This is a genomic window from Yinghuangia aomiensis (genome assembly GCF_039542225.1).
In the GTDB taxonomy this organism is placed as follows: Bacteria; Actinomycetota; Actinomycetes; order Streptomycetales; family Streptomycetaceae; genus Yinghuangia; species Yinghuangia aomiensis.
The window spans coordinates 57672-114171 of record NZ_BAABHS010000003.1; the positions used below are offsets into that span (position 1 = coordinate 57672).

48 protein-coding genes, 1 tRNA gene and 1 pseudogene (1 of these 50 running past the window's edge) are annotated in these 56500 nt (G+C 73.1%); 32 read left to right on the plus strand and 18 right to left on the minus strand.

What is annotated here, in order from left to right:
- On the plus strand, positions 1–557 hold the 3' portion of the coding sequence (locus ABEA93_RS04640; protein WP_345673970.1) for a class E sortase. Its footprint begins 202 nt before the window's first position; 557 of the gene's 759 nt are visible here — the last part of the coding sequence; its start codon lies beyond the left edge, outside the window; the stop codon is at positions 555–557.
- 134 nt (positions 558–691) lie between these two features.
- Here ABEA93_RS04640 and pknB read toward each other — a convergent pair whose 3' ends face one another.
- From pknB to ABEA93_RS04670, 6 genes and pseudogenes are all read right to left on the minus strand, one after another.
- Entirely contained in the window at positions 692–2557 is a 1866-nt protein-coding gene (gene pknB, locus ABEA93_RS04645; protein ID WP_345673971.1) for a Stk1 family PASTA domain-containing Ser/Thr kinase, read from the minus strand.
- Between the two features lie 294 nt (positions 2558–2851).
- The gene (locus ABEA93_RS04650; protein WP_345673972.1) at positions 2852–4363 is read right to left on the minus strand and encodes a peptidoglycan D,D-transpeptidase FtsI family protein; all 1512 of its coding nucleotides are present in this window, start codon (positions 4361–4363) and stop codon (positions 2852–2854) included.
- Positions 4364–4838: 475 nt separating this feature from the next.
- Positions 4839–6206: pseudogene (locus tag ABEA93_RS04655) on the minus strand (FtsW/RodA/SpoVE family cell cycle protein); the annotation flags it as partial.
- Entirely contained in the window at positions 6203–7807 is a 1605-nt protein-coding gene (locus ABEA93_RS04660) for a PP2C family protein-serine/threonine phosphatase (protein WP_345673973.1), read from the minus strand. The gene ABEA93_RS04660 and the pseudogene ABEA93_RS04655, both read right to left, overlap by 4 nt.
- A gap of 5 nt (positions 7808–7812) precedes the next feature.
- Positions 7813–8358: an FHA domain-containing protein FhaB/FipA gene (locus ABEA93_RS04665; protein WP_345673974.1), complete on the minus strand. Its 546-nt coding sequence runs from the start codon at positions 8356–8358 to the stop codon at positions 7813–7815.
- 10 nt (positions 8359–8368) lie between these two features.
- Positions 8369–9289 carry an FHA domain-containing protein gene (locus ABEA93_RS04670; RefSeq protein WP_345673975.1) on the minus strand — a complete coding sequence of 307 codons (921 nt, stop codon included), beginning with the start codon at positions 9287–9289 and terminating at the stop codon, positions 8369–8371.
- Positions 9290–9860: 571 nt separating this feature from the next.
- Here ABEA93_RS04670 and ABEA93_RS04675 point away from each other — a divergent pair.
- Positions 9861–9944, plus strand: a tRNA-Leu gene (locus tag ABEA93_RS04675).
- A gap of 155 nt (positions 9945–10099) precedes the next feature.
- Here the strand turns inward: ABEA93_RS04675 and ABEA93_RS04680 are convergent.
- Together ABEA93_RS04680 and ABEA93_RS04685 are read right to left on the minus strand one after the other, a co-directional pair.
- A complete protein-coding gene (locus ABEA93_RS04680) occupies positions 10100–10312 on the minus strand; it encodes a hypothetical protein (protein ID WP_345673976.1) in 213 nt (70 codons plus the stop codon).
- The gene (locus ABEA93_RS04685) at positions 10309–10827 is read right to left on the minus strand and encodes a carboxymuconolactone decarboxylase family protein (protein WP_345673977.1); all 519 of its coding nucleotides are present in this window, start codon (positions 10825–10827) and stop codon (positions 10309–10311) included. The genes ABEA93_RS04680 and ABEA93_RS04685 overlap by 4 nt, the downstream gene beginning before the upstream one ends.
- A 100-nt stretch (positions 10828–10927) precedes the next feature.
- On the opposite strand from ABEA93_RS04685, the gene ABEA93_RS04690 reads away from it, so the two are divergent.
- Positions 10928–11479 (plus strand): TetR/AcrR family transcriptional regulator, encoded by a 552-nt coding sequence (locus tag ABEA93_RS04690; RefSeq protein ID WP_345673978.1) that lies wholly within the window; start codon positions 10928–10930, stop codon positions 11477–11479.
- A gap of 96 nt (positions 11480–11575) precedes the next feature.
- Positions 11576–12367, plus strand: a complete 792-nt coding sequence (locus tag ABEA93_RS04695; RefSeq protein WP_345673979.1) for a rhomboid-like protein — start codon at positions 11576–11578, stop codon at positions 12365–12367.
- Positions 12368–12382: 15 nt separating this feature from the next.
- Here the strand turns inward: ABEA93_RS04695 and ABEA93_RS04700 are convergent, their stop codons facing one another.
- Positions 12383–12847: a rhodanese-like domain-containing protein gene (locus tag ABEA93_RS04700; protein ID WP_345673980.1), complete on the minus strand. Its 465-nt coding sequence runs from the start codon at positions 12845–12847 to the stop codon at positions 12383–12385.
- A gap of 124 nt (positions 12848–12971) precedes the next feature.
- Here ABEA93_RS04700 and ftrA point away from each other — a divergent pair, with 124 nt between their 5' ends.
- Together ftrA and ABEA93_RS04710 are read left to right on the plus strand one after the other, a co-directional pair.
- A complete protein-coding gene (gene ftrA, locus ABEA93_RS04705) occupies positions 12972–13970 on the plus strand; it encodes a transcriptional regulator FtrA (RefSeq protein WP_345673981.1) in 999 nt (332 codons plus the stop codon).
- Positions 13971–14055: 85 nt separating this feature from the next.
- A complete protein-coding gene (locus tag ABEA93_RS04710; protein ID WP_345673982.1) occupies positions 14056–14502 on the plus strand; it encodes a hypothetical protein in 447 nt (148 codons plus the stop codon).
- Here the strand turns inward: ABEA93_RS04710 and ABEA93_RS04715 are convergent.
- On the minus strand, positions 14448–15020 hold the full coding sequence (locus ABEA93_RS04715; RefSeq protein WP_345673983.1) for a winged helix-turn-helix transcriptional regulator: 573 nt from the start codon (positions 15018–15020) through the stop codon (positions 14448–14450). The genes ABEA93_RS04710 and ABEA93_RS04715 overlap by 55 nt on opposite strands.
- Positions 15021–15121: 101 nt before the next feature.
- Here ABEA93_RS04715 and ABEA93_RS04720 point away from each other — a divergent pair, with 101 nt between their 5' ends.
- Positions 15122–15895 (plus strand): class I SAM-dependent methyltransferase, encoded by a 774-nt coding sequence (locus ABEA93_RS04720; protein ID WP_345673984.1) that lies wholly within the window; start codon positions 15122–15124, stop codon positions 15893–15895.
- Here the strand turns inward: ABEA93_RS04720 and ABEA93_RS04725 are convergent.
- Entirely contained in the window at positions 15858–16595 is a 738-nt protein-coding gene (locus ABEA93_RS04725; protein WP_345673985.1) for a creatininase family protein, read from the minus strand. The two genes, ABEA93_RS04720 and ABEA93_RS04725, sit on opposite strands and share 38 nt — an antisense overlap.
- A gap of 121 nt (positions 16596–16716) precedes the next feature.
- Here ABEA93_RS04725 and ABEA93_RS04730 point away from each other — a divergent pair, with 121 nt between their 5' ends.
- Positions 16717–18138: a DUF2252 domain-containing protein gene (locus ABEA93_RS04730; RefSeq protein WP_345673986.1), complete on the plus strand. Its 1422-nt coding sequence runs from the start codon at positions 16717–16719 to the stop codon at positions 18136–18138.
- A 126-nt stretch (positions 18139–18264) separates the two neighbouring features.
- Here ABEA93_RS04730 and ABEA93_RS04735 read toward each other — a convergent pair whose 3' ends face one another.
- Positions 18265–21873, minus strand: coding sequence for a hydantoinase B/oxoprolinase family protein (locus ABEA93_RS04735; RefSeq protein WP_345673987.1), 3609 nt, complete (start codon positions 21871–21873; stop codon positions 18265–18267).
- 476 nt (positions 21874–22349) lie between these two features.
- The gene (locus tag ABEA93_RS04740) at positions 22350–22943 is read right to left on the minus strand and encodes a TetR/AcrR family transcriptional regulator (RefSeq protein ID WP_345673988.1); all 594 of its coding nucleotides are present in this window, start codon (positions 22941–22943) and stop codon (positions 22350–22352) included.
- 227 nt (positions 22944–23170) lie between these two features.
- Here ABEA93_RS04740 and ABEA93_RS04745 point away from each other — a divergent pair, with 227 nt between their 5' ends.
- Together ABEA93_RS04745 and ABEA93_RS04750 are read left to right on the plus strand one after the other, a co-directional pair.
- Positions 23171–23956 (plus strand): J domain-containing protein, encoded by a 786-nt coding sequence (locus tag ABEA93_RS04745; protein ID WP_345673989.1) that lies wholly within the window; start codon positions 23171–23173, stop codon positions 23954–23956.
- 269 nt (positions 23957–24225) lie between these two features.
- Positions 24226–24555 (plus strand): rhodanese-like domain-containing protein, encoded by a 330-nt coding sequence (locus ABEA93_RS04750; protein ID WP_345673990.1) that lies wholly within the window; start codon positions 24226–24228, stop codon positions 24553–24555.
- A 48-nt stretch (positions 24556–24603) separates the two neighbouring features.
- Here ABEA93_RS04750 and ABEA93_RS04755 read toward each other — a convergent pair whose 3' ends face one another.
- A complete protein-coding gene (locus ABEA93_RS04755) occupies positions 24604–25329 on the minus strand; it encodes a PaaI family thioesterase (protein ID WP_345673991.1) in 726 nt (241 codons plus the stop codon).
- A gap of 249 nt (positions 25330–25578) precedes the next feature.
- On the opposite strand from ABEA93_RS04755, the gene ABEA93_RS04760 reads away from it, so the two are divergent.
- From ABEA93_RS04760 to ABEA93_RS04835, 16 genes are all read left to right on the plus strand, one after another.
- Entirely contained in the window at positions 25579–27225 is a 1647-nt protein-coding gene (locus ABEA93_RS04760; RefSeq protein ID WP_345673992.1) for an AMP-binding protein, read from the plus strand.
- 112 nt (positions 27226–27337) lie between these two features.
- On the plus strand, positions 27338–28039 hold the full coding sequence (locus tag ABEA93_RS04765) for a DUF5819 family protein (RefSeq protein WP_345673993.1): 702 nt from the start codon (positions 27338–27340) through the stop codon (positions 28037–28039).
- Positions 28026–29279 carry an HTTM domain-containing protein gene (locus tag ABEA93_RS04770; protein WP_345673994.1) on the plus strand — a complete coding sequence of 418 codons (1254 nt, stop codon included), beginning with the start codon at positions 28026–28028 and terminating at the stop codon, positions 29277–29279. The genes ABEA93_RS04765 and ABEA93_RS04770 overlap by 14 nt, the downstream gene beginning before the upstream one ends.
- A complete protein-coding gene (locus ABEA93_RS04775; RefSeq protein ID WP_345673995.1) occupies positions 29276–30019 on the plus strand; it encodes a TrmH family RNA methyltransferase in 744 nt (247 codons plus the stop codon). The genes ABEA93_RS04770 and ABEA93_RS04775 overlap by 4 nt, the downstream gene beginning before the upstream one ends.
- Positions 30020–30022: 3 nt before the next feature.
- A complete protein-coding gene (locus ABEA93_RS04780) occupies positions 30023–30946 on the plus strand; it encodes an NTP transferase domain-containing protein (protein WP_345673996.1) in 924 nt (307 codons plus the stop codon).
- Positions 30943–32112, plus strand: coding sequence for a molybdopterin molybdotransferase MoeA (locus tag ABEA93_RS04785; protein WP_345673997.1), 1170 nt, complete (start codon positions 30943–30945; stop codon positions 32110–32112). The genes ABEA93_RS04780 and ABEA93_RS04785 overlap by 4 nt, the downstream gene beginning before the upstream one ends.
- Positions 32109–33269 carry a potassium channel family protein gene (locus ABEA93_RS04790; protein ID WP_345673998.1) on the plus strand — a complete coding sequence of 387 codons (1161 nt, stop codon included), beginning with the start codon at positions 32109–32111 and terminating at the stop codon, positions 33267–33269. Before ABEA93_RS04785 ends, ABEA93_RS04790 begins: the two co-directional genes overlap by 4 nt.
- A gap of 61 nt (positions 33270–33330) precedes the next feature.
- A complete protein-coding gene (locus tag ABEA93_RS04795) occupies positions 33331–34350 on the plus strand; it encodes an NAD(P)H-quinone oxidoreductase (RefSeq protein WP_345673999.1) in 1020 nt (339 codons plus the stop codon).
- Between the two features lie 368 nt (positions 34351–34718).
- Positions 34719–35486 (plus strand): LPXTG cell wall anchor domain-containing protein, encoded by a 768-nt coding sequence (locus ABEA93_RS04800; RefSeq protein WP_345674000.1) that lies wholly within the window; start codon positions 34719–34721, stop codon positions 35484–35486.
- A 324-nt stretch (positions 35487–35810) separates the two neighbouring features.
- Positions 35811–36584, plus strand: a complete 774-nt coding sequence (locus tag ABEA93_RS04805) for a hypothetical protein (RefSeq protein WP_345674001.1) — start codon at positions 35811–35813, stop codon at positions 36582–36584.
- A gap of 118 nt (positions 36585–36702) precedes the next feature.
- The gene (locus ABEA93_RS04810; RefSeq protein ID WP_345674002.1) at positions 36703–37314 is read left to right on the plus strand and encodes a PadR family transcriptional regulator; all 612 of its coding nucleotides are present in this window, start codon (positions 36703–36705) and stop codon (positions 37312–37314) included.
- Complete coding sequence (locus tag ABEA93_RS04815; protein ID WP_345674003.1) at positions 37311–38078, plus strand: ABC transporter ATP-binding protein; 768 nt, start codon at positions 37311–37313, stop codon at positions 38076–38078. The genes ABEA93_RS04810 and ABEA93_RS04815 overlap by 4 nt, the downstream gene beginning before the upstream one ends.
- On the plus strand, positions 38075–40858 hold the full coding sequence (locus ABEA93_RS04820; protein WP_345674004.1) for an FtsX-like permease family protein: 2784 nt from the start codon (positions 38075–38077) through the stop codon (positions 40856–40858). The genes ABEA93_RS04815 and ABEA93_RS04820 overlap by 4 nt, the downstream gene beginning before the upstream one ends.
- Before the next feature lie 80 nt (positions 40859–40938).
- Positions 40939–41478, plus strand: a complete 540-nt coding sequence (locus tag ABEA93_RS04825; RefSeq protein WP_345674005.1) for a bacterial proteasome activator family protein — start codon at positions 40939–40941, stop codon at positions 41476–41478.
- Positions 41479–41587: 109 nt separating this feature from the next.
- The gene (locus ABEA93_RS04830) at positions 41588–42712 is read left to right on the plus strand and encodes a protein kinase domain-containing protein (RefSeq protein ID WP_345674006.1); all 1125 of its coding nucleotides are present in this window, start codon (positions 41588–41590) and stop codon (positions 42710–42712) included.
- A gap of 284 nt (positions 42713–42996) precedes the next feature.
- A complete protein-coding gene (locus tag ABEA93_RS04835; protein WP_345674007.1) occupies positions 42997–44499 on the plus strand; it encodes a protein kinase domain-containing protein in 1503 nt (500 codons plus the stop codon).
- 34 nt (positions 44500–44533) lie between these two features.
- Here ABEA93_RS04835 and ABEA93_RS04840 read toward each other — a convergent pair whose 3' ends face one another.
- Both ABEA93_RS04840 and ABEA93_RS04845 read right to left on the minus strand, forming a co-directional pair.
- Positions 44534–45535 carry a phosphotransferase enzyme family protein gene (locus ABEA93_RS04840; RefSeq protein ID WP_345674009.1) on the minus strand — a complete coding sequence of 334 codons (1002 nt, stop codon included), beginning with the start codon at positions 45533–45535 and terminating at the stop codon, positions 44534–44536.
- Between the two features lie 40 nt (positions 45536–45575).
- Positions 45576–46385: a Cof-type HAD-IIB family hydrolase gene (locus tag ABEA93_RS04845; RefSeq protein ID WP_345674010.1), complete on the minus strand. Its 810-nt coding sequence runs from the start codon at positions 46383–46385 to the stop codon at positions 45576–45578.
- 154 nt (positions 46386–46539) lie between these two features.
- On the opposite strand from ABEA93_RS04845, the gene ABEA93_RS04850 reads away from it, so the two are divergent.
- Positions 46540–47433, plus strand: coding sequence for an LLM class flavin-dependent oxidoreductase (locus tag ABEA93_RS04850; RefSeq protein WP_345674011.1), 894 nt, complete (start codon positions 46540–46542; stop codon positions 47431–47433).
- Positions 47434–47478: 45 nt separating this feature from the next.
- Here ABEA93_RS04850 and ABEA93_RS04855 read toward each other — a convergent pair whose 3' ends face one another.
- Entirely contained in the window at positions 47479–48279 is an 801-nt protein-coding gene (locus ABEA93_RS04855) for an HAD family hydrolase (protein ID WP_345674012.1), read from the minus strand.
- Positions 48276–49556: a serine--tRNA ligase gene (gene serS, locus ABEA93_RS04860; protein ID WP_345674013.1), complete on the minus strand. Its 1281-nt coding sequence runs from the start codon at positions 49554–49556 to the stop codon at positions 48276–48278. The genes ABEA93_RS04855 and serS overlap by 4 nt, the downstream gene beginning before the upstream one ends.
- Before the next feature lie 72 nt (positions 49557–49628).
- Between serS and ABEA93_RS04865 the strand changes: the two genes are divergently transcribed.
- The 5 genes from ABEA93_RS04865 to ABEA93_RS04885 all read left to right on the plus strand — a co-directional run bounded on the left by ABEA93_RS04865 (position 49629) and on the right by ABEA93_RS04885 (position 56477).
- Entirely contained in the window at positions 49629–50414 is a 786-nt protein-coding gene (locus ABEA93_RS04865) for a phosphatase PAP2 family protein (RefSeq protein WP_345674014.1), read from the plus strand.
- Positions 50415–50425: 11 nt separating this feature from the next.
- On the plus strand, positions 50426–52165 hold the full coding sequence (locus tag ABEA93_RS04870) for a bifunctional phosphatase PAP2/diacylglycerol kinase family protein (protein ID WP_345674015.1): 1740 nt from the start codon (positions 50426–50428) through the stop codon (positions 52163–52165).
- 440 nt (positions 52166–52605) lie between these two features.
- Complete coding sequence (locus ABEA93_RS04875) at positions 52606–53571, plus strand: polysaccharide deacetylase family protein (protein WP_345674016.1); 966 nt, start codon at positions 52606–52608, stop codon at positions 53569–53571.
- 176 nt (positions 53572–53747) lie between these two features.
- On the plus strand, positions 53748–54512 hold the full coding sequence (locus tag ABEA93_RS04880) for an ABC transporter ATP-binding protein (protein WP_425584817.1): 765 nt from the start codon (positions 53748–53750) through the stop codon (positions 54510–54512).
- Positions 54513–54515: 3 nt separating this feature from the next.
- Positions 54516–56477, plus strand: coding sequence for an FtsX-like permease family protein (locus ABEA93_RS04885; protein ID WP_345674017.1), 1962 nt, complete (start codon positions 54516–54518; stop codon positions 56475–56477).
- Positions 56478–56500: the final 23 nt, after the last annotated feature.

A 56500-nucleotide genomic window follows, 5' to 3' on the forward strand; every position in this document is an offset into this window, starting at 1 on the left:
GCCCGGACGGCAGCGACGGGCCCACCAACGTGGGCACCGACGGGCACAACGACGGGACGGGCGTGGACGGCGCGGGCACGGTCCGCGGCAAGCCGTTCGCGAAGGTCTACATTCCGCGGCTCGGCAAGGGCTTCGTGAAGCCGATCGTCGAAGGCACCAGCCTCAATTCGCTCGCCCAAGGCGTCGGCCACTACACCTACGCCCCCTACACCGGGCCGGGGCAGGTCGGGAACTTCGGCCTCGCCGGGCACCGCAACGGGCACGGCGAGCCGTTCCGCTACCTCAACAAGCTGCGGCCGGGCGACTTCGTGGTCGTCGAAACGGCCACCTCCTGGTACACCTACCAGATCGTCAAGGGCCCGTTCATCACCCAGCCGGGCAACGGCGCGGTCCTCGCTTCGGATCCGCCGCAACTCGGCCTGGGATCCGGGCAGAAGCTCATCACCCTGACGACCTGCGACCCGGAGTTCACGTCCAAGAACCGCATGGTGTTCTGGGGAACGCTGAAGGTCGCCGACGAGAAACGACCCGGCTTCAAGCCGGCCGCCCTGGGCTAGCAACGACCTGGCAGCCGAATCCCCCGGCATCCGGCCGGACTTCCCGCCACCGACCGGGCTCCACGAAAGGCCGAGGCCCGCGCCCCTCTCGGGGACGCGGGCCTCGGTCGTGTTCCGGTGCCGTGCCGCGGGGCCTACTGGCCCCAGTTCTTCGGGTCGAACGGGTTGGTGATCGGCTTGGTGTTGCCGCCCGGGTTGCCCGGCTGCGTCGTCGGACCGCCCGGCTGCGTCGTCGGACTGCCCGGCGGGGTGGTCGGCGCCGTCGTGGTCGGCGAGGGAGTCGGGCCCTGCGAGATGATCAGGGTGATCGTCGTGCCCTCGTCGACCGGACCCTTGTCCGGGCTGTAGCTGATGACCGTGCCCTGCGGACGGTCCGCGCTGTACTGCATGCGGATCCGCGGGTTGAGCTTCAGATCCTTCAGCTTGTTCGTCGCGTCGTCCTGGGTCAGCCCGGTCAGCGTCGGGATGTCCACCTGGGCCTTGCCACTGCTGACGGTCAGCGTGACGTCGCTCTTCAGCGCCAGGTCGGTGTTGGCGACCGGGTCGGTCGCGCACACGTTGCCGCGCTGGCACTGGCTGGTCACCACGCGGTTGACCTTCGGGGTGAACCCGGCGTCGGTGAGCGCCTTGACCGCGGCGTCCTCGGACTGGCCGACGACCTGCGGGACCTTGGCGGTCGGCGGGCCGGACGACATGATCACCGTGACCACGCTGTCCTTGGGCAGCTTGGAGTCAGGCTGCTTGTCCTGCTCGCAGACCTTGTCCTTGGGCTGGTCGGCACAGGCCTTCTTGGTGTCCGAGACCTTGATCTTCAGGCCGGCGTTCTCCAGCGACGACGTCGCCTCCTGCTCGGTCTTGCCGATCAGGGTGGGCACCGTCTTGTCGTCCTTGGCGCCGCCGGAATCGCCGAGCAGCGTCTTGCCGACGAAGAACGCCGCGACGAGCACCGCGACGCAGGCGACCGCGAGCAGCGCCCACGCCCAGCCGCGCTGCCGCGGCGGTTCGTCGTCGTCGTAGTCGTCCGGGCCCTGGTCGTACTGCTGCGGCGGCCGGCCCTGCGAGCCGTAAGCCCCGGTCTGGCTGGTCGCCCCACCGGGGGTCGGCGGCAGGTACTGGGTGGCGGCCTCCATCGGGGCCATCACCGCCGACGCCGCGATCGGCATGCCGTGCAGCGCGCGCTCGAGGTCGGCGCGCATCTCGTCGGCGCTCTGGTACCGGTGGTCCGGGTGCTTGGCGAGCGACTTGAGCACGATCGCGTCGATGGTCGGGGAGACCTCGGGGTCGTACGCGCTCGGCGGCAGCGGGTCCTCGCGGACGTGCTGGTACGCCACCGCCACCGGCGAGTCGCCGACGAACGGCGGCCGCTCGGTGAGCAGTTCGTACAGCAGGCAGCCCGCGGAGTAGAGGTCCGAACGGGCGTCCACGGTCTCGCCGCGGGCCTGCTCGGGGGACAGGTACTGGGCCGTGCCGATGACCGCGGCGGTCTGCGTCATCGTCATGCCGTTGTCCGCCATGGCGCGCGCGATGCCGAAGTCCATCACCTTGACGGTGCCCTGGCGCGTCAGCATGACGTTCGCGGGCTTGATGTCGCGGTGGATGATGCCGTTGCGGTGGCTGTACTCCAGAGCCTGGAGCACGCCCGCGGTCATCTCGAGAGCGCGTTCGGGCAGCAGCCGGCGGCCGGAGTGCAGCAGCTCGCGCAGCGTGGACCCGTCGACGTACTCCATCACGATGTACGGGATGGAGATCCCGTTGATGTAGTCCTCGCCTGTGTCGTAGACCGCGACGATCGCCGGATGGTTCAGCGACGCGGCGGACTGCGCCTCACGGCGGAAACGTGCCTGGAACGAGGGGTCGCGGGCCAGGTCGGCGCGGAGCGTTTTCACCGCGACGCTACGGCCGAGGCGGATGTCGCGGCCCAGATAGACCTCGGCCATACCGCCGCGGCCCAGGACCGCGCCCAGCTCGTACCGGTCGCCGAGGCGACGCGGCTCTTCCATAGCTTCCAGCCCTTCCCTTACCGATCCACGGCCCTGGGGACCGGTCCGACGGAACAAGCAGTGCGATGGACCGGGACTACTGCCTCCACTGCTCTGTCTGCCTATCCGAGTGTCGCAGGCGGCTTCGGCGCCGCTTGCCCCCGCCCGTCCCGGAACGTTCCCGGACACGGTACCGGGGCGTGCGATCCCCCGTGTGTCACGGACTGATCAAGTCCGGCGGCCGCGTTGTGCGGACTGTCCTGCGGACTCCCGTGCGGGCCGGGGCGCGGAGCGGCACGCGGACTATGGTGCGTGTCACTTCCCGAGCACCGCCTTCATCACCGCGACGGCCGTCGGGGCGGCGCTGCCGCAGCCGCTGATGTCGTCGCGGTCCGCGTTGCTGTCCTCGATGACCACGGCGACGGCGACCTTCTTGCCGTCGACCTCGCCGTAGGAGACGAACCACGCGTACGGGTTGTCCTTGTTGTTGACGCCGCGCTGCGCGGTGCCGGTCTTGCCGCCGACCTTGACGCCCGGGATCTGCGCCGTCTTGCAGGTGCCTTCGGTCACGACGCCCTGCATCATGTCCTGGAGCTGGCCGGCCACCGTCGGGCTGACCGCCTCGCTGATCTGCTTGGGCGAGGTCTGCTCGATGGTGTCCATGTTCTGCGACTTCAGCGAGTCGACCAGGTACGGCTGCATCATCTTGCCGTTGTTGGCGATCGTCGCGACGACGGACGCCATCTGCAGCGGCGTCGCCTGCACGTCCTGCTGGCCGATCGACGCGCGCATGGTGGCCGCGCCGTCCTTGTTGGACGGGAACAGGCTGGCCGACACGCGGGTCGGGATCTCCATGTTGTTCTTGGTGTCGACACCGGTCGGCGACTGGTAGTTGTACTTGCCGAAGTCGTTGAAGCCGAACGCCTCGGCCTGCTTCTTGACCGCGTCGTCGCCGAGCTGCGTGCCGATGCCCGCGAACACCGTGTTGCAGGAGTACTCCAGGGCGACCTTCAGCGTCGCGCCCGCGCACTTGCCCGGGCCCGCCTGGTCGATCAGCTCCTTGTTGGAGTTCGGGTAGCGGGACGGCGACTGGAAGTTCGTCGGGGCGTCCGGGTTGGCGTACTGGCCGCTGGAGAGCGCCGCCGCGGCGGTGATCAGCTTGAACGTCGAACCCGGCGCGTAGGTCGTGCGGATCGCCCGGTTCTCGGACGGCTTGGCCGGGTCCTGTTCGAGCGCCTTCCAGGCCTGGTCCTGGACCTTCTTGTCGTTCGTCGACAGCTTGCCGGGGTCGAACGACGGGGTCGAGACCAGGGTAAGGATCTTGCCGGTGGCCGGGTCGATCGCGGCGACGGCGCCGGTCTTGTTCTGGCTCACCAGCGAGTTGTAGGCGGCTTCCTGCGCCTTGCCGTTGATGGTCAGCGCGACGTTGCCGCCGCGCCGGTCCTTGCCCGTGATGGTGTCGATCACCCGGCGCACGAACAGCCGGTCGTCGTCGCCCGTGAGGATCGAGTCGTCGACGCTCTCCAGGAAGCTGCTGCCGTAGAACTGCGACTTGAAGCCGGTGACGGGGGCGTACATCGGGCCGTTGAGGTACGTCCGCACGTACTCGTACTTCTTGCTGTCCGAGTCTTCCGAGCCGGTGATCGGCTTGCCGTCCACCAGGAAGTCGCCGCGCGGGTGCGAATACGACTCGTACACACGGCGGTTGTTGTTCGGGTTGTCGGCGTAGTCCGCGGCCTTGACCACCTGGACCCAGTTGGCGCGCAGCATGAGTGCGGCCACCAGGACAAGGCAGAAGATGGACACCTTCCGGAGCGGCTTGTTCACTTGCGATCCCAGTCCCTCACTGGCTGTGTCCTCTCGGTCCCGACGGACCTGTCGTGTCCCCGATCGGCGGGTGTCCCGGCTGGGAGCCCGATGACTGCTCCGGCGGCGCGGCGGGCCGCGGCGGCGTGGCAGGCGGTGCGGGGACGCCGGGGACTCCGCCGGGAACCGTCATCGCGTCGGGCGGTGCCGGTTCCGCGAAGCCCGCGGGAGGTCTGGCGGTGATCTGCGTCGCGTCGTCGGCACCCGCCGGGGGCGGTGCGGGCGCCCCGTTCGGCCCGTCCGGAGATCCGGACGCGGCGTTGGCGGGGGCGTCGGGCAGGTCGCCGAGCGGCGAGCCGTGCACCGGAGTCGGCGGCGCCAACTCGTCGGCGTCGGCCGGGTCGAGCTGCTGGTTGGGCACGTCGGAGTTGTTGCGGCGGCGGCGGCCGCCGCGGCTGTTCTGTATGGCGGCGATCTGGCCGGCCTCGACGGGTGCGGCAGGGCGGCGGGCGGTGTGGCTGATCACGATGAGGATCGCCACGAGTGCCCAGTTGGTGAGCACCGACGAACCGCCCTGCGCGAGGAACGGCATCGTCATACCGGTCAGCGGGATGAGGCCGGTGACGCCGCCGGCGACCACGAAGACCTGGAGCGCCATGACCACCGACAGGCCCGCGGCGAGCAGCTTGCCGAACGGGTCGCGGGCGGCGAGGGCGGTGCGCAGGCCGCGCTCGATGAGCAGCCCGTAGACCATGAAGATCGCCATCATGCCGGCGAGGCCGAGTTCTTCGCCGACCGACGTGAGGATGAAGTCGCTGTTGGCGGCGAAGCCGATCTCGCCGGGGTAGCCCTGGTTGAGGCCCTTGCCGAGGAGGCCGCCGCTGCCGTAGCCGAACAGTGCCTGGGCGAGCTGGTCGGAGTCGGTGACGGTGAGCTTGTCGATCGGCACGTCGTAGTAGTAGAGCGGGTCGAGCCAGGCGTGGACGCGGCTCTTCACGTGCGGCTCGATCGAGCCGACGAGGCCCGCGCCGGCGGCCGACAGGCCGAGGCCGAACAGCAGCCAGCTGGTGCGCTCGGTCGCGATGTACAGCATGACCACGAACACGCCGAAGAACAGCAGCGACGTGCCGAGGTCGCGTTCCGCGACCAGGATGAGCAGGCTGAGCAGCCAGGCCACGAGTATCGGGCCCATGTCGCGGCCGCGCGGCAGGTACAGCCCCACGACCTTGCGGCTGGCCAGCGCGAGCGCGTCGCGCTTGACCATGAGGTAGCCCGCGAAGAACACCGTGACGATGATCTTGGTGAACTCGCCGGGCTGGAACGACAGCGGGCCGAGCGAGATCCAGATCTTCGCGCCGTTGACCGCCGGGAAGGGGATCGGCGAGACCAGCAGCACCAGTGCGACCGCCATCGCGGTGTACGTGTAGCGCTGCAGGATCCGGTGGTCGCGCAGGAACGCGACGATGGCCAGGAACAGGATGATGCCGAGCGCCGACCACAGCAGCTGGGTCGGCGCGGTCTGCAGGGCCTTGCTGCGGCCGCGGGTCGGCTCCAGGCCGATGCGGTAGATCAGCACCAGGCCCATGCCGTTGAGGAACGTGGCCAGGGGCAGCAGCAGCGGGTCCGCGTAGGGCGCGAACTTGCGGACCACCAGGTGGGCGACGAAGGCGAGGGCGCCCAGGCCCAGGCCGTACGTCGCGAGGCCGGCGGGCAGCCTGCCGTCGCCCGCGAGCCCGATGTTGACGTACGCCAGCACCGGAACGAGCACCGCGAAGCCGAGCATCATCAGCTCGGTGTTGCGGCGGTTCGGTGCGGACTGCGGGGTGATCGTGGTGTTCCTGCCCACCGCGGCGCCGGTCCTCAACTCGAACCGTTCGGCTGAACGGCGCAGTTGGACACCTTGTCGGCTTGCTCGCCGGCGTCGAACTTCTGCGGTGCGACGGGCGGCGCCGTGGTCGGCGGAGCGCTGGAGGGCGGCGCGGTCGGGGCACCGGACTCGCCCGGTGCGGCGGTTCCGGCGGCGTTCTGCTTGGCGTTGCCGCCGGGGCGCGACGTCGAGCGGGACGTCGAGGTCGCGGTCGGTGCCCCGGTGCGGATCGGCGCGGCCTGCCCGGTCGCGGACGCGGTCGTGGTCGGGCTCACAGTCTCACCTCCCGGCGTGGCGCCGTTCACCGGCGGCGTGGTCTGCCCCGGATTCTGGGTCTGGGGTACCTGGGAAGGGACGGTGACCGGGTGCGTCTGGTTCCACTCTTTGATGCTCGTGCAGAGCCCCGCCTGGTCGCGGACCTTGTCCATGTACTTGCGCGCGTCCGACAGGCCGGTCGCCTCGTAGTGGTCCTTGAGGCTCTGCTGGTAGGGCGCGGAGAACTGCGTGATGTCGATGTCGTGGTACGTCTGGTACGGGCTGGACAGCGAGATCCCGAAGACCTTCGTGTCGATGCCCTTGTAGACCGTCACGTTGTTGCCGTCAGCGGCGACGTAGTACTGCGTCTGCGTCCACCAGTACGCGCCGCCGAGCGCGGCCAGCACCAGGACGGCGGGCCCCCACACCGGCAGCGTCCGGCGCCACGCGGACTTCGGCTTGCGGCGGCTCTGCGGCGTCTCCGGGAGGAGCGCCTCCGCCTCGTACTCGCCCTGGGTGAGTTCGCGGGCCCGCGACGCGGGCGTGGTGGGCAGCGTCGTCGTGTCGCCCAGGTCCTCGGCGACCGCGCCGACCACCATGGGGTGGTCGGACGGCGTCTGGTCGGAGTCGACCAGGTCCGCGACGATGCAGGTGATGTTGTCGGGGCCGCCGCCGCGCAGCGCGAGCTGGATGAGTTCCTGGACGGCTTCGCGCGGGTCGGCGTAGGCGAGCAGCGTGTCCTGCATCGTTTCCCGGCTGACCACGCCGGAAAGCCCGTCGCTGCAGATGAGGTAGCGGTCGCCGAGCCGGGCCTCGCGCAGCGTCAGGTCGGGCTCGACCTGGCCGCGGCCGTCGAGCGCGCGCATCAGCAGGGACCGCTGCGGGTGGTGGCCGGCTTCCTCTTCGGTGATGCGGCCTTCGTCGACGAGCCGCTGCACCCAGGTGTGGTCCTGGGTGATCTGCTCGAGGGCCCCGTCGCGCAGCAAGTAGGCGCGCGAGTCGCCGACATGCACCATGCCGAGGCCGGAGCCGGTCCACAGCAGGGCGGTGAGCGTGGTGCCCATGCCCTCGAGACCGGGGTCGTCCTCGATCATCACGCGGAGCCGGTCGTTGGCCCGGTCGACGGCCAGCCGGAGGACCTCGCGGAGGTCGGTGCCCGGCAGGTCCTCGTCGAGTTCGACCATCGTCGAAAGGACTTCGGAACTTGCCACCTCGCCCGCGGCGGCGCCGCCCATGCCGTCGGCGACCGCGAGCAGCCGCGGACCGGCATAGCCGGAGTCCTCGTTGCCCTCGCGGATCATGCCTTTGTGTGATCCGGCGGCGAAGCGGAGAGAGAGGCTCATTCAGGCTACCTGCGCAGCTCGATAACGGTCTTGCCGATGCGGATCGGCGCTCCGAGGGGAACGGGGGTGGGGCCGGTCAAGCGCGTGCGGTCCAGGTAGGTGCCGTTCGTCGACCCGAGGTCCTCGACGATCCAACTGCCGTCCGGGGCCGGGTAGATGCGGGCGTGGCGGCTCGACGCGTAGTCGTCGTCGAGCACGATGGTGGAGTCGTGGGCCCGCCCGATGGTGATCTGCTGGTCGGTCAGATTCATCGTGGTGCCGGTCAGCGAACCGCCGGTGATGACGAGCTTGGACGGGGTGTTGCGGGCACCGTTCGGACGGCGGCCGCCGCGCGCCTGCGCGGGCGGGCCTTGCGCGGCCTGCGGAGCGGCCGCGGCCGCAGCCGCGGGCGCCCCTGCGGGCACCGGGGCGGCACCGCGGCGGCGCATCGGCCGCTGGGTCACCCGGGTACCGAACAGGTCGCTGCGGATCACCTGCACGGCCACGATGACGAAAAGCCACAGCACCGCGAGGAAACCCAGCCGCATGACGGTGAGGGTCAGCTCAGACATGCGCCCGATGTCACCCCTCGGATTGACGGAACACGACGGTGGTACTGCCCAGCACGATCCTCGATCCGTCTCTCAGGCCGGCACGCGTGCAGTGCTGGCCGTCGACGACGATGCCGTTCGTCGAGCCGAGGTCGGCGATCGAGGCGGGCGGACCGACTCTGATCTCGGCGTGGTGCCGCGAGACGCTCGGGTCGTCGACCCGGATGTCCGCGTCGGTGCTGCGCCCCAGTTTGGCGGCCGCAGCGGTCAGTTCGTGACGCATCCCGTTGATCTCGACCCAGGTGCGGAGCACCGGGGCCGGCGGCCGGTACGGGGCCGGCGCGGGTCCGGGCGGCGGGGCCGGCGGCCGCGGCGGGAGTCCGCCGGCCGCGGGACCCGGACCGATCGGGGCGCCGGGCATGCCGCCCGCCTGCGGATGCGGCGAGTGGCCTTGGTACTGGGGTGTGTGGCCCTGCGGCGGTTGCCCGGGGCCGCTGCCGTACTGCTGGTCGTAGTGCGGCGGCTGGGCAGACGCTACCGCTCCCGGGCCGCCGAAGTCCGGTCCGCCCTGCGACTGGCTTCCGGCGAGGGCCTGGCTGCGCACCCGGTAGAGGCCGGTGTCCAGGTCGTCGGCCTGCTCGAAGTGGACCTCGACGGGGCCGATGAAGGAGTAGCGCTGCTGCTGCGCGTAGTCGCGGACCATGGTCGACAACTCGGCGCCGAGCTGCTGCGCGTACGGGCTGAGGCGCTCGTAGTCGTGCGAGCCCAGCTCCACCACGAAGTCGTTCGGCACCATCGTGCGCTCGCGGTTCCAGATGGTGGCGTTGCTGTCGCACTCGCGCTTGAGCGCGCTGGCGATCTCCACGGGCTGGACATCCGACTTGAACGCCTTGGCGAAGGCGCCGTTGACCAGGCCCTCAAGTCGTTGTTCGAACTTCTTCAGGACACCCATGGGCACCTCCTTCCTTCAAGCGTCGCCGTCGTCTTCCGGGGCACGGTCCGGCCCGGCCGGGCATGCTCCGGTCGGGCCGGTCCTACAGTCTGCTCGCCGATCCGCTCACTGATCGTATCCACGCTCGGGAAACGGGCATGGTTCCCCGCCATGGTCACTGTAGGGAGTGTTGGCTCTCACAAGGATTCCTACACCCCCGGCCCTTCGTCCTGGCTCGCTTGTCGTAGTTGCAGTGTGACCACGTGCGTCTACCCCGCCCCACGCCGTCCTATCGCGGGCGGCGCAGGTCAAGCATGCCGGAGTCGCGGGCACGGCGGGGATGGGCCCGGAGAAAGAAGGTGCACAAAGAGGAGCCCGGGAAGGGAGAGGAAGGAGCGGGGCGCGGACGGGGCGGAGAAGAGGAGGGAAGAGCGGGGGAAGAAGGAGCGGCGGGGGATGCGGCGGGAGCCGGCCCGGGGGCGGCGGAGTGTGCGGCGGACGGGTGCCGTGGAGCCGCCGAGGGTGTGGTGATCATGTGCCGCGGGTATCGATGTGAATCGGCCCCCGCATCCGTGCTAATCTTCAATTGCTCGCGCGGGTGGCGGAATAGGCAGACGCGCTGGATTCAGGTTCCAGTGCCCGAAAGGGCGTGGGGGTTCAACTCCCCCCTCGCGCACCGAGCAAGAGGCCCGCAGGTCATAGACCTGCGGGCCTCTGGCATGTCCGGGATCGGGCGGGTTGCGGGGTCCGACCGGGAGGCCGGGTGCGGTGTGCGCGGAGTGGTCGAGAGCCGGCGCGATCCGGACGACCGCGTCGGCGGAGGCGCATTTCTCAGGCGGCGCAGGCCGCTTCGGCGTAGGTGATCCGGGCGACGGCGGGCGCCGAGACGATCTGGACGGTGTCCGTGCCGGGGATCCGGACGTGGACGAAGCCGCCTTCGAGGGCGAAGTCCGCGTCGGCGGACGCCGTGGACCCGCCGTCCTTGCCGACGAGCGTGTAGCCGTCCCGCAGATGCACGGTTCCGGTGCGCCAGTTCGCGGTCATGCCTGCACCTCCGGGAAGTCGAGCCGTGGCTCGGCCAGGTGGTTGAAGTAGTTCGAGAGTGTGTTGAGCGCCACATGCGCGGTGATCTCCGCGAGTTCGGCGTCGGTCACGCCGGCCGCGCGGGCCGCGGCGAGGCCGTCGTCGGCGACCCGGCCGCGGGTGCGGACGATCTCGCGGGCGATCCGCAGGACGGCGCCGGTGTGCGGATCGTCGTCGGCGGCGTCGCGGGTCTCGGCGAGCTGTTCGTCGGTGAGCCCCATCTTGCTGCCGCGCAGCGTGTGCGCGCTCACGCAGTAGGTGCACGCGTTTTCCTGGGCGACGAGCAGTGCGAGCTGCTCGCGGATGCGGGCGCGCAGGACGCCGCGGGTGAGGGCGTCGCGCATGGCGAGGTAGCCCTGGAGGGCGGCGGGGCTGTTGGCGAGCGTGCCGTAGAGGTTGGGGACGCGGCCGAGTTGGGCCTGGGTCTGGGCGAGGACTCCGTGCGGGTCGCCTTCGGCGAGAGGGATGCGCGGCATGGTGCTGCCTCCAAACGGTACTGGTCGGTGCCGTTTCTTCGTCGAGCAGGACGGTACTGACCGGTTCCGTTTGCGGTCAAGAGGGATTAGCCTCGTGGCCATGCCGGTTCAAGCACGCGAACGACTGCTCGCCGCCGCCGAGGACCTCTTCTATGCGGAGGGCATCCGGGCGGTCGGGGTGGAGCGCATCCTGAGCGTGTCCGGGGTGGGGCGCGCGTCCTTCTACCGCCACTTCCCGGGCAAGGACGATCTCGTCGTGGCGGTGCTGCGGGCCCGCGACGTGCGGTGGCGGGCGTGGCTCGCCGAACGCGTCGAGGCGCACGGCGGCGGCCCCCTCGCGGTGTTCGACGCGTTGGCGGAGCGGTTCGCGCGCGAGGATTTCCGCGGCTGCGCGTTCATCAACACAATGGTCGAGTCCGCCGACCCGGACAGTGCGGCGCACCGGGTGGCGGCGGAGCACAAGGCCGCGGTGGCGGACTATGTGCGCGGGCTGCTGGCCGGCGACGGCGTCGCCGACCCGGACGCCCTGGCCCGGCGCTTCGTGCTGCTGATGGACGGGGCGATCGTCACGGCGCTGCGCGAGCGCACGCCGGAGGCAGCCGGGCGGGCGCGCGAGGTGGCGGAAGCGCTGCTTGCCGCTGCGCGGCGCTAGCGGAACTTAGGATCGTTTTGTCCGGGTATAGCGGAGGTCTTGCTCTTCCGGCACGTCCCGTCCTGCTGGTCGTCGATCCCGGTTCGGAGGCCGCTTGTGGTCGCGCTTGCCGCGCTGGCGTTGAGCGTCCTCTGGTACGTGCTGCGCGGCGTGGGATATCTGTGGAAGCCCGCGGCGCGGGTGGTCGGGCAGTTGGCGCCGTGGACGGTGAAGCTGCGGGCGTGGGTGCTGTCGGCGCCGGCGACGTTCGTCTACATCGCGTTGTTCACCATGGGCACCTTCGTGCAGAAGACCGCGCCGCCCCGGCTGATCGATCTCCTGGTGAAGGTGGACAGCACCAACCTGCACCGGCTGTCCGACGACCCGGCGACCGTGCTGGTGACCAGCGCGGTGTGGGTGGCGGACCGCGGGTCGGGCCTGTCGATGTACATCGCGGTGTTCGCCACGGTCGTGGCGTGGGCGGAACGGCGGTACGGGACGCCGCGGTTGATTCTGATCGCGATCAGCGCGCACGTGCTGGGCTCGCTGTGCACGGCGCGGGTGGAGCGGTGGGCGATCGACACCGGGCGGGCGCCGGAGAAGCTGATCCGGGCGACGGACGTCGGGGTGAGCTACATCATGGTCGGCTGCTGTGCGGCCGCCGTGCTGATCATGTGGGGCTGGGTGCGGCTGGTCGGGATCGCGGTCATGGTGATGGTCGTGGTGGTGCCGGTGCTGACGAGCCGCACGGTGTGGGACTTGGGGCACCTGTTCGCGACGCTGTTCGGGCTGGGTGCGGCGCTGCTCGTGCGGTCGGCGGGCCCGCTGCGGGAGCCGCCGCCGTTGACGGAGCCGTGGGGGCGGGGCGTGCGGGGGGCGGCGCGGCCTCGGGAGGACGAGCCGGTGTGAGGGCGCCGCGGCCGGTCAGCAGGCGCAGGCGATGCCGGAGGCCGGGGCGGTGAGCGGGTCGGGGGCGGTGCGGATGAGGCCGGCGGAGGTCTCGTAGGCGAAGCCTTCGCGGGCCCAGTACTCGAACCCGCCGATCATTTCCTTCACCCGGTAGCCGAGGCGGGCGAAGGCGAGCGCGGCCTTGGTGGCCCCGTTGCAGCCCGGACCCCAGCAGTAGGTGACGACGGTCGCGTCGCGGGCCACGAGGTCCGGCGCGAGTTCGGCGATGCGCGCCGTGGGGATGTGCAGGGCGCCGGGGATGTGGCCCTGGTCCCAGCCGACTTGGTGGCGCGAGTCGACGACCACGATGCCGGGGGCGCCGGCGGTGAGGTCGGCGTGGACGTCGGAGACGTCCGCTTCGAAGGCGAGCCGGGCGGCGAAGTGCGCGGCGGCGGCTTCGGGGGATGCGGCCGGGGTGTGGGTGACAGCGGACGGGGTCATGTCCTTCTCCTTGGCGGCGTGCTTACGGGCGCTTGTGCGTGGCGCTCGCTGACGTGGTCGATCCTCGCCGCCGGGGTGGGCCGTCGACAGTGGCGGGAACGACCCCTATCGCTAAGATCCCGCCATGGTTGCGGTGGAGGAACCGGTCGGGCCGACGTCGGCGTTCTGCGGGTCGGTGGCGGTGCTGGCCTTCGACGGGATGGCCCCGTTCGAACTGGGGTCCGTGGTGGAGATCTTCGGTCTGCCGCGGCCCGAGCTGGGGGTGCCCTGGTACCGGTTCTTCGTGTGCGGGGAGAGCCGCGAGCCGCTGCGGGTGGTGGGCGGGTTCTCGATCACCGTGGAGCACGGGCTGGATGTGCTGGCGGCCGCGGACACGGTGATCGTGCCGGGTGTCGCGGACGTCCGGGGGCAGGTGTCTCCGGCGCTGGTCGAGGCGCTGCGGGCGGCCCGGGCGCGCGGGGCGCGGATCGTGTCGATCTGCTCGGGCGCGTTCGCGTTGGCGGCGGCCGGGTTGCTGGACGGGCGGACGGCGACGACGCATTGGAAGTACGCGGAGCTGCTGACGGAGCGGTATCCGCGGGTACGGGTCGACGCGGACGTGCTGTACGTGGACGGCGGCGACGTGCTGACGAGCGCGGGCAGCGCGGCGGGCTTGGACCTGTGCCTGCACCTGGTCCGCAAGGACCACGGCGCGAAGGTGGCCAACGCGGTGGCGCGGCGGCTGGTGATCCCCCCGCACCGGGAGGGCGGCCAGGCGCAGTTCATCCGCGCGGCGGTGGGCGAGGTGGACGGCGACGACGGGATCGCCCGGTCGATGGCGTGGGCGCTGGAGCACGTGGCCGAGCCGATCACGGTGGCGGACCTGGCGGCGCAGGCGCACGTGTCGCAGCGGACCTACCTGCGCCGGTTCGCCGCGCAGACGGGCACCAGTCCGGTGCGGTGGGTGCTGACGCAGCGCATCCGGGCCAGCTTGGCCCTCCTGGAGGAGACGGCGGCGTCGGTGGAGGAGGTCGGGACGGCGGTGGGCTTCGAGAGCCCGGTCACCTTCCGGCACCACTTCGGCCGTGCGATGGGGACGTCGCCGAGCGCGTACCGGAAGGCGTTCCGGGCGTCGGCGGCGTAGTTCCGCCGGTCGGGCGCCGATGTCGGTGCGGCCCGCTAGCTTCCCTCCGCTGTCGGAGCGGGCTGGTAGGCGTCGGAGGTCACATATGGGTGCGTCGAGCTGGTGGTATGTGACGCGGTACCAGGAGGACTTCGGGCAGGCGCTGCGCGTGCTTCAGGACGAGGTGTTGGCGTCCGGGGACTTCGTCGACCCCGCCGAATGGGGCATGCCGGTGCTCCGGTCGCCCGTTGATCTGTTCGAGAACGAGATCTACTGGGAGTTCCTGGGCACCTGCGGGACGCACTCGGTCCTGGACGTCAACCGGGTGATCGACGCCGAAGCCGCCCCGGAGCTCGGCGCGGTGCTGCCGGTGAGCGTTGCGGAAGTCCTCGAACGGTACGGGACGGACCAGCCGACGCGCGACGATCTCGTCGGCCCGGACGAGCAGTTGCCGATGATGGACACCATGCCCAAGTGGAGCGGCGCCTGCATGGTGCTCTACGCGGACGGGGTCCCGGACGAGATCGCCTTCTGGGGCGTGTCCGGCGACTGACCGCCGTCCGGGCCTTCCGCGGCCCGCGTGACCACCAACGGCCCCAGCACCCGGGTGCCCGGGCCGACGGCGCCGCCCGGGCCCGGGAGTTGGGTGGTGTTGTCGGCGGTGAGTTCGCCGCCGCAGTGGGCGCAGGTGGTGACCGGGGTCGTCGTGGTGCCGCAGTCGTGGTGGTGGATGCGCATCGGCGGGCCGGCGGGGGTGGGGTACCAGCGGTCGCCCCAGGCCATCAGGGCGAGGAGGACGGGGTACAGCTCCTTGCCCTTGGGCGTGGCCAGGTAGTGCTCGCGGGGCGGGTGGGACTGGTACTGCTCGCGTGTCAGGACGCCTTCGTCGACCAGGCGGGCCAGGCGGGCGGCCAGGACCTTGCGGGAGATGCCCAGGTCGGTGGCCAGGTCGTCGAAGCGGGTGACGCCGCAGATGACGTCGCGCATGATCAGCGCCGTCCACGCGTCGGCGAACAGGTCGGTCGCGCGGGCGATCGAGCAGGCGACGTCGGCGAGGGGGGTCCTGGTCATACGTCCAGCGTAGTCGGGTTCCTTGAGGGAACTCGAGTGTGTTACGTTCGCGGCAAGGTGGGTTCCCTGAGGGAACTCGTGTCGGCCCCGAAGGGGATGCCATGGCCGCCTCCACACCGCGTATCGAACTGGACGGCCGCGATCCCGCGGCGGTGGACGGGCGTCAGCTCCGCGCTGTCGCGTTCCAGGACGTGCGCTTGGCGTACGTGCGCGAGGTGGTGCGCGACGCCGGGTCGGCGGTCGCGGGCAACGCCGCGCTGGTGGTGGGGAACGGGCGCGGGCCGTTGGCGGGATCGCTGGCCGGGCTCGGGTTCGCGGTGACGGCGGTGGATCCCTCGGCCGTGGCGACCGAGATGGCGCGGACGGAGAGCGCCGCGCGGGGGCTCCCGGTCGAGCACGTGGTGGCGGACGCGGAGAAACTCCCCGTGGGCGATGGAGCGTTCGGACTGGTGTACGTGGCGGACACCCTGGAGACGTCGGCGGATCTCGACGGCGTGGTCCGGGAGGCGGCGCGCGTGCTGGCCCCGGACGGGGTGCTCGTCTACGACACCGTGAACCGGACGTGGTTGGCGAAGGCGATCTACCTGGGCGCCTTCCAGCGGTTCCCGGGGACGCGGATCATGCCGCCGGGGCGGTACGCGGCCGAGCGCCTGCGCACGCCGGGCGAGATGGCCGACGTCCTCGCCCGGCACGGTCTGGCGAACGAGGACACACGCGGATTCAAGCCGCGCAACCCGCTGCATCTGGTGACGGCCACGCGCAAGCGCCGGCAGGGGAAGATCACCGACGAACAGATCCCGCCGCTGGTCGACTTCGTGCTGGGCGGGAATCCGCTGGTCACCTACCTGGGGTATGCCCGGCGAACGGCTCGGTGAGCAGCGCGATCGGGGCCGCCGCGGCGCGGGAGAGGGCGTCGAGGATACGGCGGCCTTTGCCTGCGGTGGCCAGGGACGGGTGGCCGATCACGCCGTTCGGGGCGTAGGCCTGGATGCCCAGGGTGAGGAGATGCGGGCGTTCGGGGGCGTCGTGGTCGCCGGCCGGGTGGCCGGGGCGGACGAGGTCGGGCGCGGCGTGCAGGAGGAGTGAGGTCTCCAATTCGCCGGCGTGCATGTCGGCGCTGAGGGTGGTGTGCAACCCGGCTGCGTCGCGGGCCTGTTGCCAGTCCTGACGGGTGGGGAACAGCGCCACGAGCGGTCGAGCGGTGTTGGCCTCTTGGACGAGGTTGGACAGGGCGTAGTTGCCGCCGTGCGCGTTGACGATCAGCAGCGCGTCGATGCCGGAGGCGCGGAGCGAGCCGCGGATGTCCGCGACCACGGCCGGCAGGGTGGTCGCGCTGATGCTGACCGTGCCCGGGAACGCGGTGTGTTCGTGGCTGCACGACACGGTGACGGCGGGCAGCAGGAAGCCGCCGTGGTCGGCGGCGATGCGGTCGGCGACCAGGGCCGCGATGACGGTGTCGGTGGCCAGGGGCAAGTGGTCGCCGTGCTGTTCGAAGCTGCCGACGGGGAGTACCGCGAACCGCGGCCGGGCGGTGCGGAGGTCGGCGGCGGTGGTGCGGGGGAGCGCGAAATCCATGGGGCCAAGATTGCCGAGCGGAGGCGGCGGCCGCGGCAACCGCGGCCCCTGTGGCCGCGTCGGACCTAGCGATAGCTTCGGGTGGGGCCCGCCACAGGCGCGGGGGGACGGAGGGTGTGCGATGGCGGTGGCCGAGGCCGTGGGTACGGCGCGGGACGAGGAAAACGCGGTGCTGGAAGGGCGCGCGTTCCGGGTGCCGGGGTTCCGGACGTGGGGGAACCGGAGCGCCAAGGCCGAGGGGAAGGCGCTGCGCAAGGCGTTCTCCCGCGGGGAGCACGCGCGTTTCGAGACGGCCGCGGACCGGCCGGACGTCGTCGACGTCGTCGAGCAGGCCAACGCGGGGCGTCTGGACCACCTGGTCCCGATCCGGATCGGCCGGATGGTGGCCACGCCCTTCGCGTTCCTGCGCGGGTCGGCCGGGCTGATGGCCGCGGACCTGGCGAACACGCCGGTCACCGGGGTCGACGCGCAGATCTGCGGTGACGCGCACGCCGGGAACTTCGGGCTGTACGGCAGCGCGGACGGGCGTCTGGTGATGGACGTCAACGACTTCGACGAGACCACCCCGGGGCCCTGGGAGTGGGACCTGAAGCGGCTCGCGGCAAGCCTCGTGGTCGCGGCGCGCGTCGGCGGCGCGGCGGAGGACGTGGCCCGGGACGCCGCCCGGGACGCCGCGGAGGCCTACCGGAAGACGATGGCGCTGCTGGCCGGTATGCCGGTGCTGCAGGCCTGGCAGGCGATCGCCGACGAGTCGCTGGTGTGGCATGCGGAAGCGCACGATCTGACCGGGCTGCTGGAGCAGGTCTCGGCGAAGGCGCGGAAGAACACCAGTGCCAAGTTCGCGTCCCGGTCGACGGTGGAACTCGGCGACGGGCGGCGCCGTTTCGTGCCGGATCCGCCCGTGCTGACGACGGTGGACGACGCGACGGCGGAGGCGGTCGCGCAGTCGCTGGCGTCGTATGCGGGGACGCTGTCGCCGGAGCGCCGGCCGATGTTCGCGCGGTTCGCGGTGGAGGACGTGGCTTTCCGGGTGGTGGGGACCGGCAGCGTCGGGCTGCGGTCGTATGTGGTGATGCTCGAAGGCAGCGGCGACGAGCCGCTGGTGCTGCAGGTGAAGGAGTCCCGGCGGTCGGCACTCGCCCCGTATCTGGGGATCGGCCACGACGCGCACGAGGGCCGCCGGGTGGTCTTCGGGCAGAAGATCATGCAGGCGGTGACGGACTCGCTGCTGGGTTGGACGACGGTCGGGGGACTGCCTTTCCAAGTGCGGCAGTTCCGGAACATGAAGGGCAGCATCGACGCGAGCCTGCTGCCCGGCGACCAGATCGACGACTACGCGCGGATGACGGGCGCGCTGCTGGCCCGCGCGCACAGCCACTCGGTCGACCCGAAGCTGCTGGCCGGATACTGCGGCAAGAACGGCAAGTTGGACGAGGCGATGGCGGACTTCGCGGTGGCGTACGCGGACCAGACCGAGCGGGACCACGAGCGGCTGGTCGCGGCGGTGGCGGCGGGGCGGCTGCCGGCCGAGACCGGGGTCTGAGCGCCGCGGCGTCCCGGCGTCGGGCGGCCGGGCCGATGGGCCGATAGGCCGGGCTGTGGTGCCGGAGTGGACGTGCCGTTCCGGAAACAGCTTTGTGGAAAGCTGTTTCCGGAACGGCAACCCGTCTCACACCGCGCCGTAGCCTCCCCCGCCCGGCGTCTCGATCTCCAGGACGTCGTCGACCCCGACGTCCACCACGTCGAAGCCGGCCAGCGTGACCGTTCCGCCGTCCGCGCGCACGACCCGGTTGGCGCCCGGCGAGCCCGGCGCGCCGCCCGCCATGCCGTACGGCGGCACCCGCCGGTGGCCGGACAACGTGCACACCGTCATCGGCGCCAGGAACCGGATCCGGCGGACCGCGCCGTCGCCGCCGCGCCACCGGCCCGGACCCCCGCTGCCCGGACGGATCGCGAACTCCTCCAGGCGGACCGCGAACCGCGACTCCAGCACCTCGGGATCGGTCAACCGCGAATTCGTCATGTGCGTCTGCACCACCGACGCGCCGTCGAAGCCGTCGCCCGCCCCCGAACCCGAGCCCAGCGTCTCGTAGTACTGGTCCGACGCGTCGCCGAAGGTCACGTTGTTCATCGTCCCGGAGCCCTCCGCCTGCACGCCCATCGCGGCGTACAGCGCGCCGGTGACCGCCTGCGACGTCTCCACGTTCCCGGCGACGACCGCCGCGGGGAACTCCGGGGCGAGCATCGACCCCGGCGGGATCACGATCGTCAACGGCCGCAGGCAGCCCTCGTTGAGCGGGATCTCGTCCGCGACCAACGTGCGGAACACGTACAGGACGGCCGCGGTGACCACCGACGACGGCGCATTGAGGTTCGTCGCGAGCTGAGCCGACGTACCCCCGAAGTCGATCGCCGCGGACCGCGAGGAGCGGTCCACGGTGACCCGGACCTCGATGACCGCGCCGTTGTCCGTCTCGTAGCGGTAGTGGCCGTCCTCCAACGCGTCGATGACCCGGCGGACCGCCTCCTCCGCGTTGTCCTGCACATGGCGCATGTAGGCCTGCACCACGTCGAGGCCGAAGTGCCGGATCATCCGGCGGACTTCCTCGACACCCCTGGTGTTCGCCGCCACCTGCGCCCGCAGATCGGCGAGGTTCGCCTCCGGGTTGCGCGACGGGTACTCCGCCTCGGACAGCAGCCGCCGGGTCTCCGCCTCGCGGAAACGCCCGCCGTCGACCAGCAGCCAGGCGTCGAACAGCACGCCCTCCTCGGCGATCGACGTGCTGCCCGCGGGCATCGAACCGGGCGTGATGCCGCCGATCTCGGCGTGGTGGCCGCGGGCGGCGACGAAGAACAGGATCTCCGGACCGGCCGCATCGCCGCCGTCCTCGGCGAAGACCGGCGTGATCACCGTGACGTCCGGCAGGTGCGTGCCGCCGTGGTACGGGTCGTTCACCGCGTACACGTCGCCGGGCTTCAGCCCCGCCCCGCACCGCCGGACGACCTCCTTGACCGCGCTGCTCATCGACCCCAAGTGCACCGGGATGTGCGGTGCGTTCGCGATCAGGTTGCCGTCCGGGTCGAACAGCGCGCACGAGAAGTCCAGGCGCTCGCGGATGTTCACCGACTGCGCGGTGGACTCCAGGGAACTGCCCATCTGCTCCGCGATGGACATGAAGAGGTTGTTGAAGATCTCCAGGAGCACCGGATCGACCGCGGTGCCCTCCCGCGCCGACGCGAGCGCCGCGACCCGCTCGACACGCAGGTGGCCGCCACGGGTGGCGGTGGCCCGCCAGCCTTCGTCCACGACGGTGGTGGAGTTCGGGTCGGTGATGATCGCCGGGCCGGCGATGTGCTCGTCCACGGCCATGGACGCCCGGCTGCGCAGCGGAATGTCGCGCCAGGTGCCGGACACGTAGGTGCGCACCGGCACCGCCTCGGCGGGGCCGTGCGCGTCGTCGTCCGCGGCTTCGAGGCGCTCCGGCTGATCGGTCAGGCCGATGGCCTCGGCGGACAGCGATTCGACGACCAGCGGTCGGTCCATCAGGAACGAATAGGTGCGGCGGTGCACGCCCTCGAACGCGGCCGTCATGGCGTCCGGGTCGGCGAAGTCGACCGCGAGCGCGGTATCGGTGCCCTGATAGCGCAGGTGGGCGCGCCGCGTGACGCGGATGCGGTCGGCGGGCACCCCTTCGTCGAGGAGTTCGGCGCGTGCGGCGGCCTCCAGGTCGGCGGCGGCCGAGGTCAGGCGCGGCATGGCCGCGGTGGACAACTCGGCCTCCACCGCATGCTGCCGCATCGTCGTGGTGTCCGCGAGGCCGATGCCCAGCGCGGACAGCACACCCGCCATCGGCGGCACGAGAACGGTGCGGATGCCGAGCGAGTCGGCGAGCGCGCAGGCGTGCTGGCCGCCCGCGCCGCCGAACGTCGTCAGCGCGTACTCGCCGACATCGTGGCCCTTCTCGACCGAGATGCGCTTGACCGCGTTGGCGGTGTTCGCGACCGCGATCCGCAGGAACCCCTCGGCGACCTCCTCCGGGGTGCGGTCGTCGCCGGTCGCCGTGCGGATCTCCGCGGCCAGGTCGGCGAACCGGCGGCGGACTGCCGCGGCGTCCAGCGGCTGGTCCCCGTCCGGACCGAAGACGTGCGGGAAGAACGCGGGCTGGATGCGGCCGAGCATGACGTTGGCGTCGGTCACCGTCAGCGGACCGCCGTTGCGGTAGCAGGCCGGGCCGGGATCGGCGCCCGCCGACTCCGGGCCCACCCGGTACCGGCCGCCGTCGAACCGCAGAATCGATCCCCCGCCCGCCGCGACGGTGTCGATGGCGAGCATCGGGGCGCGCAGCCGGACACCCGCGACCTGGGTGTCGAAGACCCGCTCGTACTCGCCCGTGTAGTGCGAGACGTCGGTGGACGTGCCGCCCATGTCGAAGCCGATGATCTTGTCGTATCCGGCGAGTTCCGACATGCGGGCCATGCCCACGATGCCGCCCGCGGGACCCGACAGGATCGCGTCCTTGCCGCGGAAGTGGTGCGCTTCCGCGAGCCCGCCGTTGGACTGCATGAACATCAGCCGGACGCCTGGGAGCTGGTCGGCGACCTGCGCGACGTAGCGGCCCAGCACCGGCGACAGATAGGCGTCCACGACGGTGGTGTCGCCGCGCGGCACGATCTTCATCAGCGGACTGACCTCGCTGGACAGCGAGATCTGCGGGAAGCCGATCTCCGCGGCGAGCGCGCCGACGGCCTCCTCGTGCGCGGGGTTCTCGTAGCTGTGCAGGCAGACGACGGAGACGGCGCGGATGCCCGCGTCGTACGCGTGCCGGAGTCCGCCGGCGAGCGCGGCCAGGTCGGGGGCGCGGAGTTCGGTGCCGTCCGCCGCGATCCGCTCGTCGACCTCGACGACCCGCTCGTACAGCGACTCCGGCAGGTCGATGCGGCGCGCGAAGATGCTCGGCCGGTTCTGGTAGCCGATCCGCAGCGCGTCCCGGAAGCCGCGGGTGACGACCAGGAGCGTGCGGTCGCCTTTGCGTTCCAGCAGGGCGTTGGTGGCCACCGTGGTGCCCATCCGCACCTGGTCGACGAGTTCCGGGGTGACGGGGGTTTCGGCGGGCAGGTCGAGCAGCGCGCGGATCCCGGCGACCGCGGCGTCGCGGTAGCGGGCCGGGTTCTCGGACAGCAGCTTGTGCGTGACCAGGCGGCCGTCCGGACGGCGGGCGACGATGTCGGTGAACGTGCCGCCGCGGTCGACCCAGAACTGCCAGCGCCGACTCGTCACTTTGCCTCCCGGTGGCTGGGAACGACCTGATACCACCGGTTTTACCGGTAGCCGGGCCGAAACGGACCCGGGCGGGGCCGGAAAACACGTCGGGAGTGCGTCACGTCGGCGCGGGGCGTCCCGCGGAATGCGGGCGGCCCGGCGCGGCGCGTAGTCCAAGTGCGCCGGCCGGGCCGTCCGTCGGGTGGCGGCTGCCGGGTGCCTGGGGGACACCCGGCCGAGGCCCGCCTGGCGAGCGGGCCGGATGGTGCTGTGCTGGTCCGACGACCGTCGAGGAATCCCCCGTATGGAATCCGGCGCCGCCGCACTGCCGTCGAACCGCAGTGCGACGCTGCGCCGGGCTCCACTGCCCGAAGTCCTCGCCGGGGTCGGTGTTCAGGTCGATCCTCCGGTGCTGCGTCCCTGGCTTGCGAGGGCCCGCTCCGGCCTACGGAGTCGCCGGGAAGGCCCTCGGCATTGGTGCGTGGCTCCCGGCGTCAGGCCTGCGGCTGTTTGACCGAGGCTATGGAACGGCGGGTGAAATCGACCAGGTGCTCGCGGCGGCGGGCCCGAGCCTGGTCCGTGTCGGTTTCGGTGCCCAGGATGATGCGCGCCATCTGCGGCATCGTGGACTGCCACGCGGCGATCCCGATCAGCGAGAACAGGAGCTGAGCCACGTCGGGGGTGGGCTGCACGCCGAGGTGTTCGGCGAACTCCTGCAACTTGACGGCGTAGCTCGTGGCCCGCCGGTCCTCGTCCGGGATCGGTTCGTTCCCGTAGTACAGCGCCTCCCACAGCAGCAGCCGGAGCAGCTCCGGACGTGCGATGTAGAAGTCGTAGATCTGCGCGACGTACTCGGCCGGATCGTCACTCGGCATCGTGACGACCGCGGTCAGCTCTTGGAGCGACTCGCTGAGAACGTGCTGGAACAACTGCTCCTTATTGCCGAAGTAGGCGTAGATGCGTTCCTTGTTCACCCCGGCGCGCAAGGCGATGCGGTCGACGCGGGCGCCGGCAATGCCGTGCTCGGCGAATTCCGCGCGGGCGGCGTCGAGAAGTTTGGCTCGGGTACGTGCGGTGTCGGGCGGCATGGCTGGATCTTATCCCCTCTAGCCAACTGCTTGGTTGGATCGACTGGCCAGGGACGGCCCGACCATGCTGCCCTAAGACTTAGGCTGGCGTGGGCTGTTGTGAGTGATTTGATCTTCTCGACACCTAACAGGTTTGTAAGGAAGGGATCGACGGAGCGTGTTCGGCCCTTGCCGCGCGGCGCCGTTCACCCCGGGTAGACGGCCGCCAAGGAGGGCGATGCACTGCGATGGAAGCTGACTACGCACCGGTGACGTGGACGGACCCGCACGTGACGGAACTGGAGCAGGAGGTCGCCGGGGTCGAGGCGGGCCTGCTGGACGCCGAGGTGGACGTCGCCACGTTGCGTGTCGAACTGGACAATCTTGCGTTCGCGCACCACCGCCGGCTCGGCCCGCTGTACGAGCGGCTCGACGAACTCGACGCCCTGTACGCCGAGGCGGTCGCGGCGCAGAGCGGCAAAGCCGACGACATCCGCCGCGCGCTGGAGGCGCGGGCGGCCGTCGACCCGATGCCCGACCTCGACGAACTGATGGACGCCTTCGGCGCCGAGCAGGCGCAGACGGTCGCCCCGCCGGAGGAGCGCCGGGTCAAGCCGAGCGAGGAGGCGCGCCGCCTGTACCGGGAGCTGGCCCGCCGGGCGCACCCGGACCTGGCGCAGGACGACGCGGAGAAGGAGCGCCGCGGGGACTTCATCGCGCGCGTGAACGCGGCTTACGCGGCCGGGGACATCGCCGGGCTGATGGCCCTCGACGAGGAGTGGGCGTCGGGTGCCCCGGGAGCGGCGCAGCCGACCGGGCCGGACCGCGCGGCGTTCCTGCGGACCCGGCTGGCGCTGCTGACGGCCCGTCAAGAGCAGTTGGCGGCCGAACGGGAGACGCTGCTGGCGAGCCCGATGGGGCAACTGCTGGCGCTGGCGCCGGACGACCCGGACGGGCTCCTGGAGTATCTGGCGGAGCAGCTGCTGGCGCGGATCGAGGAGCGCGAGGGGGAGCTGGCGCGGCTGGTGGGCTGAGCGGCCCGCGGGCGCGCCATGGGCCGTCCCGGTCCGGCCGGATGGGCGTCGGCCGGACCGGGCCGGGTCGGCGGGGCCGGCGGAGCGCCGGCTCGGTCGCGATGAGTCACAAGATTCCCCCGTTGCACCGGCATGGCAATTATTTCGTCCGGTGTGTTGGTGGATTGCCCCTTTTGGCCTGCGGGCCGTCGTCCGGGCCGGATCATGGCCGACAATGGGGGGCCACCCGGCGCGCTCAGGCGCGCCGACCGACCGAAGCCGGAGAACCGATGTTCCAGTCGCTGCCCGCCGTCGGCGCCGCCGAGGTCCCTTCCGACGCCTTCCTGCTCGACGTGCGCGAGGCCGATGAGTGGACCGCCGGCCATGTGGACGGCGCCCTGCACATTCCGATGGGCACGTTGATGGCGCGCCTCGACGAGGTCCCGAAGGACACCCGCGTCTATGTGATGTGCCGGGTGGGCGGCCGCTCCGGCCAGGTCACCGCGTACCTCGCCCAGCAGGGCTGGGATGCCGTCAACATCGACGGCGGCATGCTCGCGTGGGAGGCGGCGGGCCGGCCGATGGTGGCCGAGCACGCCGGGACGCCGTTCGTGGCCTGAGGCCCGCCGGGCGGGCGGCGCCGGCCCCGGGGCCGGCGCCCTGGTCCGTCAGCTGTGCGCGGCCGGTTCCGCGTTCAGGGTGCGGTCCGACACGAAGACCGCGGTCGCCTGCGCGGTGATCTCGCCGTGCGCGCGGATCTCCCCCGTCACGAACGTCTTGCGGCCCTCGCGCTTCTCGAAGCGCGCGCTCAGCTCCAGCGGTACGTCGTACGGCGTCGCCTTGCGGAACCGCAGGTCGAGGCCCGCGGTGAACCCGGCCGGGCCGCTGAGCGACGCCGCGACGCCGAGCAGCTGGTCGAGGACGGTCGCGACGATGCCGCCGTGCACGCGTCCCGGCGGGCCGCCGTGCGCCGCGGTGAGCGTCACCGCGCCGCGGATCTCCACCGGCCGCGGGTCGCTGCCCGGCGGGGGCGGCGTGGGCAGGTCGAAGAACTCCATGCGGGCCGCCTGCGGGTTGAGTCGCCCGGACCCGGCCTGGGTGAGGTGCTCGAAGCGCCCGTTGCCGTGCCGGACCAGCATCACCACGCGGTCCTTGGGCCGCTGCGCCGCGCGCAGCGCCTCGGTGATCTCCGCGACGCGCCGGGCCGCGTCCGCGCGGACCGCGCCGTCGACGTCGGTGAGCACCGCGGCCTCGACCAGGTCGCGGATCCGCTCGGCCAGCTCGAACGCCTCCGGGGCGATGTCCTCGGCGGCCGGCATGTCGGCGCCGAGCAGCGCGGCCAGGGTGGCCGCGGACGGGCCCGCGACGGTCGGGGCGCCGCGGTCGCCGGTCATGCCCGCACCCCGCCGCGTCCGGTCCGGCCGTACGCACCCGTACTGGTGATCTGCCCGCTTCGCTCGCTCATGCGTGCCCCTTGCCGTGCCGGGTCCGGCCGGTACGCCGCAGACCCGCGGCGGCCCGCTGCCGGGCCGCCGATCCGGTCCGATGCGCACCGATTCCGGCCGCACTATCGGTTGACAGTGTCAATGATGCAAACAGAATGCATCTGACGGTGTATCAGGAATCGGCCGAGGGAGCACAACATGGTCACCATCACCGAGCTGGTCCACAAGCAGGTCGGCGACCATCGCGTCGGGCTGATGTTCGAGGACCGGACCTGGACGCACCACGAGGTGGCCCGTGCCGCCGCGGCCCGCGCCGCCCTGGTCGCCGACCGGCTGCCCGCCGGCGCCGCCCCGCACGTCGGGGTCCTGCTCGACAACGTGCCCGAGTTCCCGATGTGGCTGGAAGGCATCGCCCTGGCCGGCGGCACCCTCGTCGGCGTGAACTCGACCCGCCGCGGCGCCGAGCTGGCCCGCGACATCACGCACGCCGACTGCTCGTTCGTGGTCACCGAGCGCGCCCACCTGCCGCTCCTCGACGGGCTCGACCTGGGCATCCCGAAAGAGCGGCTGCTGGTCGTCGACGACCCGGAGTACGACGGCATCCTCGCCCCGTATGCGGACGCCGACCTGCCCGCCGACGACGTCACCCCGGACACCCGGCTCCTCATCGTCTTCACCTCCGGCTCGACCGGCGCCCCCAAGGGCGTCATCTGCTCGCAGGGCCGCCTGGCCGGGGCGGGGAGCGTGCTCACCGAGCAGTTCGGCTTCGACCGGGACAGCGTCAACTACATCTGCATGCCGATGTTCCACGGCAACGCGCTGATGGCGAACTGGTCGCCGGCGCTGCGCGCGGGCGGCGCGGTGGCGCTGCGCCGGAAGTTCTCCGCGTCCGGCTTCCTCGAGGACGTGCGCAAGTTCCAGGCGACCTACTTCACCTACGTGGGACGCGCGGTCTCCTACATCCTGGCCACCCCCGAGCAGCCCGACGACGCCGGCAACCCGCTGCGCGCCGGCTTCGGCACCGAGGCGGGCACCGTCGACATGCTCCGCTTCGAGCGGCGCTTCGGGGTGAAGCTGACCGAGGGCTACGGCAGTTCCGAGGGCGGCATGAACGTCAACTGGCGGCCCGGCACCCCGGACCGCGCGGTCGGCCCGTGCCCGGAGAACGCCGCGCTGCTGGACCCGGAGACCGGGAAGGAGTGCCCGCGTGCGGTCTTCGACGCGTCCGGGCGGCTGCTGAACGGCGACGAGGCGATCGGCGAACTCGTCAACCTCGGCCGCAACGGCTTCGAGGGCTACTGGCGCAACGACGACGCCAACGCCGCCCGCACCCGGGACGGGCAGTACTGGACGGGCGACCACTTCTACCGCGACGACGCGGACTACCTGTACTTCGCGGCGCGTGCCGACGACAAGCTGCGGGTCGACAGCGAGAACCTGTCCGTCGTCACCATCGAGTCGATCCTGTCCCGGTTCGACCCGATCGAGGCGGTCGTGGTGTACGGGGTGCCGGACCCGGTGTCGGGCGACCAGGTCATGGCGGCGGTGCAGCTCCGCCCCGGAAGCACGTTCGACCCGGCGGAGTTCGGCGCGTTCCTCGGTGCGCAGAGCGACCTGGGCACGAAGATGGCGCCGCGGTTCGTGCGCGTCACCGAGCGGATCCCGGTGACGGCGACGAGCAAGGTCAACAAGGTCGGGCTGCGGCGCGAAGGCTTCCGTACCGGGGACCCGGTGTGGTGGACGCCGGAGCGCGGCGCGGCCTACCGGCCGTTCGACGCCGCGGCGCGCGACGCGCTGCTGGGGGTGTACGCGGCGCACGGACGGGCCGGCGAGTTGGACTTGTGACCTCCGTCGGGTGATGCGGGGGTGACGCGGGGTGCCGCGCCGCGGAATGCTGTCCGTCCGCGGCGCGCAGCCGGTAGCGTGCGGCTGCCGACGACCACGTACGGGGAGGGCCATGCCGGACCAGGACACCGTGACCGGCCACCCCGCCGTCCCCAAACCGCGTGCCCCGCGCACCCCGCCGGCGGACTACGGCGTCGACCTGGAGGACCCCGCCGCGCGGTCGCCGCGCGTGCAGTTGGCGGCCGCGGTCGTCGCGATGCTGCTGATCGTCGGAGTGGGCCTCCACCTGCTGTTCGTCACGCTGCATGTGGCGCCGGAGAGCCGCGCGTCCCGCAAGTACGCGGGGGCGACGGATTCGTGGATCTATCCGCTGTTCGAACAGAACTGGCGGCTGTTCGCGCCGAACCCGCTCAACGTCAACATCCGCGTCAACGCCCGCGCCCAGGTGAGCGCGGCGGACGGCAGCGTGACCGAGACCCCGTGGATCGACCTGACCGGCGACGACATCGACCACATCCGCGGCAACCCGTTCCCCAGCAAGGCGGACCAGAACATGCTGCGCCGCGCCTGGGACTTCTACTCGGGATCGCACAACAACGACGAGACGCCGTCGTCCGGACAGGCCGGACTCGCCGAGGACTACCTGCGGAGCATCGTGGTGCACCGCCTCCGGCAGGAAGGCCGCGCCGACGGCGTGGTCGCCGTGCAGGTCCGCAGCGTGTCGACGGCGATTCCGGAGCCGGGGGCGGGCGCCTCCGGGCCGAGCATCCGCGAACTGGGCTGGTGGGAGACGAGGCCCGATGACTTCCGTTGATTCCGCTGATTCCGCAGCCGAGTCCGCCGGACCCGCCGGGTCGGCCGCCGAGGCCGGCACGGTCACGGTGACGGCACCCGGCACACCGGCACCGCCGCCCGCTCCGGAGCGCGCGCCGGCCGCCAAGCCGCCCGCCGCGAAGTCCCTCGACCTGCGCGCCGCCGACGCCCTCGTCGGCTTCCTCGACCGCCTCACCGGGCGGACCCGCGGCCTGCACCAGGCGGCGCTGCTGCGGATCGGCTTCGGCACGGTGTTCCTGGTCGGCCTGCTGCGCGAGTTCTTCAACCGGCGCGAGATCTGGGGCGACCAGTCGCCGTGGACCCCGGACATGGCGCGGCGCCTGCTCGACGGCATCGACGGCGTCAGCATCCTGCTGGTGCGCGACGACCGCTGGTGGTTCGAGCTGATGTACGCGCTCGCCGTCGTCGTCACCGGGCTGTTCGTGGCCGGCTGGCACACGCGGGCCACGTCGGTGCTGTTCTGCGTGATGGTGGTGTCGTTCAACAGCCGGTCGCTGCTGATGACCGACGGCGGTGACACCGTCCTGCTGCTGATGTCCTTCTACCTGGCGTTCACCGCGTGCGGGCGGGTGTGGTCGCTGGACGCGCGCCGGGCGCGCCGCACCGGCCGGACCCGGTCGCCCGGGCCCGGCCAGGAAACCGGCGTGTTCGTGGGCCTGTGCGCGGTCGTCGCGGCGGGCCTGCTGCTTCCGTGGTGGGTGTCGCTGCTCGGCGCGGCCGTGGTGCTCGGCGGGATGTGGCGGCTGCCGCTCGGCCTCGAGCAGCTGCGCACGGGTGTGGTCACCGCGACGCACCACTGCGCGATGGCCGTCGTCGCCGCGCAGGTGTGCATCGTCTACGGCGCCGCGGGGCTCTACAAGGTGCAGGGCAGCCGCTGGCAGGACGGCACCGCGATGCACTACGCGCTCAACATCGAGTACTTCCGGCCGTGGCCGTGGCTGTCCGGGCTGGCCGACGGCGGCCCGGAACTGGGGACGCTGATCGCGTACATCACGGTGTTCACCCAGGTCGGCTTCGCGTTCCTGGTGTTCGCCAAGCGCGCCAAGTACGCGGCGATCGCCCTGCTCATGGGCATGCACCTGGCGATCGCGGTGCTGCTGGGGCTGCCCGCGTTCTCCGCGTCGATGGCGCTCGGCGACGCCGTGTTCCTGCCCACCGCGTTCCTGCTGGCGGTCCGGGCCCGGATGCCTCGGCGGCGTCCGCGTACTCTCGACGCGTGAGCCACGTCCCCGCCGCCGAACCCGCCGCCGAACCCGCCGCCGACCTCGATGCCCGCCGCGATGCCGGCCTTGCGGCCGGTCCGGACCGGGACGACGACCGGGACGACCGGGACGACCGGGTCGTCGGTGTGGGCCCGCACCCGCTGCCGTGGCCGGACGACCCGCGCTACGACCCGGAGCTGCTCGCCGAGGGGGACCGGCGGAACGTCGTCGACGGCTACCGGTACTGGACGCGCGAGGCGATCGTCGCGGACCTGGACACGCGACGGCACGAGTTCCACGTCGCGGTCGAGAACTGGCAGCACGACATGAACATCGGCTCGGTGGTGCGGACCGCCAACGCGTTCCTGGCCCGCGAGGTGCACATCGTCGGACGGCGGCGGTGGAACCGGCGCGGCGCGATGGTGACCGACCGGTACCAGCACGTGCGGCACCACGCGACGGCCGAGGAGTTCGCCGCGTGGGCGGCCGCCGAGGGCCTGCCGGTCGTCGGCATCGACAACCTGCCGGGCGCGGTGCCGCTGGAGACGACGGAGCTGCCGCGCCGCTGCGTCCTGCTGTTCGGCCAGGAAGGCCCGGGCCTGAGCGAGGCCGCCTGGGCGGCGTCGCAGACGGTCTGCTCGATCGCCCAGTTCGGCTCGACCCGGTCGATCAACGCGGGCGCGGCGGCGGCGATCGCCATGCACACCTGGATCGTGCAGCACGTCCCGGCCTCGGAGCTGCCGCCGAGCGGGGTGTGAGGGATGGCGGACGGCGAAACCGCGGGAGCGGGGAACGGGCCCGGGGCCGCGTTCGACGCGGTGATCCTCGCGGGCGGTGCCGCGCGGCGGCTCGGCGGCCGGGACAAGCCCGGGCTGCTCGTCGGAGGGGCGACGCTGCTGGACCACGCCGTCGCGGCGTGCGCCGGGGCCCGCCGGACCGTCGTGGTCGGCCCGGAGCGCCCCACCGCCGCCCCGGTGGCGTGGGTCCGCGAAGACCCGCCCGGAGGGGGGCCGGTGGCCGCGCTCGCCGCGGGCCTGGCCGCGGTGTCGGCGCCGGTGACGCTGCTGCTGGCGGCCGATCTGCCGTTCGTCACCCGCGAGGTGACGGAGCGTCTGGTCGCCGCGCTGAGCGACCCGGCCGACATGTCTCCGGGACACCCTGCCGCCGACGCGGTCCTCCTCACCGACTCCACCGGCCGCGACCAACCGCTGCTCGCGGTCTACCGCACCGGTGCCCTGCGAAACGCCGTCGCGGCAGTGGGCGATCCCGGCGGTGCGCCGCTGCGGCGCGTGTGGGCGGGGCTCCGCGCGGCCCGGATGGCCGATCCCGGACGTGCTGCGTTCGACTGCGACACCTGGTCTCAAGTACGCGCGGCCAGGGCAACCTCGGGGAGGATGGAAGACGTGCTGGAGGACTGGATCGAGGCCGTCAAGGCCGAACTCGGGATCGAGCTGGACGTCGACATCGCGGCGCTGCTCGACATGACCAAGGTGGCCGCGCACAACGTCGTGCGGCCCGCCGCGCCGCTCACGGCGTTCCTCGTCGGGTACGCCGCCGCGCAAGCGGGCGGCGGATCCGCGGCGGTCGCCGACGCGCTGCGCAAGGCCGAGGCGCTCGCCGCCGCGTACGAACGCCCCGACGCCGCGTCCGGCGGGGCGGACACGGGGGGAACCGCCGCCCCATGACCGCGCACCACGATCTGCCGTGGCCCGACGCCCGCGCCCGCGCCCGGGCCGCCGGTCGACCGCTCCCCGCGGTCTCCCGGACCCTGCACCACGCGCGCGACCACGTCCTCGCCCGCCCGGTGACCGCGCTCACCGACCTGCCGCCGTTCGACACCTCCGCGATGGACGGCTGGGCGGTCGCCGGCCCCGGCCCGTGGCGGATCCGCGGCCGCCTGCTGGCCGGCGACGACGCCGACGCGGTCGGCACGCTGCGGGACGGCGACGCCGTGGAGATCGCCACCGGCGCCCGGCTGCCGCGCGGCGCCACCGGCGTCCTGCGCAGCGAACGCGCCAAGGTCGACGAATCGTTGCTCTTCGGCGACGTCCAGCAGGGCGGCGACATCCGCCCGCAGGGCCAGGAGTGCCGCAGCGGCGACGACCTGCTGCCGGCCGGCACCGTGGTCAACCCGGCCGTCACCGGCCTGGCCGCCGCGGCCGGCTACGACGAGCTCGTCGTCGTCGACCGGCCCCGCGTCGAAGTCCTCGTGCTCGGCGACGAACTCCTCGACTCCGGTCCGCCGCGCGACGGCCGGATCCGGGACGCGCTCGGGCCGCTGCTCACCCCGTGGCTGCGCACCCTCGGCGCGGACCTGCGGCGCGTCCGGCGGCTCGGCGACGACTTGGCCGCGCTCCGCCGCGCGGTCGAAAGCTCGCAGGCCGACGTGGTGATCACGACCGGCGGCACGGCCGGCGGCCCCGTCGACCACATCCATCCGCTGCTGCGCGACCTGGGCGCCGAACTCCTCGTCGACGGCGTCGCGGTGCGCCCCGGCCATCCGATGGTGCTCGCCCACCTGCCCGGGCCGCGGCCCGGCAGCGGCCGGTTCCTCGTCGCGCTGCCCGGCAACCCGCTCGCCGCGGTGTCCGGGATGCTGACGCTGACCGTGCCGCTGCTGCGCCGGCTGTCCGGCCGCCCCGAGCCGCGCCCGCGCCGGGTCCGGATCGCGCAGGCGGTCACCGGGCATCCGCGGGACACCCGGCTGGTGCCGGTGTCCGGCGACATGCCGCTGCACTTCTCCGGGCCCGCGATGCTGCGCGGCCTCGCGGTCGCGGACGGCATGGCCGTCGTGCCGCCGGGCGGGCTGCGGGCGGGCGAGCGGGCGGAAGTGCTGCGGGTGCCGCGGTGAAAACCGTCCGCACGCCCGACGAGCAGCCGTCGGACCGGCGCGGGCCGATGGGGGCGCTCGCCCGGCCCCTGCCGCGCCCGGCCGAGCCGGACCCCGACAACGGGTTCCCGGGCGCCGCCGAGATCGGGATCCCGCGCCGCAAGCCGGGGCCGCTCAAGCAGGTCGTGCGGCGGTTCGCCCTCGCGCTGCTGGTGCTCGCCGTCACGGTGCTCCTGGTGTGGATCGAACGGGACGGCTACCGCGACAGCGTCGACGGCAACCTGTCGTTCCTGGACGCCGTCTACTACGCCACCGTGACGCTGTCCACGACCGGCTACGGCGACGTCATCCCGGCCAGCGACTCCGCGCGGCTGATGAACATCGTGCTGATCACCCCGCTGCGCGTGGTCTTCCTGATCATCCTGGTCGGCACCACCCTGGAAGTCCTCACCGAACGGACGCGGGAGCAGTGGCGGCTCTCCCGCTGGAGGTCCACGTTGCGAGACCACACCGTCGTCGTCGGCTACGGCACCACCGGCTACAGCGCGATCAGCACGCTCGTCGCGCAGGGCGTGCCGCGCGACCGCATCGTGGTCGTCGACCCGGACGCCGAAGCCGTCGCGGCCGCCATGCAGGACGGGCTGGTCGCGGTGGCCGGCGACGCGACGCGCGCCGACGTGCTGCGCCGGGCCGAGTTCGAGCGGGCCCGCAACCTGATCGTGTCGGCGAACCGCGACGACACCGCCGCGCTGGTCACCTTGACCGCGCGGCAGATCAACCGGCGGGCGTGGATCGTGGTCGCGGTCCGCGAGGACGAGAACTCCCCGCTGATCCGGCAGAGCGGCGCCGACTCGGTGGTCACCACCGCGAGCGCCGCGGGCCGCCTGCTGGGCGTCTCGATGCTGAGCCCGAACGTCGGCGAGGTCGTCGAGGACCTGCTGCACTACGGCTCGGGCATGGACCTGATCGAGCGGCCGGTGGACAAGCGGGAGACCGGAAAGTCGCCTGCCGACTGCCGCGACCTGGTGGTCGCGGTGATCCGCGGGCACCGCATGCTGCGCCACGACGACCCGGAGGCGTCGAAGCTGGCGACGGGGGACCGGCTGGTCGTCATCCGCAGCGGTCCGCGCCGCCCGGACCCGATGGGTCCGCGCGCGCATCCGTCGCCGGTGTCCTGAACCGGGCGGACGGGCCCAGTGTGGCGCGCACGAATCGAACGTCGAACGAGGAGCGGAACCGTTGTACGCGATCACCATCAACGCCCCCGGCGGCCCCGAGGTGCTGACCTGGACCGAGGTGCCCGACGAGGAGCCCGCGGCCGGCGAGGTGCTCGTCGAGGTGGCGGCCGGGGCGGTGAACCGGGCCGACCTGATGCAGCGTCAGGGCTTCTATCCGCCGCCGCCCGGCGCGTCGCCGTACCCGGGCCTGGAGGTGTCCGGGCGGATCGCGCGGCTCGGCCCGGGGGTGTCCGGCTGGGCGGTCGGCGACGAGGTGTGCGCGCTGCTCGCGGGCGGCGGCTACGCCGAGTACGTGCGCGTCCCGGTCGGCCAGCTGCTGCCGGTGCCGCGCGGGATCGGCCTGGTGGAGAGCGCGGCGCTGCCCGAGGTGGCGACGACGGTGTGGTCGAACGTGTTCATGGTCGCGCACCTGCGGCCGGGCGAGTCGTTCCTCGTGCACGGCGGCGCGGGCGGCATCGGCACGATGGCCATCCAGCTCGCCAAGGCGGTCGGCGCGCGGGTGTTCACGACCGTGGGCAGCCCGGAGAAGGCGGCGGTGTGCCGCGAGCTGGGCGCCGACGTGGCGATCGACTACCGCACCGAGGACTTCGTCGCGCGCATCGCGGAGGAGACCGGCGGGTCGGGCGTGGACGTGATCCTGGACAACATGGGTGCGAAGTACCTGGCCCGCAACATCGACGCGCTGGCCGTCAACGGACGCCTGGTGATCATCGGCATGCAGGGCGGCCGCAAGGCGGAGATCGACCTGAGCGCGCTGCTGAACAAGCGGGCCGCGGTGGCCGCGACGACGCTGCGGTCCCGGCCGCTCGCCGAGAAGGCGGCGATCGTCGCGGCGGTCCGCGAGCACGTGTGGCCCCTGATCGCCGCGGGCCGGGTACGGCCGGTCGTGGACCGGATCGTGCCGATGCGGGAGGCCGCGGACGCGCACCGGCTGCTGGAGAGCAGCGGGCACGTCGGCAAGGTGGTGCTGTCCGTGGGCGAGGAGCCGGGCACGACGCCCCCGGGGACCGCGGCCCCCTAGGCGACCGGGCCGCCTGGGCGCATCGGTCGCCCGGGCGCCTGCCCCCGCGGCCACCTGGCCTCCGGACCGGGACGGCGCCGACCCGGCCACCCCGCCTCGGCCACCCCGGCTCCGGACCGCGAACGCCCCCACCCCGGTCCGCGACGGCCGCGACCCGACCGGCTCGGCCCCACCCCGCCTCGGCCACCCACTTCATCCTGGCCACCGGGCTCCGCCGCCGGTGACCACACCTGAACAACACTGATCATTTGGTCTGATCGGAATGTCGGTAATTGAACAGATAGTCCGCTTTTCCTAAGCTGCGAACTACACCGGTCCGACTGGTGGTGTCGGCTCCTGCCGACTCGCGAGCACTGGGGAAGGTCGCTGTGACGAAGCGGATCCGCAGGGCCGCGGCTTGCCTGGTCCTGGTGGCGTTGGTCGTCCCGGCGGCTGCGGGTGCCTCCCCGGAGCCTTCGCCGGGACCCGCCGAGGCCGCGCCCCGGACCGGGCTCGCAGGCATCCCCGTGCTGCGGCCCGATCCCAACCCGCATCCGTCGATCGTGCCGGGCGACCCCGGTGATCCGGCGCACCGGCTTCCGGCGCGCTCCGGGCCGGGCGGTGAACCGAGCGCGGCGGAACGCGACGCGCTGCTGGCCCGGGTCGCCCCGCTCGGCATCCGCGCGGTCGTGGACGAGTCGGGCGTCCCGGCACTCACCGTCGACCACGAACTCGTGCTGGCCGGCGGCCCCGACGGCGTCGCCGCGCTGCGCGGCGCGGGCCTGGAGATCGCTCCCGGGCCGCGCGCCGACGTCGTGGCGGTCCGGCAGGGCGGCCGGGTGGTGGCCTGGTACATCGTCGACCCGCCGGCCGCGCCCGGCCCGGCCGCTCCACCGCCGACCGGCGCCCCGCCGGCCAACTCCCCGCCGGCCAACTCCCCGCTGCCGAACTCCCCGTCGGCCAACGGGCCGCCGCCCGCCGCCGGGCCGCCCGCCGCGCTCGGTCCGGCGGCCGCGGCGCCCCTCGCCGCCGATGCCCCCTCGGCCGGACTGCCGCAGACCGGGCCGAATGGCGTGCTGGCGCTGACCGTCGTGGGCCTGGCCTGCCTGCTGCTCGGGCTCGGTGCCGTCCGGCACGCCCGGCGCAACCGAGGCTGACGCCCGTCCCCAGCCTGTGGACAACCGTCCGCCATCGCCCCAGCGCGCGGTGTGCGGCGCCCGGCTCGTGGAGATCTTGCGGGATTCCCCGCGGGTGACTGGTGTCACGGGGCCGGACGGTGCACTCTCGTCAGGTCGGTCATGTGCCGGCGATCCCTGTGTCACAGTCCGCTGCACAACCCGTCACACAACATTGGACATCGCTGACGGCACGACCGGATTCGCGATAGTTTCCGGCAGTGCCGCCTCCCCCAGCCCACGGCTGGGACGCGCCCCCCGGCCGGCAGGGGGGCGGACTCCGAACCGGGCGGGAAGGGAGGCCGGATGCGCACTATCCGCGCCTTCATCCGGCGTGTCCCGGCCGGCCCGGTCGTCATCGCCTTGCTCATGGTCGGGGTGCTGGTCCTGGTCAACCTGTACGGCACGAACGGGACCGCCGAGCATGCCGCGCCCTCCGAACCCGTCGGCATCCCCCCGCAACTCCCCGCCGACGAACACGGCGTGCCGACACCGTCCGCGGCAACCGACGTGCCGCCGTCCGCCCCGACGCCCGGCCCCACCGCCACGCCCGCCGACCCGCAGACGTCGCCGCGCGCGGCCGACCCGCCCGCCGGCACGCGTGCCGCCACACCCGGAGACCCCGGCACCGGGCAGAACACGCCGCAGAGCGTGCGCACCGACCCGCCCGCGGGCCAGCAGGGCGGCAACAGCCAGGGCCAGGACAACGGGACCGATTCGGGCACGCCGGTCGCGCCGCGGCTGCGGGTGGTCAGCGTGCTGCTCACCAGCGACCACGCGGCCGGCTCGTACGTGCGGTGCACCGGCCGCGACGAGGTCGTGATCGCCGCCACGATCCTGGCCGACGGCGGCCAAGGCGCCGTCGTCTACCAGTGGGTGTTCGACGGCTCGCGCGCCTGGCCGCCGGACCTGCTGCAGTTCACCGGTTCGGGGCCGCGCCAGCAGAGCCTGCAAATACCGTGGCCGGTCGGCGTCAAGTACAGCGGCGCCCGGATCCAGGGCACCGTGCAACTGCGCATCCTCCAGCCGGTCATGTACGCGCAGACCCAGCGGATCTCGCTCGACGTCGTCTGCGTCTGACCCGGACACCTGCGCCGCACTCTCCGTAGCCGAAACCACCGCGCGACTCCCTCACGCGCCGATGCCGGGGGCCGCATCGCCTTGCCAACGGGGAATACTCGGTATACACATACCGAGTATGTCAATCAAGCACGGTCTGCTGGCGCTCCTCGACCAGGGCCCTCGCTACGGCTACCAATTGCGCGCCGAGTTCGAGGCGCGCACCGGATCGACCTGGCCGCTCAACGTCGGCCAGGTCTACACGACACTGGGCCGCCTCGACCGGGACGGCCTCGTCGCCCCCGACGGCGAAGACGGAGAAGGCCACGTCTTCTACCGGATCACCGACGAAGGCCGCCGGGAACTCCAGGAGTGGTTCGACGCCCCGGTCGCGCGCGGCGACCGCCCCCGCGACGAACTCGCCATCAAGCTCGCCATGGCGGTCACCGTGCCCGGCGTCGACGTCGCCGCCGTCGTGCAGTCCCAGCGCGCGCACACCCTGCGCGCCCTCCAGGACTACACGCGGCTCAAGGCCCGCGCCGCAGACGACGACCTGGCCTGGCAACTCGTCCTGGAATCGCTGGTGTTCCAGGCCGAAGCCGAGGTGCGGTGGCTCGACCACTGCGAATCCCGGCTGGCCCGCCGCGACATGCGTGCGCCCGACGCCGCGCCGCCGGCCGCCGCCCCCGCTCCCGAGGACACGGACACTCCCGCCGCGCGCCGTCCGCGGCTGCGCCGGAGCCCGCGATGAGCCGCGCCGGTGCCATAGCCGCGCACCCGGACAAGGCCGCCGCGCCGGTGCTGGAGCTGCGCGGCCTCGGGCGGACGTACGGCAAGGGCGAGACCCGGGTGGAGAGCCTCCGCGGCGTCGACTTGGCCGTCGCGCCCGGTGAACTCCTGGCCGTCATGGGCCCCTCCGGGTCCGGCAAGTCGACCATGCTGCTGCTCGCGGGCGGCCTGGACGCCCCGACCACCGGCGAAGTCCTCGTCGAGGGCACGGACATCGGCCGGCTGCCGCGCCGCAAGCAGGCCGCGCTGCGGCGCCGCAGCGTCGGCTATGTGTTCCAGGACCTCAACCTGATCCCGGCGCTGACCGCGCTGGAGAACGTCGCGCTGCCGCTCGAACTCGACGGGAGGCCGGTGCGCAAGGCCCGGTCCGCCGCGCGTGACGCGCTGGCCGAGATCGGCGTCGACGACCTCGCCGAGCGGTTCCCCGACGACATGTCGGGCGGCCAGCAGCAGCGCGTCGCGATCGCCCGGGCGCTGGTCGGCGAACGCCGCCTGGTGCTCGCCGACGAGCCGACCGGCGCGCTGGACTCGGCGACCGGCGAAGCCGTGCTCCGCGTGCTCCGCGCCCGCTGCGACGCGGGTGCGGCGGCGGTGCTGGTGACACACGAGGCCCGGCATGCCGCGTGGGCCGACCGCATCGTGTTCCTGCGCGACGGCCTCCTGGTCGACGACACCGGCCGGACCGACGCCGCCGAGTCGCTGCTCACCCGGGACGGCCCGCGGTGACCGGTCGCGGGTGGCGGGCCGCCCTGCGGATCGCCCGGCGCGAGGCCTTGCGGGCGAAGGGCCGCAGCCTGCTGATCGTGCTGATGGTCGCGCTGCCGGTGTTCGGCGCGAGCGCGGCGGACGTCACGTACCGCAGCCAGCAGTTGGACACCGGCGAGCGGTTGGCGCGGCAGATCGGCCGGGCCGATGCGCGGCTGACCGAGCCGGTGTCGGACCTGCCGATCGCGCAGGACCCGGTCGACGACGGCCGGTTCGTGCTCCGCGGCAACCTCGGCCCGGCGGCGCAGCAGCAGCCGCGGACGGACGTCCGGTCGGTGCTGCCGCCGGGCGCCGCGGTCCTGACGGACACCGTCGCCCGGACCACCATCCGCACCGGCTTCGGCCTGGCGGGTGCGGATTGGCGGGAGTTCGACTACGACGCGCCGATCGCGCACGGCATCGCCGTGCCGACCGGCGGCCGGGCGCCGCGAACCGCCGACGAAGTCGCGGTCACCGACCGGCTGCTGCGCGCGGGCGGGTTGACGATCGGCGGGACGCTCACCGAGTACAACACCGGCAGGGTGTTCCGCATCGTCGGGACGGTGAAGCTGCCCGACCGCCTCGACGCCCGGCAGGTGTTCGCCCTGCCCGCGGCCGGCGTCCTGGACGCGATGGCCGGACAAGGGCGCCCGACGGAGCGGAAGTTCCTCGTCGACGCGCCGGACGGGGCCTACACCTGGGACCGGGTGCGGGCGTTGAACGACCGGGGCATCGTCGTGCTGTCGCGCGCCGTCGCCGAGCATCCCCCGCCGGACGACGAGGTGCCGTACCTGCGGGAGGGCGGCGCGGACTTCCGGGCGTTCTCCGACATGCAGATCGCGGTCGGCGTCGTGGTGGTCGGCATGGCGCTGCTGGAGGTCGTGCTGCTCGTGGGCCCCGCGTTCGCGGTGGGCGCACGGCGGCGGCGCCGGGACTTCGGGCTGGTGGCGGTGGTCGGCGGCGACCGGCGGCACATCCGGACGATCGTCCTGGCGGACGGCGCGGTGCTCGGCGGGGTCGCGGGTGTCCTGGGCACCGGGCTGGGCTTGGCCGCGGCGTGGTCCGCGCGCGGGTGGTTCTCGTCGTTCTCCGGCAAGGAACTCGGCCACTTCGACGTGCGCCCGCTCGAACTCGCCGGGATTGCCGCGCTCGGTATGGCGATCGGGCTGGTGTCCGCGGCGATTCCCGCGGTGCTGGCGTCGCGGGAGAGCGTCGCGTCGTCGCTGACGGGACGCCGCGGTGTGCGGCGCGGTTCGCGGGTGCTGCCCGTCGCGGGCGCGCTGCTGGGCGCGGCCGGGGTGGCGGTGGCGTACTACGGGGCGAAGGTCGCCGCCGACGACACCGTCTTGCTGACCGGCTGTGTGGTGGCCGAACTCGGGGTCATCGCCTGCTGCCCGGCGCTGCTCGGCCTGGCCGCGCGGTGCGGCCGCGTTCTGCCGCTGACGCCGCGCCTGGCGCTGCGCGACGCGGCCCGGAACCGGCCGCGGACCGCGCCGGCCGTGGCGGCGGTGATGGCGGCGCTGGCCGGGGCGACGTCGGTGACGGCGTACTGGGCGAGCACCGACCACGATGCGCGCGCGGACTACCGTGCCGCGGCCCGGCAGGGCCAAGTGCTGGCCACGAACGGGTACGAGAACGGCCGGGGCCTGCGCCAGGCGGCGGACATCCTGGCCGCGTCGCTGCCGGTCACCGGACCGGGCCTGGTACGCGGCTACAGCGACGTGTGCGCGCCGAACTCCGGGTGCCTGACCGTCTCCCTGCGGTTGCCGGCCGAACTCCGCTGCCCGCTCGACGATCTGTCGGGCCCGGGGGCGATCGAAGCCGTCCGGACCGCCCGCACCGATCCGCGCTGCCAGGCGGAGAATCGGTCCTCGGTCTTCGGGCTCCCGGTCGGCGATGCCGAGACCGTGCGCCGGATCACGGGCAGCACCGGTCCGGAGATCGCGGACGCGCTGCGCACCGGCGTGGTGGTCTTCGACCGGCGCTACGTCAAGGACGGCATGGTGACCGTCGCGGTGCGGACCCTGACGCCGCAGGACCCCGCGTCCCCCACCACCGTGTCCGCCGCGGAACCGCTCCCCGCCGAGCCGGCGCCGCGCCTGGTCGCCATTCCGGCGCGCTACGTGGCACCGGCGGAGGACATCCCCGCGCTCGCGGTGCTCGGCGAGGAAGCCGCCCGTGCCATCGGCGTGCCGCCCGGCGACATCGGCATCCTCTTCGACACCGTGAGCATGCCGTCGGAAGCCGACGAGCAGCGGGCCCGGGCCCAACTCGACGGCGTCGTCACGGGCGTCTACTTCGACGTCGAACGCGGCTACCAAGGGCGTCCGAGCACCCAACTCCTGCTCCTTGCCGCGGCCACCGTCGTCGTCGCCCTCGGCGCGGCGGGCGTCGCCACCGGACTGGCCTTGGCCGACGGGCGGCGCGACTTGGCCACGCTGGGCGCGGTCGGCGCGCCGCCACGGGTGCGCCGGGCGCTGTCGGCCGCGCAGAGCTGGGTGATCGCCCTCCTGGGCACGGTGCTCGGCCTGGCCGTGGGGCTGCTGCCCGCGGCGGCGCTGCGCTGGCGCACCGCGAAAACCGCCGCGGACGCCTTCGACATGTCCGGCGACGGCGCGTTCGGGATCAGCCGTCCCGATGTTCCGCTGGTCGTCCCGTGGGCCGAAATGGGCCTCGCCTTGCTGGTGGTGCCGCTGTTGGCGGCGGTGGTCGCCGCGGTGTGCACGCGGACCCGGGTGACCGTGGGGACACGGGCCGGGTAACGGACGTGCGGGTGCCGTACCGTCTCCCCTCGGCGCCGGTCCCGTGGCGGGGCCCGGCGCCGAGGGGAGAGGATGGGCACATGAACATGCCGAACAGCGAAGCTCAGGACGAGAACCCCCACGTCGTGATCGTGGGTCCCGACGGCATGGCGGTCGGCGGCGAGCCCGGCGCCGAAGGCGTGTTGAACGGCGAAGCCGGCATCACCGACATGGTCGAGCAGCCCGCGAAGGTCATGCGCATCGGCAGCATGATCAAGCAGCTCCTCGAGGAAGTACGCGCGGCGCCTCTCGACGAGGCCAGCCGGGTCCGCCTCGCGGAGATCCACAAGGGCTCGATCAAGGAGCTGGAGAAGGGCCTCGCGCCCGAACTGGTCGAGGAACTCGAGCGCCTCACCCTGCCGTTCAACGACGAGAACGTGCCCACCGAGGCCGAACTCCGCATTGCGCAGGCCCAGCTGGTCGGCTGGCTCGAAGGACTGTTCCACGGCATCCAGACCGCGCTGTTCGCGCAGCAGATGGCGGCGCGCGCCCAGTTGGAGACCATGCGCCGCGCCCTGCCGCCCGGTGCGATGCCCGGCCGCCCCGGCGAGACCGGCGGGACCGCGGGACCGTACCTGTAGGCGGCCCGCCGGCCAGGCCGACCGCACTCGGGTACGGCCACGACCACGGCAGGTGCGGCGTCCCCAAGCGCCGCACCTGCCACCACGACGCTGCACCACGGGGGCGCGGATGGTGCACGACACACACGACGAGTTCGCCGGCTCGGTCTTCGGCAGCGGCCGCTACCGCACCCTCCGGCGCATCGGCGGCGGCGGCATGGCCGTCGTGCACGAGGCGCACGACCTCGCGCTGGACCGCATCGTGGCCGTGAAGCGGCTGCGTCCGGAACTCGCCGAAGACGGCGTCGCCCGCTCCCGGTTCGCCCGCGAAGCGCACCATGCGGCGTCGCTCAACCACCCGGCGATCGTGCAGGTCTACGACACCGGCGAAGACCCGGGCCCGGCCGGGCCGGTGCCGTGGATCGTCATGGAACTCGTCGACGGCGTCACGCTGCGCGCCCTGCTGCGGCACGACGGGCCGCTGGCATGGCGCCGCGCCCTGCGGATCGCCGCGCACGTCCTGGACGCGCTGGAGTACAGCCACGGCTGCGGCATCGTGCACCGCGACATCAAGCCGGTGAACGTCATGGTCACCGCGGACGGCACGGTCAAGGTCATGGACTTCGGCATCGCGCGCACCGTGCATGCCGGCGGCGGGGCGCTCACCGCCGCCGGGCACATCATGGGCACGCCGCAGTACTTCTCGCCCGAGCAGGCCCTCGGCCACCCCGCGACGCCGCGCAGCGACGTCTACTCGGTCGGCTGCCTGCTGTACGAACTCCTGGTCGGCAATGTGCCGTTCGACGGAGAGAACGCGATCGCCGTGGCCTACAAGCATGTGCGGGACGAGCCGCTGCCGCCGACGGCCGTGCGGCAGGACGTGCCCGGCGCGGTCGACGACCTGGTGCTGCACGCGCTGCGGAAGGACCCGCAGCTGCGCTTCGGTTCCGCGGCGGAGATGCGGTCCGCCGTGGCACGGATCATTCCTGACGAGACGTCAGGTCCGGGGGCGGCGGGTTCCGCCGGGCGGGGCGGGCGGCGGCGCCGCGCCGGCGCCGCCGGGGGCGGCGGGGAAAGGACTCGGCGTGGCCCGGAGCGCCCGGCGCGCCGGACCCGTTCCCGGCGTGCGGAAGCCACCGGTGCGGGCGGATCCGGGGCCGCCGCGGCCCGCGGCGGGCCGGGGACGAGCGCGGTGGTCGCGGCCGCCGTGGTGCTGTGCGTGGCGCTGGCCGTCATCGCGTGGATGGTCGGGTGAATCGGGAAAGGCGTTATCCTTGCCGCCCCGGGTTCGGCCCGTTCCGGCTCAAAGGACCGCCGGAACCGACCGGCGACCAAGATCGGTGAGGTAGATCTCCTGCGTATGGCGGCCATTCCCCGATGCCGCGGACACGCGGCCGGTACGGTGACTCGGATACCGGATTGCGGGACAATGCCATGTGCGCACGGGGTCGGGATCCGGCGTGCCTTTGCGGCCCGGCGATCGTTGGGACGAGCGAGTCCGTGCCCGGCGGACCGTGACGAGACGGACTGCGAGGAGTGATGGGTCAGCCGCAGCGCCCGGACGACGACAATTCCGGGACCATGGGCAAGACCGTCGGCTCGGGCCGCTACGAACTCGGGCGTTTGCTGGGCCGGGGCGGCATGGCCGAGGTCAGCATGGCGCACGACGTGCGGCTCGGCCGCACCGTCGCGGTCAAGACGCTGCGTGCCGATCTCGCGCAGGACGCGGTCGCCCGGTCGCGGTTCGGCCGCGAGGCGCAGAACGCCGCGTCGCTCAACCACCCCGCGATCGTCTCGGTGTACGACACGGGCGAGGACCGGATCGCCGGCGAACTCGTGCCGTTCATCGTCATGGAGTGCGTCGAGGGCCGCACGGTCCGCGAGCTGCTGACCGAGGGCAACCCGATCCCGCAGGAGCAGGCGCTGCGGATCACCGAAGGCGTGCTGGAAGCGCTGGAGTACAGCCACCGGAACGGCATCATCCACCGCGACATCAAGCCCGCGAACGTGATCATCACGGACTCCGGCGCGGTGAAGGTGATGGACTTCGGCATCGCGCGGGCGATGCACAGCGCGGCGACCACCATGACGCAGACCGGCATGGTGATGGGCACGCCGCAGTACCTGTCGCCCGAGCAGGCGCTCGGCCGGACGGTCGACGCGCGCAGCGACCTGTATTCGAGCGGCTGCCTGCTGTACGAACTGCTGGCACTGCGGCCGCCGTTCAACGGCGACACGCCGCTGTCGGTGGTCTACCAGCACGTGCAGGACGATCCGCGGCCGCCGTCCGCGCACGACGTGCGGGTCCCGGCGCACCTGGACGCGATCGCCTTGAAGGCGCTCGCGAAGAGCCCGGACGACCGCTACCAGACCGCCGAGGAGATGCGGCTGGACATCCGGCGCGCGCTGGCCGGACAGGCCGTCCGGGTCACGCCGCCGCCCGTCCGCGGATCCAACGCGCCGACCGAGCAGCTCGGCCAGTGGTCGGCGGGCGCGCCGACCGCACGGCTGGGGGCGCCGGTCGGCGACGACATGCGCGCCACCACCGCGGTGCCGCAGCCGCCGCGGGGCGTCGCGTCGGACGGCCGGACCGGCGCGTTCCCGGCGGTCGACGAGCACGAGCGGCGGCAGCGCGGCCCGGGCTTCTTCGTGGTCGTCGGCGTGGTCGTCGTCGCGCTGATCGCCGGGGTGACCGCCTTGGTGCTGACGCTCGGCAAGGGCGACACGCCGGACGGCACCGAGAAGACCGACGGGGGCACGTCCACGCCCACGGCGTCGCAGACGCCCACCGCGACGGGCGGCGCGCAGCAGTTGCCGCAGGGCGAGGACACCGAGCCGACCCAGCCGACGCGCTACCCGACCGGGCGGACGACGCCGCCTTCGCAGCAGGCGACGTCGCAGGCGCCGACGGCCACGGCGACCACGAAGCCGACGCAGACGACGACCGCGCCGACCAACACGGCGACGTCGAAGTCGTCGCCGACGGCCCAGCCCACGACGAAGGAACCGACGCCGACGAGTACCGCCTCCGGCGGCAACTGACGTCACCCGTTCGTGGAATGGCCGCCGACCGCGGCTATTCCACGAACGCCTCCAGCACCTCGTCCCAGTGCCGGGTCCACCACACGGTCAGTGCGGCCGACGCCGGGAACAACGGGTCGGAGCGGTGGTCGCGTTCCACGTAGTGGCGGGTCAGCATCCAGAAGTCGTTGAGCCGCTCCCACCACAACCGGCGCACCGCGAGGGTCAGTTGCGTGCGGCCCGGGTCGGCGATCGCGCGGTAGGCGTGCATGAAGGTGCGCACACGCGGCAGATCGAGCGTTCCGGTGGCCGAGCCGGTGAAGAACAGCAGGGCGGCGCGCACGGTTTCCTCGGTGTCCGGCAGTGCGGCCAGCCGGTCCCAGTCGACGATCGCGGCCGGGGAGCCGTCCACGTACAGCAGGTTGAGCGGGTGGAAGTCGCCGTGCACGTAGCCGGTGCGCGGGGCGTCGCCGTCGGCCGGGCGGCGGTGCGCGTGGCGGCGCAGCATGCGCAGGCGCTCGATCAGGCGGTGTTCGGCGAGGTCGTCGAACGGTTCGCGGACCTGCCGGTCGGCTATGCCGGCCAGCAGGCGGCGGGCGACCGCCATGGACTCGGCGGCGTCCGCGGAGCGCGTGAAGGCGGGCTGCTGCACGGGCGGCAGCGTGCGCAGGAGCGTCGCGTGCACGGTGCCGAGGAGGGCGCCGAGGGTGGCGCATTCCGCGGGCGCGAGGTCGTGGCCGCCGCGGTGCCGGCCGTCGACCCACGGGAACAGCGCGAACCACCGTCCGCCGATCCGGCGCATCGTGTGGCCGTCCCGGTCCCGGAGCGGGGCGACCGCGGGGATCCCGGCGCCGCGCAGGAGCGCGGTGGCCCGGTGCTGGAAGGCGATGGTGCCGGGCGCCTGGTCGAGGTAGTGCTTGAGGAACCAGCGGCCGTCGCTCGTGGTCACCTGGTAGCCGCGGTTCAGCAGGCCCTCGGCGACCGGCCGGAACGCGACCGGGCTGCCGACCGGGTAAGCGCGCAGCAAGGCGGCCAGGGGCGATCGGCCTGGGTGCATAGAGTAATTCTATGCAACACAGAGTGACCAAACGGGGGGATTACGGGAAGAGCTTCTCCAGGATCTGCGCGACGCCGTCGTCGTCGTTGCTCGCGGTGTGGTTCGGCACCGCGGCGAGGATCTGCGGGTGCGCGTTGGCGACCGCGTACGGCTGCCCGGCCCAGGCCAGCATCGGCAGGTCGTTGGGCATGTCGCCGAACGCCACGACCTCGTCCGCGGTGATGCCGTGCCGGGTCGCGTACCAGGCCAGCGTGGTGGCCTTGCTGACGCCGAGCGCGCTGATCTCCACCAGGGCGATCTTCGACGAGTGGGTGAACTCGGCGTAGTCCCCGGCGGCGGCACGCGTCCGGGTCAGGAACTCGTCCGGAGCGAGGGAATCGTGGCGGGCGAGCAGCTTGAGGACCGGCACCGGCCCCTCCAGCAGCTCCTCGACCGGGGCGATGCCGTGCACGACCGACACGTCGCGCTCCTGCGGCGGGTAGGCGGGCTCGTGCGAGAAGCCCGTCGGGGTTTCCACGGCGAAGCACACGTCGGGGACGGCCGCCTTGATCAGCGCGGCGACCTTGCGGGCCGCGGTGACGTCCATCGGGTGCGTGTCGACGATGCGTTCGCTGCGCAGGTCGTAGACGACCGCCCCGTTGCCGCAGATGGCCAGGCCGTGGTGGCCGGTCACGGCGGCGACCTTGTCCATCCAGCGCGGCGGGCGGCCGGTCACGAAGACCACGTCGGCCCCGGCGGCTTCGACGGCGTCCAGGGCGGCGAGGGTGCGCGCCGAGATGGTGCCGTCGCTGCGGACGATGGTGCCGTCCAGATCGGTGGCGACGAGACGGGGGCGCGGAGTGGCAGTCACGCGTACATCCTCGCTCAGCCGATCCGGGAAAGTCAGACCGGTTCGGTGCGGAACGCCGCATCGGCGTGTTCGGGATTGTCCGGAATCTTTCGGTGTACTGGCCACGTATCGTCCGGCGCGAGGTGCCGCCCGGGTTCGGCTAGGGTCGGGGACCATGCGAGTCGGTGTCGTCATCCTCCCGATCTACCGCTGGACCGAGGCCGCCGCGCGCTGGCGCGACGCCGAGCAGGCCGGCTTCGACGCGGCCTGGACCTACGACCACCTGTCCTGGCGCAGCTTCCGCGACGAGCCGTGGTTCGGATCGGTGCCGACGCTGACGGCGGCCGCCGCGGTCACCTCCCGGATCCGGCTCGGCACCCTGGTGTCGTCGCCGAACTTCCGCGAACCGGTCACCTTCGCCAAGGACGTCATGACCGTCGACGACGTGTCCGGCGGCCGCTTCACCCTCGGCATCGGCGCGGGCGGCACCGGCTTCGACGCCACCGCGCTCGGGCAGGAGCCGTGGACGCCCCAGGAGCGGCAGGACCGCTTCGAGGAGTTCCTGGAACTCGCCGACCTGCTGCTGACGCAGCCGGACACCACGTTCCGCGGCCGCTACTACGCCGCCGACGAGGCCCGCATGATCCCCGGGTGCGTGCAGCGGCCGCGGGTGCCGTTCGCGGTCGCCGCCACCGGGCCGCGCGGCCTGCGGCTGGCGGCGCGCCTCGGGCAGGCGTGGGTGACGTTCGGCGACCCGAAGCAGCTCGAAGGGCGCACCGAGGCCGAGTACACCGCGGCGATCCGCGACCAGGCCCGCCGTTTCGACGAGGCGTGCGCCGCCGAGGGCCGCGACCCGAGCGGCTTCGGCCGGATCCTGCTGAACGGGTCGACCGGGGAACGCGCGCTCGACTCGGTCGACGCGTTCGTCGACTACGCGGGCCGGTACGCGGCGGTCGGCATGACCGAGATCGCCGTCCACCTGCCGGTGCCGGGCACCGTCTTCGGCACCGACGAAGCCGCGTTCGAGCGCATCGTGACCGAGGGACTGCCGCAGGTCCGGGCGCTGTAGCAGCCGCACAGCCGGGCAGCCGCGCTGCCGAGGGCCGGCCGCGGGTCAGCCGGCCTGCGGGAACAGCCGCTCCAGCACCACCGCGACGCCGTCCTCGGCGTTCGACGCGGTGATCTCGTCGGCGACCGCCTTGAGGTCCGGATGGGCGTTGGCCATGGCCACGCCGTGCCCGGCCCAGCGCAGCATGCTGACGTCGTTGGGCATGTCGCCGAAGGCGACCGTGTCCGCGGCCTTGGCGCCGAGACGGCGCGCGACCAGCGACAGGCCGACCGACTTGCCCAGTCCGACGGGCAGCAGTTCGACGATGCCGGGTCCGGCGTGCGTGACGTCGACCAGGCCGTCGCAGATCTGCCGGGCCCGCGCCGCGAGTTCGTCGTCGCCGAGATCGCGCTGCTGGACGTAGGCCTTGAGGATCGGCTCCGCCCACAGCTCTTCGCGGTCCTCGGCCGTGTGCACCGGCAGCGGGAGCGAGTAGCGGTAGGAGGGCTCCACGACGACCGCGCCGTCGATGCCCGCCCGGCTCACCGCGGCCGCCACCGGACCCAGGTCGGCGCGCAGCTTCTCGATCGCGAGCCGGGCGACCTGCCGGTCGAGGGTGACCGAGGTGAGGATCCGGTCCTCGCCCGCGTGGTAGACCTGCGCGCCTTGCGAGCACACGGCGAGACCGTCGTAGCCGAGCGCCGCGAACACCGGCCGCGACCAGGACACTGCGCGGCCGGTGACGATCACGTGGTGCGCGCCGGCCGCGCCCGCGGCGGCCAGGGCCGCGCGCGTGCGTTCCGTTATCCGCTGGTCTTCGGTGAGGAGTGTGCCGTCGAGGTCCGTCGCGACGAGCCGGAAGCTCACGCGGCGCCCACCGGCTCCAGCACCTCGCGGCCGCCGAGGAACGGGCGCAGTGCGGCTGGAACGCGCACCGAGCCGTCCGGCTGCTGGTGGTTCTCCAGGATCGCCACGATGGTCCGCGGGACCGCGCACAGCGTGCCGTTGAGGGTGGCCAGCGGGCGCGTGCCGTTCTCGTCACGCATCCGCACGGCGAGGCGGCGGGCCTGGAACTCGGTGCAGTTCGACGTGGACGTGACCTCGCGGTACTTGCCCTGCGTCGGGATCCACGCCTCGCAGTCGAACTTGCGCGCGGCCGACGAGCCGAGGTCGCCCGCGGCGGTGTCGATGACCCGGAACGGGAGTTCCAGGGCGGTGAGGAACTCCTTCTCCCACGCGAGGAGCCGCCGGTGCTCGGCGTGCGCGTCCTCGGGCGCGGTGAAGGTGAACATCTCCACCTTGTCGAACTGGTGGACGCGGATGATGCCGCGGGTGTCCTTGCCGTACGTGCCGGCCTCGCGGCGGAAGCACGGCGAGAACCCGGCGTAGCGCAGCGGGAGCTGCTTCGCGTCGAGGATTTCGTCCATGTGGTACGCGCCGAGCGGGACCTCGGCGGTGCCGACCAGGTAGAAGTCGTCCTTCTCCAGGTAGAACACGTTCTCCGCGGCCTGGCCGAGGAAGCCGGTGCCCTCCATCGCCTTCGGGCGGACCAGCGCGGGCGTGATCATCGGGGTGAACCCGGCGGCGCCGGCCTGCGCCATCGCCATGTTGACCAGCGCCAGCTCGAGCAGCGCGCCGACACCGGTCAGGTAGTAGAACCGCGATCCGGAGACCTTCGCGGCCCGCTCGACGTCGATCGCGCCGAGGATCTTCCCCAGCTCGACGTGGTCCTTGGGCTCGAAGCCCTCGGCGGCGAAGTCGCGGGGGGTGCCGATCTCCTCCAGCGTCACGAAGTCGTCCTCGCCGCCGGGCGGGACGCCGTCCTCGACGACGTTGGAGAGTTCCTGGAGCAGGCGCTGCGCTTCCGCGGCGGCCTCGTCCTGTTCGGCGTCGGCGGTCTTGACCTCGGCGGCCAGTGCCTGCGCGCGCTCCAGCAGCGCGGCCCGCTCGTCGCCCTTGGCCTTCGAGACCTGCTTGCCGAACGCCTTCTGCTCCGACCGAAGCTGGTCGAAGCGCACCGCCGACGACCGGCGGCGCTCGTCCGCGGCCAGCAGGCGGTCGACGATCGTCTCGTCCTCGCCGCGGGCACGCTGCGAGGCACGGACGCGGTCGGGGTCCTCACGGAGCAGTCGCAGGTCGATCACGCGCACCAGAGTACCGGTGACTCACCACTCTTTTTCCTGACCTTCCGGCGATCGACGAGGTATCAAAGGGGTGTGCACTCCCTCTCTTCGCGCCCGCGGGCTGCCGCATGCGCGCTCGTCGCGGCCGGCGTCTTCGTCGTGCTGCTCGTCATGGTGGCCGCGGGGTGGGAGCCGCTGCACCGGGTCGACGCCCGGGTGGCCGCCGATCTGCACACTTGGGTGGTCGGCCATCCCGGGTGGCGGCGCACGCTGGCGTTCCTCACCGGATGGGTGTGGGACCCGTGGGATTTCCGCGCGCTCGCGGCGGTCTCCGCGGTCCTGCTGTGGTGGCAGGGCCGCCGCCGCACGGCGGTGTGGACCGCGGCGGTCATGATCATCGGTGGGCTCACCGGGACCCTGGTGAAGGTGGCCGTGGCGCGTGACCGGCCGATGTTCACCGATCCGGTGGCGGACGCGCCGGGCTGGTCGTTCCCGTCCGGGCACGCGCTCAACGGGATGCTCGGCTGTGTGGTGCTGCTGGCGGCGCTTCTGCCCGTGGTGCCGCGGCGGGTCCGCCCGGTGCTGTGGGCGGTGGCCGTGGTGTCCGTGCTGGGGGTCGGGTTCACGCGCATGGCGCTCGGCGTCCACTTCCTCAGCGACGTGGTCGCGGGGTGGGCGCTCGGCGTCGTCGTCGCGGTCGTGCTGTGGGCGGCGATCGCCGCGCTGTGGGACCCCGCGGGCACCGAGCCGGAGGACCCCTCCAGCGCCCCTTCGGACCGCCCCGAGGACGGTCCCGCGGACGACGGCGAGGCGCAGATCACGCGGGGCGGGAGTGCGGGGTTGGCCACGCCGCGTCCGACCGGCCCCTCGTCTGGGTAAGAATTGCGACCATGCTCACGGAAGCAGGACGGTTCCTGCGACGGATCGCCCTGCCGCTGGTGGCGACGGCCTTGGCGGTCATCGGACTCGGTCTCCTGGTGACGCGCGTCCTCGACGGCGTGTGGCCCATTTCCGGCGAGGACGACCTGGAGCGGACGTTCGAAGCGCACCGCTCCGGCGGCTGGGACGCGGTGTCCGACGTCCTGTCCGCGCTGTCGGGCTGGGGCGCCGTGACCGCGGTCACCATCGCCGCGGCGGCGCTGGCGTTCGCCGCCTACCGGTCGTGGCGCGCGCCGCTGTTCCTGGTCGGCGCGGTCGCCGCGCAGACCCTCGTCTTCGTGCTCGCCCGGATCTTCGTGGAGCGCGACCGGCCGGACGTGGTGCGGCTCGACGACCTGCCGGGGCACGGCAGCTATCCGTCGGGCAACACCGGTGCCGCGCTCGCGCTGTACGGCGGCATCGCGATCCTGCTGTCCGCGCGCATCGGCGGCCGGGTCGGCCGCTGGGTGTGGCGGGTGCTGTGCCTGCTGGTGCCGGTCGCCGTCGGTCTCGCCCGCGTCTACCGCGGCGACAGCCACCCGACCGACGTCATCGCCGCGATCGCGTCCGCCGCCGCCGCGCTCGCCGTCATGAATTCGGCGGTGCTCTCGCCGCGTTCCGTCTGGGGCGGCCCGGGCGGCAACCTGCGGCACACCGGCGACGGGCACGTGCCGCGGGCCGCGCTCGTGGTCAACCCGATCAAACTGGACTCGGCGGACGACCGCGCCCGCATCGACAAGATCATGGCCGAGGCCGGCTGGGCGCCGCCGCTGTGGCTGGAAACCACCGTCGAGGACCCCGGTGCGGGCGTCACCCGCACGGCGGTCGCGGAGGGCGTCGACCTGGTCGTGGTGGCGGGCGGCGACGGCACGGTCCGCGAGTGCGCGGGCGCGTTGGCGGGCACCGGCGTGCCGCTGGCGGTCGTGCCGTCCGGCACCGGCAACCTGCTGGCCCGCAACCTCGGCCTCCCCATCGACCTGGCCGACGCCGTGCACGTGGCGGTGCACGGCCGCGACCGGGCGATCGACCTGGGCGCCATCGACCCCGACGAGCCCGGCGGCGAGATCCGGCACTTCACGGCGATGGCCGGCATCGGCCTGGACGCCGCGATGGTCGCGGACGCCCCCGACGCGCTCAAGAAGAAGGTCGGCTGGCCCGCCTACGCGGTCTCCGCGACCCGGCATCTCCGCGACGCCCGCATGCGGGTCACGCTGCGCATCGACGACGGCCCGCCGATCACCCGCCGGGCCCGCATGGTGCTGGTCGGCAACGTGGGCGCCCTCCAGGCGGGCATGCAGCTGCTGCCCGGGGCGGAGCCCGACGACGGCATGCTCGACGTCGTGGTGTTCGCGCCGTACGGCATGACCGGTTGGGCGCACGCGACCCTCCGCGTCGTCGGCCGACGCCGCCGCGACGAGCCGCAGGCCCCGGACCGGCAGCTCCGCCGCCGGCCGATCGAGCACTTCACCGGCCGCAAGGTCGAGGTGGAGACCGCCCGTCCGGAACCGCGCGAACTCGACGGCGACCCGATCGGTCCCGGCACCCGCCTGACGGTGCACGTCCGGCCCGGCGTACTGACCGTCCGGGTCCCGGACGGCGTGGTGGCGCTGCGGCCGGAGTCGCGGGCCGAGCCGTTCCCGGCGGCGCCTCCGGAGTTCGCCCCGGAGCCGGGGAACCCGGCGGCGAGTACGTCGGCACCGGCGGCGACCTGAGCGGTCACGCGGCGTCGCGGGACGGCGCCGCGGCAGGACCGCCGGGGTCGCCGGGCGGTTTCCGGCCGCGCGGTCGTCGCCGCCTACGCTGCCCGCGTTCCGTCTTTGCGCGCCGTCGCGGCACCGGGCGGGGTGATCTCCGCCACGCCGCCGTCCGCATCGGAGCCGCTCCGGGACCCGGCCTCCGCCGCCGTGCGCGCGGCTTCCCTGTCGGCCGTCGGAGTCCCGGACACGCTGGGCGTTTGCCTTCTCGGTGCCCCGGAGCGGGGTCCAAGTCCCAGGCGTCGGCGGGGTCTCCAGGCGGGCAAACAGCTCGTCAACTCCGCGGAGCATTCGTGTGAATATCGCACCTTTTGCCTTTTTGGTGTGCGACGGTGGACGTCGGTTCGTCCGAGCCGACTGCTTTCCCGACTCCCCCCGACCCCCCGAGGAGGCCTGTGGTGCCGCTTGTCCGAGAAGCCCGCGCAGCCCGGGGGAAGCGTGTCCGGAACACGGTGGCCGCCGCCGCGGTGCTCGCGTTGACCGCGGCCGGCTGTGCTTCGGGCGGTGCCGGCCAGACGCACGCGGGCCACGGGTCCCGCCCTGCGACGCCCAACGCCCCCGGCCCGCAGGCCGCTCCCGACCCGCACCTCGGCCGCGGCGGCCCGGACCCGACGGCGCCCGGCGGCGGACCGTCGGCCGGCGCGTCCGCGGCGCCGACACCCCGGACGACGGCGCCCCAGGCTCCGGCGCCCCGGACCTCGGCTTCCCCGAGTCCGTCGACCCAGGCCCCGGCGCCCCGGACGACCTCGCCGTCCCAGGCCCCGGTGTCCCAGGGCGTGGTGCGGCACACCGCCGAAGCCGGCCGCAACGTCGCGCTGACGTTCGACGACGGCCCCAGCCCGGTCTGGACGCCCAAGGTCCTCGCGCTGCTCGACCAGTACGACGTCAAGGCGACGTTCTGCATCGTCGGCGAACAAGCCCGCGAATACCCGAATTTGGTGCGCCGGATCGTCGCCAAGGGGCACCGCCTCTGCGACCACACCGAGACCCACGACGAGAAGCTGGCCCGGCTGCCCGCCGCCGACGTCCGCCGCGAGATCGGCAGCGCCCGCGACGCCATCCTGGCGGCCGTCCCCGGAGCCGAGATCCCGTGGTTCCGCGCCCCCGGCGGCGGCTGGTCGACGACGATCAAGCAGACCGCCGCGTCGTACGGCATGAAGCCGCTCGACTGGTCGGTGGACAGCCGCGACTGGGAACGCGGCGGCGTGGACCACATCCTCGCCACCATCAAGAGCGAACTCCGCCCCGGCGGCGTGGTCCTCATGCACGATGCGGGCGGCGACCGCTCGCAGAGCGTCGCGGTCCTGGCCCGGCTCCTGCCGTGGCTGGTGAACCAGGGCTACAGCTTCGACTTCCCGGCGTAACCGCGGGGACCGCCCGGACCCCGCCGCCCGCCGCACCCGCCGAGACGGGGGTATGCCTGGGCATACCCGAGATCCGCGTGCCTGCCGGAGTGCCCTCCGCCTGCCCGGTTGATGGACTTCGTGTACCGCCGGAACGGCGGGAGCGAGGGGCATCGGGAGGGCGACGTGGGCACAACATGCGGTACGGGGCGGCGGGTTCGGCGGCGGTGCGGACCGGCGGCCCGGTGCTGGAAATGCGGCGGGCCGTGCGCGGCTACGGCACCGGCGACGCGCGGGTCACCGCCCTGGACGGCGTGGACCTGTCGCTCGACGCGGGCTCGTGGACGGCGGTCATGGGCCCGTCGGGTTCGGGCAAGTCGACACTGCTGCACTGCGCCGCCGGCCTCGACACGCTGGACTCCGGCCAGGCCGTCCTGCTCGGCGAGGACCTGTCCGGGGCGGACGACAAGCGGCTGACCCGGCTGCGCCGCGGCACCGTCGGGTTCGTCTTCCAGAACTTCAACCTGGTCGCGTCGCTGACCGCCGAGCAGAACGTCGCGCTGCCGCTGCGGCTCGCCGGCCGGGAGGTGCGCCGCGAGGACGCCCGGCGCGCGCTCGCCGCCGTCGGCCTCGCCGACCGGGCACGGCACCGGCCCCGCGAGATGTCCGGCGGCCAGCAGCAACGCGTGGCGATAGCACGGGCGATGGTCACACAGCCGAAGGTGCTGTTCGCGGACGAGCCGACCGGCGCCCTCGACTCGACGTCCGCCCGCACGGTGCTCGGCTTGCTGCGGAACATGGCCGACAGCACGGGACAGACGATCGTCATGGTCACGCACGACCCGTCGGCGGCCGCGGCCGCCGACGCGGTGGTCTTCCTCGCGGACGGCCGGGTGATCGACCGGATGGAACAGCCGTCCGCCCACCGGGTCGCGGACCGTCTCGCGTCGCTGGAGGTCTGAGCCGTGCTCACGCTCTCCCTGAGCACGCTGCGCGACCGCAAGCAGTTGTTCGCCGGGGCCCTGGTGGCGATCGCCCTGGGGGTGGCGCTCGTCCAGTCGTCGCTGCACGTCCTCCACTCGGTGTCCGACCCGGCGATCCCCGCGCGGCTGTCCCGCGCGGAACGCGACGACATGCGCGAGAACTACGTCGGCGCCGCGGTGACGATGGGCCTTCAGGCCCCGCTGGTGGTCTTTCTGGCGATCCTCGTCGTCGGCTCGACCTGCTCCTTCGCGGTCGCCCAGCGCCGCCGCGACCTCGCGCTGCTGCGCGTGCTGGGCGCCGGACGCGGCCAGACCAAGCGGCTGCTCGCGACCGAGTCGCTGCTGCTGGGCGTCGCGGGCGCGCTGCTCGGCGCGCCGCTGGGCGTCGCCATGACCTGGGTGCAGACCCGCCTGCTCGAACACGTCGGCTTCGTGCCCGCCGGTTTCGAACCGGTCTACTGGCACTGGGGCTCCGTACTCGCCGCGAGCGCCGCCGGAGCCGGCATCGCGCTCCTCGGATCGTGGAGCGCGGCGCGCCGGGCGGCGCGGATCCGTCCGCTGGAATCCCTGCGGGAGACCGGGGCGGCGGCCCGGGTCATGACCCGGGGCCGCTGGTGCGTCGGCGTGGTGTGCCTCGCGCTGTCGGTGGTACTCGTCGTCGGCGCGCAGTCCGCCGACCCGATCGGCGCCATCACCATCGCGATGACGCTGTCGATCGTCGGTGCCGTGGCGCTGTCCGCGCTCAGTCCGCTGGTCGTGCCGCTCGCGGCCCGGCTGTTCGGGATGGTGTTCCGGCGCAGTCCGCTGGGTGCGCTCGCCGAGGCGAACATCCGCGACGGCGCGCGCCGCACCGCGTCCGTGGCCGCGCCGCTGATCACCCTGGTCTCGCTGGTGCTCGGCCTGTCCGGCGCGCTGGGTGTGCTGGCACGGTCGATCGGCGTCGAGCAGGAGCGGCTGACCCGCGGCGACATCGTCGTCGCGTCCGCGAACGGCGAGCAGGCGGCGCGGCTTGCGGGGGTCCCCGGGGTCGCGGACGTGTCGTCCCAGCTCACCGTTCCGGTTCCGGTCACCGCCGAGGTCCGCAAGGACGGCACGCGTGCCGCCCGGCCGCACACGTTCGAGGACCGGGTGGTCGCCGTCGACGCGGCCGCCTACGCACGGGCCCGGACCTTGGCGCCGAAGTCCGGCTCGCTGGCGGACCTGCACGGCGACACCGTCGCCGTCGGCCCCGCGCTGCCGGCCGAGGGCTTCTCCGCGCCCAAGGTCGGCGACACCGTCACGGTCGCCGTCGCGGGCACCGAACGCAAGCTGCGCGTCGTCGCGGTCCTGCCCGAGACCCTGGACATCGGCGACCGGTTCCTGCTGCCGCGGGAGATCCTGCCCGCGGGCGTGCTGGCCGCCGCCGCGAGCGAGTCCATCGTCACGGTGGCGCCCGGTGTACCCGTCGCCGAGGTGGAGGAGCGCATCCGCGCCGCGGGGATCGGCGGGACGGCGACGGTCGCGGAGTGGGCCGACCGCAGGGCGGAGGCCCAGCAGGACGGCAACGACAAGATCTTCGCGGTGCTGCTCGGTCTCGCGGGCGTGTACGCGCTGGTCGGCGTCGTCAACGCCCTGGTCATCGCCACGGCCGAACGCCGCGCCGAGTTCGCGGTGGCCCGGCTCAGCGGGCTGGAGCGCCCGCAGGTCGTCCGGATGGCGGTCGTCGAGGCGTGCGCCGTGGCCGCGATCGGCCTCGGGCTCGGCAGCGTGGTCGCGGCGGCCGGGATGGCGGGGATGGCCAAGAGCACGGCGGCGGTGACCGGGACGGCCATCGTCGTGGTGCCGTGGGGAACCCTGGCGGCGACCGTGCTGGGCGCGTTCGCGGTCACGGTCACCGCGGCCGTGGTGACGGCCCGGGCGGCGACGCGGGAACGACCCGCCGCACTCGCCGCCGCGCGGACCTGACACCGGAGCGGCGGACGCCGGCC

Excerpts from the sequence above, each read along its gene's own strand:
- ABEA93_RS04850 (WP_345674011.1), top strand. The coding sequence starts at position 46,540 with ATGCGAGTCGGTGTCGTCATCCTCCCGATCTACCGCTGGACCGAGGCC.
- ABEA93_RS04710 (WP_345673982.1), top strand. The coding sequence starts at position 14,056 with ATGGGTGCGTCGAGCTGGTGGTATGTGACGCGGTACCAGGAGGACTTC.
- ABEA93_RS04810 (WP_345674002.1), top strand. The coding sequence starts at position 36,703 with ATGTCAATCAAGCACGGTCTGCTGGCGCTCCTCGACCAGGGCCCTCGC.
- ABEA93_RS04720 (WP_345673984.1), top strand. The coding sequence starts at position 15,122 with ATGGCCGCCTCCACACCGCGTATCGAACTGGACGGCCGCGATCCCGCG.
- ABEA93_RS04760 (WP_345673992.1), top strand. The coding sequence starts at position 25,579 with ATGGTCACCATCACCGAGCTGGTCCACAAGCAGGTCGGCGACCATCGC.
- pknB (WP_345673971.1), bottom strand. The coding sequence starts at position 2,557 with ATGGAAGAGCCGCGTCGCCTCGGCGACCGGTACGAGCTGGGCGCGGTC.
- ABEA93_RS04825 (WP_345674005.1), top strand. The coding sequence starts at position 40,939 with ATGAACATGCCGAACAGCGAAGCTCAGGACGAGAACCCCCACGTCGTG.
- ABEA93_RS04805 (WP_345674001.1), top strand. The coding sequence starts at position 35,811 with ATGCGCACTATCCGCGCCTTCATCCGGCGTGTCCCGGCCGGCCCGGTC.
- ABEA93_RS04665 (WP_345673974.1), bottom strand. The coding sequence starts at position 8,358 with ATGTCTGAGCTGACCCTCACCGTCATGCGGCTGGGTTTCCTCGCGGTG.
- ABEA93_RS04830 (WP_345674006.1), top strand. The coding sequence starts at position 41,588 with ATGGTGCACGACACACACGACGAGTTCGCCGGCTCGGTCTTCGGCAGC.
- ABEA93_RS04750 (WP_345673990.1), top strand. The coding sequence starts at position 24,226 with ATGTTCCAGTCGCTGCCCGCCGTCGGCGCCGCCGAGGTCCCTTCCGAC.
- ABEA93_RS04715 (WP_345673983.1), bottom strand. The coding sequence starts at position 15,020 with ATGACCAGGACCCCCCTCGCCGACGTCGCCTGCTCGATCGCCCGCGCG.
- ABEA93_RS04745 (WP_345673989.1), top strand. The coding sequence starts at position 23,171 with ATGGAAGCTGACTACGCACCGGTGACGTGGACGGACCCGCACGTGACG.
- ABEA93_RS04880 (WP_425584817.1), top strand. The coding sequence starts at position 53,748 with ATGCGGTACGGGGCGGCGGGTTCGGCGGCGGTGCGGACCGGCGGCCCG.
- ABEA93_RS04840 (WP_345674009.1), bottom strand. The coding sequence starts at position 45,535 with ATGCACCCAGGCCGATCGCCCCTGGCCGCCTTGCTGCGCGCTTACCCG.
- ftrA (WP_345673981.1), top strand. The coding sequence starts at position 12,972 with ATGGTTGCGGTGGAGGAACCGGTCGGGCCGACGTCGGCGTTCTGCGGG.
- ABEA93_RS04780 (WP_345673996.1), top strand. The coding sequence starts at position 30,023 with ATGGCGGACGGCGAAACCGCGGGAGCGGGGAACGGGCCCGGGGCCGCG.
- ABEA93_RS04770 (WP_345673994.1), top strand. The coding sequence starts at position 28,026 with ATGACTTCCGTTGATTCCGCTGATTCCGCAGCCGAGTCCGCCGGACCC.
- ABEA93_RS04870 (WP_345674015.1), top strand. The coding sequence starts at position 50,426 with ATGCTCACGGAAGCAGGACGGTTCCTGCGACGGATCGCCCTGCCGCTG.
- ABEA93_RS04835 (WP_345674007.1), top strand. The coding sequence starts at position 42,997 with ATGGGTCAGCCGCAGCGCCCGGACGACGACAATTCCGGGACCATGGGC.
- ABEA93_RS04785 (WP_345673997.1), top strand. The coding sequence starts at position 30,943 with ATGACCGCGCACCACGATCTGCCGTGGCCCGACGCCCGCGCCCGCGCC.
- ABEA93_RS04755 (WP_345673991.1), bottom strand. The coding sequence starts at position 25,329 with ATGACCGGCGACCGCGGCGCCCCGACCGTCGCGGGCCCGTCCGCGGCC.
- ABEA93_RS04690 (WP_345673978.1), top strand. The coding sequence starts at position 10,928 with ATGCCGGTTCAAGCACGCGAACGACTGCTCGCCGCCGCCGAGGACCTC.
- ABEA93_RS04660 (WP_345673973.1), bottom strand. The coding sequence starts at position 7,807 with ATGAGCCTCTCTCTCCGCTTCGCCGCCGGATCACACAAAGGCATGATC.
- ABEA93_RS04815 (WP_345674003.1), top strand. The coding sequence starts at position 37,311 with ATGAGCCGCGCCGGTGCCATAGCCGCGCACCCGGACAAGGCCGCCGCG.
- ABEA93_RS04740 (WP_345673988.1), bottom strand. The coding sequence starts at position 22,943 with ATGCCGCCCGACACCGCACGTACCCGAGCCAAACTTCTCGACGCCGCC.
- ABEA93_RS04670 (WP_345673975.1), bottom strand. The coding sequence starts at position 9,289 with ATGGGTGTCCTGAAGAAGTTCGAACAACGACTTGAGGGCCTGGTCAAC.
- ABEA93_RS04725 (WP_345673985.1), bottom strand. The coding sequence starts at position 16,595 with ATGGATTTCGCGCTCCCCCGCACCACCGCCGCCGACCTCCGCACCGCC.
- ABEA93_RS04730 (WP_345673986.1), top strand. The coding sequence starts at position 16,717 with ATGGCGGTGGCCGAGGCCGTGGGTACGGCGCGGGACGAGGAAAACGCG.
- ABEA93_RS04700 (WP_345673980.1), bottom strand. The coding sequence starts at position 12,847 with ATGACCCCGTCCGCTGTCACCCACACCCCGGCCGCATCCCCCGAAGCC.
- ABEA93_RS04765 (WP_345673993.1), top strand. The coding sequence starts at position 27,338 with ATGCCGGACCAGGACACCGTGACCGGCCACCCCGCCGTCCCCAAACCG.
- ABEA93_RS04680 (WP_345673976.1), bottom strand. The coding sequence starts at position 10,312 with ATGACCGCGAACTGGCGCACCGGAACCGTGCATCTGCGGGACGGCTAC.
- ABEA93_RS04685 (WP_345673977.1), bottom strand. The coding sequence starts at position 10,827 with ATGCCGCGCATCCCTCTCGCCGAAGGCGACCCGCACGGAGTCCTCGCC.